At 39.6% G+C, this 41,333-nt stretch carries 45 protein-coding genes and 1 rRNA gene (1 of these 46 only partly in view); 14 read left to right on the top strand and 32 right to left on the bottom strand.

Features of this window, described 5'->3' with window-relative positions; genetic code table 11:
- A protein-coding gene (locus tag I6E69_RS15420) for a Tex family protein (protein WP_197121602.1) crosses the window boundary here: on the top strand, positions 1-80 show its end. It extends 2,248 nt beyond the left edge of the window; the window shows 80 of its 2,328 coding nt (coding positions 2,249-2,328); the start codon falls outside the window, past its left edge; its stop codon occupies positions 78-80.
- A 72-nt stretch (positions 81-152) separates the two neighbouring features.
- Here the strand turns inward: I6E69_RS15420 and I6E69_RS15425 are convergent, their stop codons facing one another.
- From I6E69_RS15425 to bioH, 3 genes are all read right to left on the bottom strand, one after another.
- On the bottom strand, positions 153-1,007 hold the full coding sequence (locus I6E69_RS15425; RefSeq protein ID WP_138489779.1) for a putative metalloprotease CJM1_0395 family protein: 855 nt from the start codon (positions 1,005-1,007) through the stop codon (positions 153-155).
- 4 nt (positions 1,008-1,011) lie between these two features.
- On the bottom strand, positions 1,012-1,320 hold the full coding sequence (locus tag I6E69_RS15430) for a hypothetical protein (RefSeq protein ID WP_002959563.1): 309 nt from the start codon (positions 1,318-1,320) through the stop codon (positions 1,012-1,014).
- A 90-nt stretch (positions 1,321-1,410) separates the two neighbouring features.
- Positions 1,411-2,148 (bottom strand): pimeloyl-ACP methyl ester esterase BioH, encoded by a 738-nt coding sequence (gene bioH, locus I6E69_RS15435; RefSeq protein ID WP_197121603.1) that lies wholly within the window; start codon positions 2,146-2,148, stop codon positions 1,411-1,413.
- Positions 2,149-2,222: 74 nt separating this feature from the next.
- Between bioH and I6E69_RS15440 the strand changes: the two genes are divergently transcribed.
- Complete coding sequence (locus tag I6E69_RS15440) at positions 2,223-2,900, top strand: ComF family protein (RefSeq protein ID WP_002959566.1); 678 nt, start codon at positions 2,223-2,225, stop codon at positions 2,898-2,900.
- A gap of 223 nt (positions 2,901-3,123) precedes the next feature.
- Here I6E69_RS15440 and I6E69_RS15445 read toward each other — a convergent pair whose 3' ends face one another.
- Positions 3,124-5,679 (bottom strand): M14 family zinc carboxypeptidase, encoded by a 2,556-nt coding sequence (locus I6E69_RS15445; protein WP_197121604.1) that lies wholly within the window; start codon positions 5,677-5,679, stop codon positions 3,124-3,126.
- 146 nt (positions 5,680-5,825) lie between these two features.
- Between I6E69_RS15445 and nfuA the strand changes: the two genes are divergently transcribed.
- Positions 5,826-6,401: a Fe-S biogenesis protein NfuA gene (gene nfuA, locus I6E69_RS15450; protein WP_002959571.1), complete on the top strand. Its 576-nt coding sequence runs from the start codon at positions 5,826-5,828 to the stop codon at positions 6,399-6,401.
- 9 nt (positions 6,402-6,410) lie between these two features.
- On the top strand, positions 6,411-6,680 hold the full coding sequence (locus I6E69_RS15455; RefSeq protein ID WP_002959572.1) for a hypothetical protein: 270 nt from the start codon (positions 6,411-6,413) through the stop codon (positions 6,678-6,680).
- A 9-nt stretch (positions 6,681-6,689) separates the two neighbouring features.
- Here the strand turns inward: I6E69_RS15455 and I6E69_RS15460 are convergent, their stop codons facing one another.
- On the bottom strand, positions 6,690-7,961 hold the full coding sequence (locus I6E69_RS15460; RefSeq protein ID WP_197121605.1) for an MATE family efflux transporter: 1,272 nt from the start codon (positions 7,959-7,961) through the stop codon (positions 6,690-6,692).
- Positions 7,962-8,003: 42 nt separating this feature from the next.
- On the opposite strand from I6E69_RS15460, the gene I6E69_RS15465 reads away from it, so the two are divergent.
- Positions 8,004-9,041, top strand: coding sequence for a polysaccharide deacetylase family protein (locus I6E69_RS15465; RefSeq protein WP_197121606.1), 1,038 nt, complete (start codon positions 8,004-8,006; stop codon positions 9,039-9,041).
- Here the strand turns inward: I6E69_RS15465 and I6E69_RS15470 are convergent.
- The 13 genes from I6E69_RS15470 to I6E69_RS15530 form a co-directional block, all read right to left on the bottom strand.
- The gene (locus I6E69_RS15470) at positions 9,031-10,062 is read right to left on the bottom strand and encodes a chemotaxis response regulator protein-glutamate methylesterase (RefSeq protein ID WP_024596107.1); all 1,032 of its coding nucleotides are present in this window, start codon (positions 10,060-10,062) and stop codon (positions 9,031-9,033) included. The two genes, I6E69_RS15465 and I6E69_RS15470, sit on opposite strands and share 11 nt — an antisense overlap.
- Positions 10,063-10,070: 8 nt before the next feature.
- Positions 10,071-10,688, bottom strand: coding sequence for a chemoreceptor glutamine deamidase CheD (cheD, locus tag I6E69_RS15475; RefSeq protein WP_024596106.1), 618 nt, complete (start codon positions 10,686-10,688; stop codon positions 10,071-10,073).
- Complete coding sequence (locus I6E69_RS15480) at positions 10,678-11,502, bottom strand: protein-glutamate O-methyltransferase CheR (RefSeq protein WP_033020851.1); 825 nt, start codon at positions 11,500-11,502, stop codon at positions 10,678-10,680. Before I6E69_RS15480 ends, cheD begins: the two co-directional genes overlap by 11 nt.
- Positions 11,503-11,585: 83 nt before the next feature.
- Positions 11,586-13,892 carry a methyl-accepting chemotaxis protein gene (locus tag I6E69_RS15485; protein ID WP_197121607.1) on the bottom strand — a complete coding sequence of 769 codons (2,307 nt, stop codon included), beginning with the start codon at positions 13,890-13,892 and terminating at the stop codon, positions 11,586-11,588.
- A gap of 45 nt (positions 13,893-13,937) precedes the next feature.
- Complete coding sequence (locus I6E69_RS15490) at positions 13,938-14,423, bottom strand: chemotaxis protein CheW (protein ID WP_002959588.1); 486 nt, start codon at positions 14,421-14,423, stop codon at positions 13,938-13,940.
- Positions 14,420-16,510 (bottom strand): chemotaxis protein CheA, encoded by a 2,091-nt coding sequence (locus I6E69_RS15495; protein ID WP_197121608.1) that lies wholly within the window; start codon positions 16,508-16,510, stop codon positions 14,420-14,422. Before I6E69_RS15495 ends, I6E69_RS15490 begins: the two co-directional genes overlap by 4 nt.
- Before the next feature lie 10 nt (positions 16,511-16,520).
- Positions 16,521-16,883 (bottom strand): response regulator, encoded by a 363-nt coding sequence (locus I6E69_RS15500; protein WP_002959593.1) that lies wholly within the window; start codon positions 16,881-16,883, stop codon positions 16,521-16,523.
- A gap of 8 nt (positions 16,884-16,891) precedes the next feature.
- Positions 16,892-17,164: an STAS domain-containing protein gene (locus I6E69_RS15505; protein WP_002959595.1), complete on the bottom strand. Its 273-nt coding sequence runs from the start codon at positions 17,162-17,164 to the stop codon at positions 16,892-16,894.
- 151 nt (positions 17,165-17,315) lie between these two features.
- Complete coding sequence (locus tag I6E69_RS15510; protein ID WP_193225493.1) at positions 17,316-17,933, bottom strand: SCO family protein; 618 nt, start codon at positions 17,931-17,933, stop codon at positions 17,316-17,318.
- Positions 17,930-18,859 (bottom strand): heme o synthase, encoded by a 930-nt coding sequence (gene cyoE / locus I6E69_RS15515; protein ID WP_138489788.1) that lies wholly within the window; start codon positions 18,857-18,859, stop codon positions 17,930-17,932. Before cyoE ends, I6E69_RS15510 begins: the two co-directional genes overlap by 4 nt.
- A 12-nt stretch (positions 18,860-18,871) precedes the next feature.
- Positions 18,872-19,861, bottom strand: coding sequence for a heme A synthase (locus I6E69_RS15520; RefSeq protein ID WP_138489789.1), 990 nt, complete (start codon positions 19,859-19,861; stop codon positions 18,872-18,874).
- Positions 19,862-19,889: 28 nt separating this feature from the next.
- On the bottom strand, positions 19,890-20,384 hold the full coding sequence (locus I6E69_RS15525) for a transmembrane cytochrome oxidase associated protein (protein ID WP_197121609.1): 495 nt from the start codon (positions 20,382-20,384) through the stop codon (positions 19,890-19,892).
- A complete protein-coding gene (locus I6E69_RS15530) occupies positions 20,374-21,114 on the bottom strand; it encodes an SURF1 family protein (RefSeq protein ID WP_197121610.1) in 741 nt (246 codons plus the stop codon). Before I6E69_RS15530 ends, I6E69_RS15525 begins: the two co-directional genes overlap by 11 nt.
- Before the next feature lie 14 nt (positions 21,115-21,128).
- Between I6E69_RS15530 and I6E69_RS20800 the strand changes: the two genes are divergently transcribed.
- Positions 21,129-21,437 (top strand): DUF2909 family protein, encoded by a 309-nt coding sequence (locus tag I6E69_RS20800; RefSeq protein ID WP_076915320.1) that lies wholly within the window; start codon positions 21,129-21,131, stop codon positions 21,435-21,437.
- On the opposite strand, the gene I6E69_RS15540 is transcribed toward I6E69_RS20800, so the two are convergent.
- The 5 genes from I6E69_RS15540 to lexA form a co-directional block, all read right to left on the bottom strand.
- Positions 21,340-22,215 carry a cytochrome c oxidase subunit 3 gene (locus I6E69_RS15540; RefSeq protein WP_002959610.1) on the bottom strand — a complete coding sequence of 292 codons (876 nt, stop codon included), beginning with the start codon at positions 22,213-22,215 and terminating at the stop codon, positions 21,340-21,342. The genes I6E69_RS20800 and I6E69_RS15540 overlap by 98 nt on opposite strands.
- Positions 22,216-22,250: 35 nt before the next feature.
- Positions 22,251-22,781: a cytochrome c oxidase assembly protein gene (locus tag I6E69_RS15545; protein WP_002959612.1), complete on the bottom strand. Its 531-nt coding sequence runs from the start codon at positions 22,779-22,781 to the stop codon at positions 22,251-22,253.
- Positions 22,781-24,373 (bottom strand): cytochrome c oxidase subunit I, encoded by a 1,593-nt coding sequence (gene ctaD / locus I6E69_RS15550; protein ID WP_002959615.1) that lies wholly within the window; start codon positions 24,371-24,373, stop codon positions 22,781-22,783. The genes I6E69_RS15545 and ctaD overlap by 1 nt, the downstream gene beginning before the upstream one ends.
- Entirely contained in the window at positions 24,373-25,515 is a 1,143-nt protein-coding gene (coxB, locus tag I6E69_RS15555) for a cytochrome c oxidase subunit II (protein WP_039489140.1), read from the bottom strand. The genes ctaD and coxB overlap by 1 nt, the downstream gene beginning before the upstream one ends.
- Positions 25,516-25,998: 483 nt before the next feature.
- The gene (lexA, locus tag I6E69_RS15560; protein WP_002959618.1) at positions 25,999-26,616 is read right to left on the bottom strand and encodes a transcriptional repressor LexA; all 618 of its coding nucleotides are present in this window, start codon (positions 26,614-26,616) and stop codon (positions 25,999-26,001) included.
- A gap of 167 nt (positions 26,617-26,783) precedes the next feature.
- On the opposite strand from lexA, the gene I6E69_RS15565 reads away from it, so the two are divergent.
- Positions 26,784-27,224, top strand: coding sequence for a PaaI family thioesterase (locus tag I6E69_RS15565; RefSeq protein WP_002959621.1), 441 nt, complete (start codon positions 26,784-26,786; stop codon positions 27,222-27,224).
- Here the strand turns inward: I6E69_RS15565 and I6E69_RS15570 are convergent, their stop codons facing one another.
- Positions 27,225-27,605: a hypothetical protein gene (locus tag I6E69_RS15570; protein ID WP_024595094.1), complete on the bottom strand. Its 381-nt coding sequence runs from the start codon at positions 27,603-27,605 to the stop codon at positions 27,225-27,227.
- 313 nt (positions 27,606-27,918) lie between these two features.
- Here I6E69_RS15570 and I6E69_RS15575 point away from each other — a divergent pair, with 313 nt between their 5' ends.
- The gene (locus I6E69_RS15575; protein ID WP_197121611.1) at positions 27,919-28,644 is read left to right on the top strand and encodes a hypothetical protein; all 726 of its coding nucleotides are present in this window, start codon (positions 27,919-27,921) and stop codon (positions 28,642-28,644) included.
- 62 nt (positions 28,645-28,706) lie between these two features.
- On the opposite strand, the gene I6E69_RS15580 is transcribed toward I6E69_RS15575, so the two are convergent.
- Both I6E69_RS15580 and I6E69_RS15585 read right to left on the bottom strand, forming a co-directional pair.
- The gene (locus I6E69_RS15580) at positions 28,707-29,027 is read right to left on the bottom strand and encodes a chaperone modulator CbpM (protein ID WP_002959626.1); all 321 of its coding nucleotides are present in this window, start codon (positions 29,025-29,027) and stop codon (positions 28,707-28,709) included.
- Positions 29,027-29,995, bottom strand: coding sequence for a DnaJ C-terminal domain-containing protein (locus I6E69_RS15585; RefSeq protein ID WP_138489795.1), 969 nt, complete (start codon positions 29,993-29,995; stop codon positions 29,027-29,029). Before I6E69_RS15585 ends, I6E69_RS15580 begins: the two co-directional genes overlap by 1 nt.
- Positions 29,996-30,226: 231 nt before the next feature.
- Between I6E69_RS15585 and I6E69_RS15590 the strand changes: the two genes are divergently transcribed.
- The 3 genes from I6E69_RS15590 (at position 30,227) to I6E69_RS15600 (ending at position 32,960) form a co-directional block, all read left to right on the top strand.
- Positions 30,227-30,880 carry an endonuclease gene (locus I6E69_RS15590; RefSeq protein WP_197119876.1) on the top strand — a complete coding sequence of 218 codons (654 nt, stop codon included), beginning with the start codon at positions 30,227-30,229 and terminating at the stop codon, positions 30,878-30,880.
- 101 nt (positions 30,881-30,981) lie between these two features.
- Positions 30,982-32,589: a S41 family peptidase gene (locus I6E69_RS15595; protein WP_197121612.1), complete on the top strand. Its 1,608-nt coding sequence runs from the start codon at positions 30,982-30,984 to the stop codon at positions 32,587-32,589.
- Positions 32,589-32,960 (top strand): hypothetical protein, encoded by a 372-nt coding sequence (locus tag I6E69_RS15600; protein ID WP_002959634.1) that lies wholly within the window; start codon positions 32,589-32,591, stop codon positions 32,958-32,960. Before I6E69_RS15595 ends, I6E69_RS15600 begins: the two co-directional genes overlap by 1 nt.
- A gap of 80 nt (positions 32,961-33,040) precedes the next feature.
- Here I6E69_RS15600 and hmpA read toward each other — a convergent pair whose 3' ends face one another.
- On the bottom strand, positions 33,041-34,222 hold the full coding sequence (gene hmpA / locus I6E69_RS15605; protein ID WP_197121613.1) for an NO-inducible flavohemoprotein: 1,182 nt from the start codon (positions 34,220-34,222) through the stop codon (positions 33,041-33,043).
- 20 nt (positions 34,223-34,242) lie between these two features.
- Positions 34,243-35,475 carry an NnrS family protein gene (locus tag I6E69_RS15610; protein WP_197121614.1) on the bottom strand — a complete coding sequence of 411 codons (1,233 nt, stop codon included), beginning with the start codon at positions 35,473-35,475 and terminating at the stop codon, positions 34,243-34,245.
- Between the two features lie 279 nt (positions 35,476-35,754).
- Here I6E69_RS15610 and norR point away from each other — a divergent pair, with 279 nt between their 5' ends.
- Complete coding sequence (gene norR, locus I6E69_RS15615; protein WP_197121615.1) at positions 35,755-37,311, top strand: nitric oxide reductase transcriptional regulator NorR; 1,557 nt, start codon at positions 35,755-35,757, stop codon at positions 37,309-37,311.
- A gap of 32 nt (positions 37,312-37,343) precedes the next feature.
- Here the strand turns inward: norR and I6E69_RS15620 are convergent, their stop codons facing one another.
- Positions 37,344-38,243 carry a LysR family transcriptional regulator gene (locus I6E69_RS15620; protein WP_197121616.1) on the bottom strand — a complete coding sequence of 300 codons (900 nt, stop codon included), beginning with the start codon at positions 38,241-38,243 and terminating at the stop codon, positions 37,344-37,346.
- A 119-nt stretch (positions 38,244-38,362) separates the two neighbouring features.
- On the opposite strand from I6E69_RS15620, the gene I6E69_RS15625 reads away from it, so the two are divergent.
- A complete protein-coding gene (locus tag I6E69_RS15625) occupies positions 38,363-38,929 on the top strand; it encodes an NADPH-dependent FMN reductase (RefSeq protein WP_024605004.1) in 567 nt (188 codons plus the stop codon).
- Positions 38,930-38,946: 17 nt separating this feature from the next.
- On the opposite strand, the gene I6E69_RS15630 is transcribed toward I6E69_RS15625, so the two are convergent.
- Entirely contained in the window at positions 38,947-39,387 is a 441-nt protein-coding gene (locus tag I6E69_RS15630; protein WP_039489160.1) for a TerB family tellurite resistance protein, read from the bottom strand.
- Between the two features lie 99 nt (positions 39,388-39,486).
- Between I6E69_RS15630 and I6E69_RS15635 the strand changes: the two genes are divergently transcribed.
- Complete coding sequence (locus I6E69_RS15635; protein WP_197121617.1) at positions 39,487-39,867, top strand: hypothetical protein; 381 nt, start codon at positions 39,487-39,489, stop codon at positions 39,865-39,867.
- Positions 39,868-39,869: 2 nt separating this feature from the next.
- Here the strand turns inward: I6E69_RS15635 and I6E69_RS15640 are convergent, their stop codons facing one another.
- Together I6E69_RS15640 and rrf are read right to left on the bottom strand one after the other, a co-directional pair.
- Positions 39,870-40,463: a hypothetical protein gene (locus tag I6E69_RS15640; protein ID WP_138489801.1), complete on the bottom strand. Its 594-nt coding sequence runs from the start codon at positions 40,461-40,463 to the stop codon at positions 39,870-39,872.
- Positions 40,464-41,027: 564 nt separating this feature from the next.
- A 5S ribosomal RNA gene (rrf, locus tag I6E69_RS15645) occupies positions 41,028-41,142 on the bottom strand.
- Positions 41,143-41,333 lie beyond the last annotated feature (191 nt).

Consider the following 41,333-nt stretch of genomic DNA (forward strand, 5'->3'; position numbering starts at 1 on the left):
AGCCTAAACGTGACAACGGTAATGCGTTAATGGGCAATGCATTTGCCGATGCGTTCGCTAATGCTAAAGTAAAAAAATAATACTTGTACAACTAAGCTAAAACGAAAAAAACCGCGTAAGCGGTTTTTTTGTGGTTATGTTTTGCTAAATTATTAACTTAACGCTGAAAAACTACTTTGGCTCGCTGGCGATGTAGCCATTTGGTAAAAATTAGCAATACGCCCCGCCCGTGCCTCAACATCGGCATCACGTGTTTGCTCATCACTTTTAGCTGTTTTTGTATCGCTGCTTTCATCGCTAGAGAATGACGCTTCAAGTTTACTTTTTGCGTCTTCGTCGTCTTCTTTTTCAGGTTGTGCAAGCTCAGCTTGAGCCGCTGCTAGCTTTTGCGTAGCATCTGCAGCAATAGAGCGATCAGCTCCCGAAGGCTCTGCAGGCGCTAATGCGGCAGCGCGTACCGTTTGCATTTTGTCTATAGTCGCTTGCGGGTCACCCGGAATTTCTGATACATCTATTTGTACTTCTCCGCCAACTGCGTAGTTAGTACCATCTGGGCCACGTTGATATTCATAGCTTGGCGAGCCAGCATATTGCCCGCCTACAGAAGCGTGTGCTTGTTCGTGTATTCGTACTTCAGTATCTCGTGCTTTTAGCTCTGTAATTTGTTGTTGTTCTTGTTCTAATTGCAGCTCTTCTTGCTCAGATTCTTTTTTCTCGATTGCTTCACTTTCTTGCTCAGTGCCCTCAGGATTTTCTGAGTTTCCATCGCGCTGCTGAACTGACTTTTCGTCTGCTATTTTTCCCGTTGCGTTATACGTCGCACCATCGCTACTACCTGGCAATTTTGCTTTTTCAGCATCACTTTGCGCTTTGGTTTCTGTATTACTTGCGCTACTAGATGCGGGAGCGGGAATAACTTCGCGTAGTTGGTTGTCACGCCGTGCGGTTTCCGTATAAACATTTGCGGTGTTTATATTGATAGACGGAAATGGCGTGACAATATTCATAATACTAAACTTTAATATCGATTAACGTGCCAAGTACATCATCGGCCGTTTGAATTGATTGCGTGTTTGCCTTGGCATTAAATTCTTCAACTTTTAAGTTAACAAGCGCTTCATCAACACGAGCTGGTTGTGCTACTGGTGCAGTAATCGCTTCTTCAGGGCGTGCTGCTGTAAGTTGACGTTGCTGCGCTAATTGCGCGTCATCTTGTTGTTCTATACTGGCACGGTTAATCTCAGCACTGGCTTTTTCAATACCTTGGCTAGCTCGGTTAAACCCTTCTATACCACTATTAAATACTGATCCGATTGGCATATTAAAACCTCCACCAAATAAACATTGTTTAATTATCGCTCAGGTTCTGCTCAAAATAAAGCTTTAAACAGCGCTATTCTTAGCTCTATTTTAAAGCATTGATTTAACGACAGATAAAAACTCACTTTTATGAGAAATAAATGGTGCATGGGACGCTTTATCTAGTACTTCATATTCAAACTCAGTATTTAGTGCTGACATTTTGCTAATCGCTTTATAAGGTACTAAAGCATCAAGCCGGCCAAATACTCCTCTAATAGGGACTGGGCAATGAGTAAATAAGTCACGTAAATCGTCGTTTTGTAAAATATCTAAACCAGCACTCAGGGCATCGCTTTGGGGTGCGCTGTACTGATTTAGTAATTGTTTAAGCTGCTTTATATCATCACGCGCCGACTCGCTACCCATTGCTTGAATAGCTAAAAAGCGCTCTATTGTTTTTTCTCGATGATTAACTAATTGCTCTTTAAACTGCGCCAATACATTCGCTTTTATTCCAGGCCAATTATCTGCCTCTGCAAAAAAAGGAGTCGATGCTATTAAAATAACTTTAGATACCTTTTCAGGCCAATGCTTCGCAATATAAAGTGCAAATAATCCACCTAACGACCATCCCATTAAAATGCTCTTTGGCTTTAATTGCTTACTTAAAATTTCTGCTGCATCATGCAAAGTATAAGGGCTTGGGCACACATCGCTATTACCAAACCCAGGTAGGTCAAGGCTACGTACATTTCCTGAATATAAAAACTCAAGTTCTGGCTGTACTAACTGCCATACGCCCTGATTCATTCCCCAACCATGTAATAACACTAACTCATTTTGCATATTTGCCTAACCTTTACCAAACTTAGGCTCATCATAACGTTTAGAAAGGCGATTGCAATGCAAGGAGCGAGTCTGTGAAACAAGCCGTTTTAAATTGGTTATTTCCCTCTTATTGCGTGCAGTGTCAAAACTCGATTACGACCTCTTTAGGACTATGTGATTATTGCCTTGAAGATTTACCATTGTTTGATTTTAGTAAGCATACGAGCTTATTGCATCGACCTGATATTATTGAGATGTTTCCTAATTGCGAGTTTGATAAATTATTTGCATGCGCTTTTTATCAACCTCCCTTTGAGCATTGGCTTAAAAGGCTAAAATTTAATAATCAAATTCATTATAAAAAGGCATTGCAGCAAATTATACAAAAACAGTTAACGCAGTTTTTTGAGCAAAGCCCTAACTTGCCAGATACCTTTATTATTTTACCTCTTCATAAAAGCCGCTTTATTACTCGCGGATTTAATCAGGTAAGCCAAGTTTGGCAACCCTGTTTAGCTAATTACGCCCCACTAAGTAATGTTCTTATTCGCGATAAAAAAACACAAGCTCAGTCGGAGCTATCCAAAGCAAAGCGTATAAGAAACTTAAAAAATGCCTTTATTTGTACACAGGATATGGGCGGTAAAACAGTCGCTATTGTTGATGATGTGATGACGACAGGGGCAACATTAAACGCAGCTACTAGTGCACTAAAACAAGCAGGCGCTAAACAAGTGTGGGCTTTTACAACTTGCTTAACGCCTATTTAATTATTAAAAAGTATTAAACCAATCCGCAATAATACTTAATCATTTTGCGGGGCTAAGCGTGTTGCTACCTGTGTTAAAAAATTCTCATTTACGACTGCATGGATGCAGAAGGTAGAGCAATGCAGGAGCAATTGCCGAGAGCAACTAAATAGCGAATTTTTTGCCTAGCTATCAACACGTTTTTCCATCCTTAAAATAGATCACTTAATTAAGCGAATTGGTATTATTCGCCATTTGCACGAAACGTATGACCAAAAAATAACGCATTGCTTAGTAGTCGACTAGTCCCATACCAGTAACCCCTAAATACAGGGTCGTCGGTCATGCCTATTACTGTACCTCGTCCATATGAGTGCGCAATTAAGCCAGCACCACCAGCAACTTGATCAACATTAACGGCATCAGTAAAACCTGCCAATAATGGGTTTTTAGTGTAGGTAAGTACATTTACGAATGGCGCATCGGAAGCTTCTAGCAACCAAGTACTGTTTTTGAATACGGGCAATGTATTGCGCTTAAGTGAAAATGTAAGCGGATGAGTTAAATCTACATTAGTATTAAAAATAGCACCTGCAATGCGTTGACGTCCTGCTAAATGGTCCTTATCGGCGTAGCTTAAACCTTTAGTTTTAAATGCACTTGCTACATCTTGGCGTGATAGATAGCTTGCTTTGAGTAATTGCTGATCAGCTAAAAATTTAGCACCGCCTTTATGGCCCCAGATAACGCCGCCTTTTCTTACCCAGCTTTTTATAGCCACTTTATCGGTATCAGATAAGCTATTGTAGTTACCATGAGTAAGTACTATATGGCTGTAATTACTGAGTTCAATAGAGTTTAAACGCTCCATTTCAACAATTGTTGGCGCAACACCTACAAAGCGATCGAGGTAATACCATACTTCCCCAGCTTCGTACTGGCTTACGCCTTTACCACCTACCAATAATACTTTCGGCTCGCTAACAACCGCCATTGTACGAGACCCTAAATCGGCTCCTTTACTTGTAAGACCTGAGTTAATAGGCTTGATTGCAATTCCAAACTCGTTTTGTGCTTTATTTAATATTCCAACCCAATCACTATTCGTTTGTAAGCCTGCTGGCACAATAATACTACCAGCATCAAAGCTTACTTCACTTGAGCTTGATTTGGCTGTTAATGGGCTTAGCGCTACACGCGCTTTAATACCTTGCTTTAACAGGCTGTTTAGCATTTTAGGTGCTAGGTAATCATCCCACGAAAAGCCAAACGCATAGCCTTGCTCAAGTGAAGCAAAAGAAGGTTTTACCGCTTTTTGCCACGGTGTTCTTGCAACCTCTAAACCCCAACTGCTTTTTACTTTTGCAAAAGGTAAGTTGAACGCATGCGGTAAAGTCCAGCCAGATACGTCATAAAAGGTATTATCAGCAAAGTTTTTTTGCTCGCTAAAAATAGCTTTTATTAGGCGGTACTGTGGCTGGGCTAAGGGCACAAAGTAGCTATTGGTTGTATAGTTGTTGCCATTTGCCTTGAGTGATTTAGTAAGCGAAAAAGCATCTATTTGATGCTGTTTCAACAACCCTAAAAAATCTTTAATACGAGTGTTGTCATCCGCGCCCTCAATAACATAACCTTCAAAGCTTTCATCACTGGCTAAATCAGTAGCTTGATTATAAAATTTAGCTTGGTAATCAAGTAATGCTTGGCGGTTATCAACAGCGGCTTTAAAGGTAGATAAACTCGTTAATAGTTGATTTTTAATAGTAAAGGGAAAGCTCAAAGGTCCATTTATAGTGTCTTGGATATGCCCGCGAGAACTTGCTTGCTCAAATAAAATACCTACACCGCCATTTACATCGGGATAAGTTGAGCCTTTACCGTAATAGAAGTCGTCAAAGCTTTCTTCAGTAAAGTACAGTGCGTTATTTTCATCTAAGGTTTTTGCGTGATAGTTAGCAATCGCTTTAGTTAACGTTACATTTTCATCCGGTGTTATTGGGTGTTTACGACTAGGGATACCTGGCTGAAAAAAGTAACTGCTGTTTGGTCCCATTTCATGAAAATCGGTTAAGACATTTGGTTTCCACTGATGAAATTTAGCAATACGCGCGCGCGATTCAGGGTGTTGTAGTAATAACCAGTCACGATTTAAATCAAACCAGTAATGATTGGTACGACTACTTGGCCAGTTTTCAACATGTTCACGGGTTTTAGGGTCGCTTGATAAGTTCATACCTCGGTTACTGTTGGCCCAATTAGCAAAACGAGCAAGTCCGTCAGGATTAAGCGAAGGATCGAGTAAAATAACCGTGTTATTTAATAACTCATCTATTTCAGCACCTTGTGCAGCAGCTAAGTAATACGCCACCAGCAAAGATGAGTTACTACCTGATGACTCATTACCATGCACACTATATCCCATCCATACAACGGCAGGCTGCTTTGTAGAATTAGCATCTGATCCATCGTTACTTAAGCGTGCTAAGTGAGCTTGGCGTGTCTGCTCTATGCTTGATAACTTGTCAGCTGCTGTAATTGTTAGCATTACTAACGGGCGTTGTTCATGTGTGCGGCCAATCACTTCAAAATTTATACGGTCGCTTTTATCAGCAAGTATTTCCATATAACGTACGAGCTGATCGTGTCTTACGTGCCACTCTCCTACTTCGTAACCGAGTACTTGCTCAGGAGTAGGAATTGAAGGGTCAAATTTTACATCTTGTTCAAAATAATACGAAAGTGGCTTAGCTACACTTGAAAAGCTAAGCAACACCACCATTAATGTTAATACCAAACGCATATAAATCACTCAAAAAATGTTCGTTGTTTGCACGCTACCATTGCTTAAAATAGATGCCAACTTTTTACGCTCAACACTAGCCGCAACACGATGAGCGGAGTATGATACGCAGTATCCGAGTAATTTAGTCAAGTATAGATGGTTTTATGATTTCTATTTCCGAAACAGCGCAAGCGCATTTTGCTAAACTATTAGCAGATCAATCACAACAAACCAATATTCGTGTGTTTGTTGTAAACCCTGGTTCATCACAAGCGGAATGTGGTGTGTCTTATTGTCCAGAAGATGCTGTAGAAGCGAGCGATATTCGCCTAAACTTTAACGGTTTTGATGCCGTTGTAGATGCAGAAAGTGCTCCATTTTTAGAAGAAGCTGAAATCGATTTTGTTACCGACAAAATGGGTACTCAGTTAACGCTAAAAGCACCAAATGCAAAGGCGCGTAAAATAGGTGACGATGCATCGTTAAACGAACGTGTACAGCACATGCTAGAAACCGAAGTAAATCCACAACTTGCTAACCACGGTGGTCAAGTAAGCCTTGTTGAGATTACAGCTGCAGGTATAGCTATACTTCAGTTTGGTGGTGGTTGTAACGGTTGTTCTATGATCGATGTAACACTAAAAGAAGGCATTGAAAAAGAAATGATAGCTAAGTTTGAAGAAATCACCGGTGTTGCTGATATAACAGAACACGAAGCGGGCGATCACTCTTACTATTAGGCCTTGTAAATGCTAAAGCAGCTTATCTATCGCTTAGGGAGCAATCCTAAGCTGAGCTTAAAGCGCTTTTTTCGCGGCTTAGCACTGTTTGTGCTAGCCGTGATATTCATATCTATTGGGTATTACACCCACTACAGCTTACAAATAATTGGCGTTATAATTTTACTCCCCGCATTATTTTTTGCCGGTTGGGGCTACTGCGGTATTTTTGCCAATCGTTTTTCACAAGTTTTAAAAGATATGGGCCCTAAACACCATGACCCCGATCTCTGGAAATAAACCATTTATTTAATCTAATAGCTGATTATTTATTTTTAAGTGGTGATATTTAATTATTAATGTAACCCCGCGCATTAACATAAAACAGCTCATAGCCAGCCATAACCCGTTATTTTGCAAGTCTATAAACACCCAAAACACACCAAAAAAGCCAACTCCAGCTGAAAGTATCATACTGTTACGCATGTTCTTTGCTCGCGTAAGCCCTACAAAAACACCATCAAACAAAAAGCAGCTCATGGCCAAAATTGGTAATACTACTATCCATGGTAAATAATGCGTTGCCTCTTGAATAACCTCTGGCACATTGGTTAAAAGCTTGATTATGGTGTTGCCAAATAATGCAAAAAATAGGCTATATAACACACCAAAAAGCATACCCCAAAATACACTTATTTTAACCCAAAGCCCTATGTTTTTAACACTTCCTTGGCCTTTAGCTTGCCCTACTTTTGCCTCAGACGCGTAAGCAACGCCATCAAGAGCAAAGCTCACCAACATTAAAAAGTTAAGTAAAACAGCATTAGCAGCTAATGTGGTTTCGCCTATACGCGCCGCGTAAAATGTCATAAAACTAAAGCATAATTGCAGTATTAAAGAGCGAATAAATATATCTCTATTCAAACTCAATAATTCAGCCATTTTGCTAATACTCAACCAGTTCGGTACATTTAGATCAATGTCTTGTTTTTTAGCTAGTTTAGCCACTAAAAACAGTGCAAATACTAGTGCTGTATAGTCAGCAATAAGTGACGCCCATGCAGCGCCTGCAACTGCCCAATCTAAATAAACAACAAAATAAATATCGAGCACTATATTAACGATATTAGTAACGAGTAATAAATAAAATGGCCCTCGACCATAATGCACACCAAGCATCCAACCCAGTAACACTAAATTACATAATGCTGCTGGAGCACTAAAAATACGAATGCTAAAATACTGATAAGCTTGGTTAAGTACGTCGTTATTAGCTGCGGAGAGGTAAGCAATAGCGTGCTTTATTAATGGGGATAACACAATTAATAGCACGGCCACTGCGCTGGCAAGCAATAGGCTGCGTTTAAGTAAAGCGGCAAGTTGGGTTAAATCGTTTTTTCCGTATGCTTGTGCCACGAGTCCCGTGGTGCTCATTCTTAAAAAACCAGCAAGCCAAAATAAAATAGATATAACTGCAGAGCCAAGGGCAATTCCAGCTAAGTAATGAGCGCTTCCTAAGTGCCCAATTACAGCAGTATCAACAATTCCTAACAACGGCACTGTGATATTTGATAGTATCATCGGACCCGCTAACAACAGCAAGCTTTTATGGTGTGCCTTATTATGTATAAGAAATTGTTTCATTTAGTGTTATTTATCCTCATTAGTGTATCTGTGCGGGCTCAAGCAGCCGTTATTTTACAGTATCATCATGTTAGTGAAACCCTACCCGCTGTCACGAGCGTTAGCGCAAATACATTTACGGAGCATTTAAGCTATTTAAAAGAGCACAACTTTAACGTTATTCCTCTTAATGAGTTAATTAGCGCGCTTCAACAAGGTGAAACTTTACCTGATAAAACACTCGCCATCACCTTTGATGATGGTTATAACAATAACTATGAACAAGCCGCACCTATTTTAGAAAAGTTTGGCTACCCGTACACTATCTTTGTAAATCCTAAATTAATAGACGGAGGTATGAGTTACGTAATGGGGTGGGATAAGCTCAAAGAATTATCTAAAAAAGGGGCATTAATAGCCAATCATAGCGGACAACATGATTACTTACACCTTAAGCTTGAAAACGAAACCGATGCACAATGGCACTCACGTATTAAGCAAGATATTCTTAACTCTCAAAAGCGCATAAAAGAAGAAATAGGCCACAACTATAAATACTTAGCATACCCGTATGGTGAGTTTAATAACGAGCTGCAAGCACTCGTGACAGAGCTTGGCTTTGTGGGTATTGGCCAGCACTCAGGCGCTGTAAATAAAGATTCTAATTTTAGCCGCTTGCCGCGTTTTCCTGCATCAGGCTTTTACAGCAAGCTAGAAACCCTTATTACTAAGCTTAACTCACGCGCGTTTAATATCACCAATTTAACTTATCAAGATAGCGTTACACAGCAAAATCCACCCACGCTCACAATTGAATTTAAGATGGGTGATTTTCATAAGAGCCAATTTGCCTGTTATGTATCAAGCGTAGGCCAAGCAGATTTAAAATGGATAACTAAAAATACTGTCGAAATCACCTCACCAAAGGTGCTTAATAAAGGGCGTTCTCGTTTTAATTGTACGGCCCCTTCTATTTCAAGCCCTGGTGATTACTTTTGGTTTTCGCAGCCTTGGGTAATTGAAGCATCTAAACCTTAACAGCCTGATGTAAAAGCCGCTGGGTTATTTTATCCAGCGCAACTATCTCGTCAGCTGCATTTAGCTCAGCAGCTGCTTTAGGCATACCCCATACCACAGACGAATACTCATCTTGAGCCAAGGTATGTGCACCGTTTTGTTTTAGTGCAAGTAACCCTTTTGCGCCATCACTCCCCATTCCTGTTAGTATGGCTGCAACTACGTTTTTAGCCCCAGTTTCAACTAATGAGTTAAACAACACATCTACCGCAGGTTTATGTCTGTTCACCGGCTCGCCATCATCAAGCTGGCAATACAAGCTAACACCTCGTTTTTTAATACTTAAATGAAACCCACCCGGTGCTATATAAGCCCAGCCCGCGCTAAGCTTATCGCCATGTTCAGCTTCTTTCACATTTATCGTGCATGTACGGTTCATTCGCTCAGCAAATGAAGCGCTAAACACAGGAGGAATATGCTGAGTAATTACAATTGGCGGGCAATTTTGTGGCATTTTAATAAGCACTTCTTTTATAGCCTCAGTCCCCCCCGTTGAAGCACCTATCGCTATTACTTTATTAAGTAAAAACTGAGAATGAGTATTAATAGGCTCATTTGTGACGACCGTTTTTTTATAGCTTCTTACTCTTGCTCCAGCAGCTATTCGCACCTTTTGTTGGACAAGTGATGCATATTGGCTCAATTGCTCTCTTACGTTATTAGTAGGCTTAGCTATAAAATCAACAGCCCCTAATTCGAGTGCTTCTAGTGTGATAGGAGAGCCTTTTTGCGTCAGAGTTGAAATCATCACTACTGGCATTGGTCTTAATCGCATTAAGTTTTTTAAAAAACTAATACCATCCATTTTTGGCATTTCTACGTCGAGCGTTAATACATCAGGACTGAGTTTTTTTATCATTTCGCGAGCTTCATAGGGATCCTCTGCACTCCCCACTACTGTAATGTCTTTAGCTTGTTGTAATATTTCAGTGAGTAAACGCCTAATTAAAGGGGAGTCGTCAATTATTAATACTTTAATCATGCATACTCCTAAAACAGCTCTATATCGGTTACTACTTCTTGCTTTTTAAGATTTTGTAAGTAACGAACTTCGCGTTTTTCAATCGTATTATTATGTAGGTTTTTAAGTTTTTTCATGTGAACTTTACCGGTATTCGGGTGAAAAAATATTTTTCGCGGCCACGGCCCCCCCATATCATGGGCAACTAGATTTAATGCCTCTTCTTTAATATACGCTGCTGCAAAACTAATATTACCCAGCCCTATATCAGTCATCGCACTAATAATTTTCCCCCCGCCAAAAAGTTTTACTTTTAGGTTACACCGAGACGCGCCATTTTTTAAAACTTCGTTTATAAGATACTCCATAGCCCAATTACCGTAGCGACAACTTAAACTATGCGCATTTTTAAGTTTTACTCCCTTTTGAATTGGTAACATAAAGTGATTCATCCCGCCAATTCCTAGTACTTCATCGTATACACAAGCCGCAATACACGAACCCAGAACTGTAGAGATTAGTTCATTATTTTTAGAAACATAAAACTCACCCGGAAGTACTTTAGCAACAACGCTACCTCGGCCCGAATCCCAGTATCGTTTAATATGTTCAAAGTTAGGTAATACCGGCCTAAACTCAGCGTGCATTTTGTCCCTTTTGGTACATAGTTTTCCCTAAGTTTTTGAATTGTGAATGCTCTTTACCCATACTTTCTGAGTGACCTAAAAACAAATAACCTTGTTCATTTAATATATTAGCGTAGCGCTTAAAAAGCTGATCTTTTGTTTCTTTATCAAAGTAAATAACAACATTACGACATAAAATAAGATCAAATGATCCTTTCATTGGCCAGTCTTGCAATAAGTTTAAACGCTTAAAAGAAATAGACTCTTTTAGTTTATCTCTAACTTTATAATTTTCACCGTCTTTACTTTTTAAAAACCAACGCTTAAGTTGCACGTCATCTAAGCCATTAACATTCGCTGCGGTGTAAATACCTTTTTGTGCTTTTGCCAATACATTAGAATCTAAATCGGTTGCTAGTATTTTTACATCCCAATTGCTCGGAAATGCGTTATTTAAAGTCATCGCCAAACTGTAAGGCTCTTCCCCTGTGGAGCAACCTGCAGACCAGATTCTTACTCGCTTACTGTTTTTATTTGCCTTTAAAAGAGCAGGAACAAGCTCAGATTTTATAAATTCAAAGTGATGTATTTCACGAAAAAAAGACGTTAAGTTCGTTGTTATCGCATTAATAAAGGCATCAAACTCCTGATCTTTATGACTATTCAGATACTCTAAGTAAGCTTTAAAATCAGTTAATTTACGCTCCCTAATACGTCTTGCTAAGCGTGAATAAACCATCTCTCGCTTATGATCCCCTAATACAATTCCACATGCGCTGTAAACTAAACTGGCAATTTCCTTAAAGTCGCGGTCGGTACACAAAAACTCTTTCATTGTTCGCTCTCAATTAAACCTAACGCTAACAAGTAGTGCCTCGCTGTAACTATTTATTAGACGAGGCATAAAAAGGCTAAATATTAAAACTCTTCCCACTCATCAGCTGAGTCTACAAAGTTATCGCCCCTGGGCTTATTACTCACAAAACGACTTTGCGGCTTATGAGATAGTTCAGGGGTTCGCATAGTTGATGACATCATTGTCATCTCTTGCTGATCTACTGAGAAAAAGTTAAGTAATCGGCGCATCTCATTAGCTTGCTCAGCCATAGACTCACCAGCAGCAGAGGCTTGCTCTACTAGAGCGGCATTTTGTTGCGTCATTTCGTCCATTTGAGAAATAGCTTTATTAACTTGTTCAATACCTGCACTTTGTTCTTCAGATGCCTCCGTAATATCAGAAATCATTTGCGTCACTCTTTGCACCGACACAACAATCTCTTTAAGTGTAGCGCCCGACTCATTAACTAATTGAGAGCCATCAGCTACTTTGCCTACACTATCTCGTATTAACTCTTTAATTTCTTTCGCTGCGCCCGCAGAGCGCTGCGCTAAGTTACGAACCTCACCTGCAACAACCGCAAAGCCTCGACCTTGCTCACCCGCTCTTGCTGCCTCCACTGCGGCATTAAGCGCTAATAAGTTCGTTTGAAACGCTATTTCATCTATTACACCGATAATATCTGCAATTTTTTTGCTCGACTCATTAATTGCCGACATGCTCGTAACTGCTCTATTAACAACTTCACCACCTTGAATCGCTTTTTCACAGGTTTCTTCTGCTAAGTCGTTTGCTACTTTTGCGTTATCAGCATTTTGACGAACGGTACTGGTCATTTCCTCCATACTTGAAGCGGTTTCTTCAAGTGACGAGGCTTGCTCTTCTGTACGTTGGCTTAAATCAGCATTACCTTGAGAAATTTCTTCTGCACCACTGGCTACTAACGTTGCCGATGAATTTATGCGATTAATCACTTCTGTTAATTTATCTGCCGTAGCATTTGCGTCGCGTTTAAGTTTATCAAATGAACCTTTGTATTCTTGTTCAATACGTTTTGATAAATCACCACTTGCCATCGCATCGAGCATATTGCCCGTGTCAGCAACGGCATCATCAACTATTTTAACTAAGCTATTTAACCCTTGTGCCAAACGTAAAAAGAACCCTTCCTTCCCATCTTCCGCTACTCTTGTATCTAATTCGCCATTACCTGCAGCACCAATAAGCTCAGCGATTTCTTTTTCAAGCGCAACTTCATTGGTTCTATCTTCCCACTCAACAATGGTGCCTAAATGCTTTCCGTCTTGACTGATCCAAGGTGAAGCAATCAAGGTAAAAGTGACACCTGCTAACAGTAGCTCGGCTTTATAGGGCTTATCTAGGTTTTTTAATAAATCACGTTGATGATTAGGGTGCTTATGAAAATCATCAACACAGGTGCCAATTAAATTATCAACAGAAAAGCTTGGCAATACGGTTTGTAATTCTTTTTCGCGGACTTTTAGCATTTGCTGAACACGGTCGTTCACAAATACTATTTTAAGGTTTTCATCAGCAATCATTACGTTTGCTTGGCAAACTTTAAGCGCATTTGCTAAATCGGCTGCTTTGCGAGATGCTTTTTCAAGCTCTTTTTGTTCAGTAATATCAGATGCATATTTAATCACTTTAAACGGCTTGCCGTTCATATCATAAATTGGATTATAAGATGCTTGAATCCAAACCTCCTGACCCTGCTTTCCTATTCTTAAATATTCCCCTGAATCAAATTCACCGCGACCTAGTTTGGCCCAAAATTCTTTATATTCGATACTATTTGCATGTTCGGGATCAATAAAAAGCCTATGGTGCTGGCCTTTAATCTCGCTAAGTTGATAGCCAAGCGCATTTAAAAAGTTAGCATTGGCATCAATAATAGTGCCATCTAAATTAAATTCGATAACCGCTTGAGATTTACTTATAGCACTAATTTGCCCTGAAGCTTCTGCTGTTATTAACTTTTGCTCAGTCACGTCGGTGGCAAACTTAACTACTTTTAATACTTGCCCTTGCTCATCAACAATTGGGTTATAAGTTGCTTGGATCCATACCTCAGTTCCACCTTTAGCATTACGCTTAAACTCATCTGAGATAAACTCGCCATTACGCAGGCGTTGCCAAAAGTTTTTATAATCGTTGCCCTGAGCTTCATCTGGGTCAACAAACATCGAGTGATGCTGGCCTTGAACCTCCTCAAGACGATAGCCCATCGCGTTTAGAAAATTCATATTTGCAGTAATTATTTTTCCGTTAGGCTCAAATTCAATCACCGCTAATGATTTATTCAATGCGTCTACAATTAAATCATTACTTGATTTTGACTGCTTTGGATTACTAAACCATCCCATGCTCATCACCACCTTTAAGTTTATTATTCATTTAGTTTCTATTTGCTAAATATTCATTGTTTTTTGCAGGTCAATTAGCGCTACCATTTTTTCACCAACATTCACCAACCCAGCTACATATTCACAATTACTCGATTCAGACAAACTAGGAACAGCTTTCGCATCTTGCTCCGCAATACTGTAAACATCAGAGACGGCATCAACAGCAACACCTATAATTTTACTACCTAGTTCAAATTCTATTTTGACAACGATAACCACCGTTAATGGTCCATAGTCGACACTTGGTAATCCAAAGCGCAACCGTAAATCAATAATTGGCACTATTGTTCCGCGTAAGTTAATAACGCCTTTTACAAATTCTGGTGCATTGGGCAGTACTGTAATTTCTTCCCAACTGCGAATTTCTTGTACTGTTAAAATATCAACGCCATATTCTTCATCAGCCATAATAAAAGTTAAAAACTGTTTTACACCTTGCTGTTGCTGAAGATTTAATTGGTTACTTAACTGGCTTTGATCTGAGCTCATAACGCCTCCAAAGTGGCTTGCGTTTCAATAGTTAGTTCTTGGCTACCTGGCTTTTTTAAGCCTGAGAGCTTTATTAAGCCGCTAATGTCCACAATCAGCGATACACGCCCATCTCCTAAAATGGTAGCACCCGATACGCCATCCACTTTATGGTAGTTTGCCTCTAAACTTTTAATAACAACCTGCTGTTGAGACAGTAAATCATCAACTAATAAACCCACCTTTTGGTTATCTGTTTCTACAACAACAAGCAGCGTTTTATCGAGTGATTCAATAGCATTTTTATGATTAAAAATATCGTAGAGTCTTAATATAGGAATGTATTCGTCTCGAAGCCTCAATACATCAAGGCTTTTACCCACTCGACTCACTTTTGCAATATCAATTTGCAGTGACTCCACAATAGAAATGAGCGGAATAATATAAGTATGCTGAGCCACCTTAACTAATTGCCCATCTAAAATAGCGAGAGTAAGGGGTAATCTAATAGTAAACGTAGAACCAACACCGGGCGCTGAGGTTACTTCCACTGAGCCATTTAATGATTGGATATTTCGCTTAACAACATCCATCCCAACTCCACGTCCAGATAAGTCACTTACCTCATCCATTGTCGAAAAGCCCGGCATAAAAATAAGCTCATTTATTCCATCGTCACTGAGATGGTTATCAGCTGAGATTAATTCGTTAGCGATGGCTTTTTCTTTTATTTTTTTTGTATTTAACCCTTGCCCATCATCCATTATTTCAATAACGATGTTTCCACCCTGATGAAATGCATTTAAGGTTACTGTGCCAACGGGATCTTTACCTGCCGCCAGTCTTTGCTCAACAGTCTCTAACCCATGATCAAGTGAGTTCCTTACTAAATGCACCATAGGGTCAGATATTTTTTCCATTACTGTTTTATCAAGCTCGGTTTGCTCTCCGATCAGCTTTAGCTCAACCTGCTTATTTAGCTTTTGCGCTATATCTCGCACTAATCGAGGAAAACGACTAAATACAAAATTAATTGGGAGCATACGAATACGCATCACATTTTCTTGTAAATCACGCGTATTATGTGCAAGTTGTGCTAAGCCTTCTTGTAGTAAAGTGATTGTGGCTGGTGTGATTTCTTGTTCGCTGAGTTGATTTAGCATGGCTTGTGTAATAACAAGTTCACCTACCATATTTATTAACGAATCAACTTTATCAATGCCAACGCGAATGGAGGTAGACTCTGGTGTACTTGCAGGTTTTTTATCCTTATTAACAACGGGTTGCTGTGGCTTACTTGGTAACTCAGCTACTTTTATTGAATCGGGTTCTTCAAGCTCAACAGCTTTAGGTATCTCATCTTGATTAGGTGGAATTGGCTCATCATTGCCAAATAAGCCGCCACATAATTCAACTTTTATATCGGCATCGTCTTCAACCCATTCAAACACTTCTTTTATGGCTTTTTCATCATGGCTAGTGCTTAAAAAAAAGCGCCAATGTAAAAAACATTCATCACTACTTAAATCGGTGATTTCTGGAACTTCATCGTAAAATACTGTGGTTTCTAACTCACCTAGCTCTTCAAGCTCACTGATCATATACAGTGGCTCGTTTCCTGTTTTAAATAAATGATGATGAGGTTTAAAGTCTATTTGATAGGTATTACTACTTGTTTGCTCTTCACAGCTTTGAGGTTTATTCTCATGTGTTTCATTTTTCATTCCAAGTACATGTTCAAATTGTACTTTTAACAAATCTGCTTCGGTTAAATCTGGCTCTTGTTCACCTTGAAGTGCAGCAAGTAAAGCGCGTAAGCAATCCACAGCTTTGAGTAATAAATTAACATGCTCGGTACTAAGCTCTCGTTCACCTTGGCGAATTTGATCGAGTAATGTTTCAAGTACATGAGTAAAGTCAGCAACGGAGCTAAAACCAAATGTCCCACTGCCTCCTTTTATTGAGTGAGCAGCTCTAAAAATAGTGTTGATAGTTTCTAAATCTTCCTCACCTGGCACTAAGTTTAATAGCTCAGCCTCCATGGTATCTAGGCCTTCAAAACTCTCTTCAAAGAAAACTTCAAAAAATTGACTTAAATCTATACTCACACTGCGCTCCTTAGCGAATAACTTTTTTAATTACCGCTAGTAGCTGATCGGGATTAAATGGTTTAACAATCCAGCCTGTTGCCCCAGCAGCTTTACCTTCTACTTTTTTTTCTAAACCCGACTCAGTTGTAAGCATCAGTAATGGTGTAAATTTATAACTAGGCAAAGTACGCAGCTCTCGTATTAATGTAATTCCATCCATTATTGGCATGTTTACATCTGAGATCACGGCATCAAAGTCTTGCTGCTTGGCAATAGCGAGAGCCTCACTGCCATCTTTAGCTTCGGTTACATCAAACCCTGCGGTTTTTAATGTAAAGCTCACCATTTGACGCATCGATGCTGAGTCATCAACCGCTAAAATTCTTTTCATATATACCCCTAACTTTTACTTTCGGTTGTTAAGTATTGGCTTAAGCCAAGTTTATTGATTGTATGTGTTAAGGCCTCGCTACTGCCTACCCAAATGATTTTGTGCTGTATGGTAAGTAGGTGTTTTTGTAAGGCGCATAAAAGTTGAATTGAGGCAGTATCAGCAGAAATTACATCGTTAATATCAAGACAGATATCATCGTTGCTATTGAGTTCGTGCAGTAAATCTTGATGTAGTGTTTCAACTTGCGTAATAGCAAGTTCGCTCGGAAGTTTTAGCATTTTGTAGGTGCATTCCCTGTCAATTCAATTCATAACAAAAGCTTAGCCCTAGTTATTAAAATTGCCATAAAATGCTTAATTAAATTTAAATCGTCGTTAAAAAACAAAAAAAGGAGCCTAAAGCTCCTTTCAAATTGGTAAAAAGTAAAAACTAGTTTTTGTAGTAATCGGCTATTTTTTTAAACTCTTGCGTTAAAATCGTCGCGTTAATTAATGGCACACTACCTTGTTTAAATTCTGGTTTAAAAATAGCTCTAACGGCTCCATTTTGATCAACCATAGCGACCGAAGCACTATGATCAACTGCATATTCTGATTCACTACTATCGCTAATCGCGTAAATTAAACCAAGCTCTCTAACAACAGGAAAAAGGTGTTTATGTTCCCCTGATACAGCTAAAAAGTCAGGATTAAAGTAATCTATATATTGCTTTCGTTTAGCTGGTGTATCGCGTTTTGGATCAACCGATAAAAACCAAATTTGTAGCGGATAATCTGCCTGTAAGTTTTTATAAACAGCATTTAACTTAGCTAGTGTTAATGGACAAATATCTGGGCAGCTTGTGTAGCCTAAAAATACTAAATTCCACTGTCCTAAAAATTGTTGCTTAGTCACTAATTCGCCGCGCTGATCGTTTAACGTAAAATCAGACAGTGGCTTTGCATTTTCGTAAACTAATGCATCTACATCTGGCGGACTATTTTCGTTTGAACATGCCGATAAAAACAAAACTAAAATAACAATTAATCCAAGCCATAACTGCTTCATAAAGGGAGCCATTTATCTATAAATAAGATTACAAAGAGTACCATTAAATGAATAATCGAAAAACGAAATAAGTCCATTGCAGTCTCATCATTTCCAGCAATTTTTAATTTGACGGCTTTATATATAAACACTGCATTTAATACACACGCACCTATTAAATATATTAATCCAGACATACCGATTAAATAAGGTAATACGCAAACAACAGCGAGTAAAACAGAGTAGGCAACGACGCACGTTTTACAAAAGTCGATTCCATGGGTTACTGGTAACATAGGGATTTTAGCGCGTTCGTAATCACTTTTTCGTGCTATAGCCAGCGCCCAAAAGTGTGGCGGAGTCCAGGTAAATATTATCATTACAAGTAACCAAGGGGCTGCTGCCATTTGGTTTGTTTCTGACACCCAACCTAATAATGGAGGCATTGCGCCAGCCAACCCACCTATAACAATATTTTGCGGTGTAGCACGCTTTAAAAATGATGTATAAACAAATGCATAACCTACCAATGCAAATAACGTTAATATAGCGGTTAAGGTATTAGCCCACACCATCAACATAATAAAACCAGCAACCCCAATAACAGCTGCAAAGCTAAGCGCATGTGTTTTACTTAAGCGCCCTTTAGCCACAGGACGATGACGAGTCCTTGCCATTTTTGAGTCTATCTCACTATCAACCACATGATTAATAACCGCTGCAGCAGCAGAAAGTAGTCCTATACCTAACAAGCTAATAAACTGTACAGCCATACCTCGCCCTACATCAGGAGCCAGCGCTAAACCAACCCAAGCTGTTAGTACCAGCATGGCTACCACTTTAAATTTACTAATTGCTAAGTAGTCTTGCAGCAAATTATGAGTACGCGAAATTAGCGATTGAGTATTAACGGGTAGCAGTATTTTTTTATCAATTATAAGTGCCATTATATTTCCCCTTTATGTGCGTGATTTTAGGTAATAACACAACCTAACCATGCTTAATAATAGTATGGCAGCCATCAAGTTATGCGCCAGTGCAACTCCCAACGGAATATGCCAATGTACTAAAATAAGCCCTAAGCTAATTTGGCAAAGCAGGGTAAGTAATACGCTCACCACGCAATTTTTAATTTTTTTAGAGTACGCTTGGCTGTATATTTTCCACATAATTAGCGCCAGGACGATGCAAGTAACCAGTGCCCAAATACGGTGTAATAAATGAATAGACATACGCGCTTGCTGCGATAACACACCAAATTCATAATTACTGTGCTCAAGTGGTAATTGAAATACGCTACTCAATGAAAACGGTTGTGCGTAATTACACAATGGCAAACCACTACAATGAGGAGCGGCGTAATTTGCAGCCAACCAACCACCAAGTGCAATTTGGATAATCAATACACTGAGCGCTACTAAACTTAAACCAAAATAGCGTTTTGCGCCGCTATCACCACCCATAATAGGTTTTGCGGTTAGCCGTAAATATAAAAGCGTTATAAGTGACAAAATACTAAAGCCCCCTAATAAGTGGCCCATTACAATAAGCGGCTGAAGGTTCATGGTTACTGTCCACATACCAAGGGCTGCCTGAAACACCACTAGTAGAAGTAAAGCCAAAGGCAATTTAACTGGCGTAGTTGGATATTGGCGTTTTAAAAAAGCCAACACAAATAAACCTAAAATAAGTAAGCCTAAAGCACCTGCAAAATAGCGATGAATCATTTCTTTCCACGCTTTTGCGGTTTCGAACATCATATCGGGGTAGCTTTGAGTTGCTAAGGCTATGTCAGCCTCATGCTTAGGTACCGTTAAAAAGCCATAACAACCAGGCCAATCGGGGCACCCTAAACCTGCATCACTTAAGCGGGTGTACGCACCTAAAGCAACTACAATCAAAGCGAGTAATCCTGTTATTAATACTAATTTTTTATAATTTTTATACATCAGATACTCCAACTTAAGCTCAACTTAATTAGCTAGAACGAGAATAGTTAAGTAATTTTTTTAGATCTTTTAATAACCCTTTTTGTACTAAACGGTTTTCTTGTGGCTCGACCTTAAAGGGATATTCAAGTACCACTAACCCCATATGATCAATTAAATATAAACTTGCAGGGTTTAAACTCTGTTGTTCGGTAATAATTTTCCATGGTAGATTTTTATTGTCGGGGCTTCCCATTACAGCCATATCAACCTTGCCTTGGTTTTTACCAAGTGCCACATATAAGTTATTAAGTGCATTGAGCTGTTCGCTGCATGGGGTGTTACATTCGTTTGAATAATTAAGTGCGATAGTCCATTGTTTGGGATTATTTTGCGGCCAATTTTTAAGTTTTATTTCTTGGCTTAAAAACTCACCATTATTAGTAATTGCAGTAGGCAACCAATCAAACTTTAAAGCGCCATATGCCAAAACCAATGGGATTGCGCAGCAGCCCACAAACAACAAAAGGGGATTATTTCTCATTATGTGTCCTTTTTTTACTCGCAAAAATAGCCACAACAGCACATGCAACAGCAATTAAAAACCATTGCACAGCGTAGGCATTATGCTTTTGAGGGCTCATAACAACGGCCTCATAATGAGGTGTTGCAATCTCATCACCAGTACCTTGTCTGTAAGCCATAAAATTAATTAATGATTGCTGGCTTTGGGTGCTCAGCATATTCAAGTCGATAGATTGGATTCTTGTAGGTAAGTCGTTATTTGTAGTTTTATCTTCAAGCGTAAAGCTACTTAAGTTATTTTCTTTTATTTGCGCTTTAAGAATAAAAACACCTGTAGGCAGAGCAACCTTTGGCAGTGTATCTCTAGATATAGGCGCTTTTACCCATCCTAAATTAACTAAAATCACTTCTTCTTCGCTATCTGGCTTTAGTAAAGCAAGTAGGTCGTACCCTACTTGTCCGTTATAAACTTGATTATCTAAAAGCCAATATTGGTTTTGTACAAACCGCCCTTTTAACTCAACCAATACACCAGTTTTGTTCCAGCTATCAGGCAAGTTAAGTAATTGAGACCAGCTCATCACACCACGAGTCTGTTGCTTAGCTATGGCGGTTAGTTGTTGCTGCTTTTGCTCACCTCGCTCCAACTGCCAAAACCCTAATCGCACACACACAAGTACAACAACCACAACCATACAAAGTGTGATTAGTGAGCTAAGCTTTTGTTTGTGCCATAAAACTAACTGCATAAAGGGTCAACTCAGTGATTATTAAAATTATTATCGTACTGTTGTTAATATTTATACTTTTTAACTTATTTAGAGCATTGTTTATTATGGTGTCAGGGAAAACAGGGGGACGACCTATGTCTCACTTTTTAGGTCGTCGCGTATTGTTTTCGGTCGTTGTTTTAGTTGTTGTTATTGCAGCGCTTAAACTTGGTTTTATTAAAGCAAATAATTCGCCAATAAACGCTACAGCACATATACAAATACAAACAAACACAGCCACACCACATCAACAAAGTGCCAATACCAAGCAGCTGCTTGAAAAGCAAAGTGCTTATCTTTAGTAAAGTGCCCTTTTAATATCCGTAAAAATATTACAAATAAAAGTACGGTTCCTAGCGTTACATGCATGCCATGAAAACCAGTCAATAAAAAGAACGTATTACCGTAAATACCCGCATCTAGCGTTAGATTAAGGTCATTATATGCATGCATGTACTCCTCAACTTGCAGCCCTAAAAAGCAAACACCCAATAAAATAGTAGCGCCTAAAAAAACCTTAAGTGGAGTACGTTTATTGTTTTCCATCGCTACGTGGGCAAAATGTAAAGTAACTGAGGAGGTAAGCAGTATTAAGGTATTTATAAGTGGTAAGCCTTGCCAGCCCATAGCCTGAGTAGTTTCGCCAGCAGGTGTTGAAACTAGCGGCCAAACAGCTTCAAAAGTTGGCCATAAAACCTCGTTAGTCATTGCATTATTGCCTGCACCTCCAAGCCAAGGTACCGACAATACCCGTGCATAAAAAAGCGCACCAAAAAAGGCCATAAAAAACATAACTTCAGAAAAAATAAACCAGCTCATACCTTGTCTAAAAGAGCGATCCATTTGTGCTGAGTACAAACCTTGGTCCGATTCACTAATTACATTTTTAAACCAGCTAAACAACATATACACAAGCACAGCAATACCGGCATAAAGCAGATAAACCCCGCTACCACCTTCTTTACCTACACTCATAACAGTCAAGCCTGCCCCTACTGCAATAAAAAACAATGCAACAGCACCTACAATAGGCCACGGGCTTTGCTCTGGTACGTAATAATGCTCATATTCTTGATTCATTTTATTTACTCCTAGTTTCACACTAGTTTAAAAAGCTAGTTATTACTTGCCACCAGCTGTTCACTAATATCAAATACGGTATAAGATAAAGTTAATTCTTCAATGTCGCTTGGCAATGCGGTATCAACATAAAAAAGTAATTTAAATTCAAGCTCTTCCCCTGCTTTTAGAGGTTGCTGATCAAAGCAAAAACAAGCTATTTTATGTAAATACTTTGCCGCTTTACCTGGCGAGACTGATGGTACAGCCTGCATTACTTTATCCAGATTGCTATTATTTTTAGCACTAAACATTACTTCACGCATTGCACCGGGTTTTACCACTACACTGTATTCTTTTGATTTAACTTCAAACGGTGCACCACTTTGTGCGTGAGTAGTAAAGCTAACGCCAACTTCTCGGTTTTGTACTATTTGTGTACTTTGCTCTGCTTGCTCAAGCGAAGGCTTCCCATTAAGCCCTGTTACATCACAAAACACGTCATACAAAGGTACTAAAGCAAAGGCAAAGGCAAACATGCCTATGCAAATAAGTACCAAACGTTTGAGTAGCGGTGCGTGTGTCATTACTTAATAACCGGCGGCGTAGAAAAAGTATGATATGGCGCTGGAGAGTCAACTTCCCACTCAAGGCCTTCTGCCCCTTCCCATACTTTTGCAGGCACTTTATCACCGCCACGCGCGCATTTAATTACCACAGCTACAAACAACAATTGCGATAAACCAAAGGCAAACCCACCAATACTTATGATTGCATTAAAGTCGGCAAATTGAAGAGCGTAATCGGGAATCCGACGCGGCATACCGGCAAGCCCTACAAAATGCATAGGAAAAAACAGTACGTTCACGCTCACCAGTGATAGCCAAAAATGCCATTTAGCCAATGTGATATTAAACATATTGCCCGTCCACTTGGGCAGCCAGTAATAGGCCCCCGCCATTATCGAAAATACAGCCCCTGTTACTAATACATAATGAAAGTGCGCCACTACAAAATAAGTATCGTGATATTGAAAGTCAGCAGGTGTAATTGCCAGCATCAATCCCGAAAAACCACCTAAGGTAAACAGCACAATAAACGCAATACTAAAAAGCATTGGCACTTCAAAAGTTATTGAGCCTTTCCACATTGTGGCAACCCAATTAAATACTTTTACTCCTGTAGGTACCGATATAAGCATGGTCGCGTACATAAAAAACAACTCGCCAGCGACCGGCATCCCAGTGGTAAACATATGATGCGCCCAAACAATAAAGCTAAGTAGCGCAATTGAGGATGTGGCGTAGACCATTGATGCATAACCAAAAAGTTTTTTACGAGAAAAGGTAGGCACTATGGTCGATATAATGCCAAAGGCAGGAAGAATCATTATGTATACTTCAGGGTGACCAAAAAACCAAAAAATGTGTTGGAACATCACCGGGTCGCCACCGCCTGCGGCATCAAAAAAGCTGGTCGCAAAATACTTATCGGTAAGTACCATAGTGACAGCCCCTGCAAGCACTGGCATTACCGCTATTAATAAAAAGGCAGTAATTAACCACGTCCATACAAATAAGGGCAACTTCATCCATGTCATGCCGGGGGCACGTAAGTTCACTATGGTTACAATCACATTGATTGCGCCCATTATCGAGCTAATTCCCATAATATGTACGGCAAATACAAACAATGCAGTATTATCATTACTGTATGTTGTGGACAGTGGTGCATAAAAAGTCCAACCAAATGCAGGACCCCCACCAGGCATAAATAACGATGCCAATAGGATTAAAAACGCAAACGGTAAAATCCAAAAGCTCCAGTTATTCATTCTTGGCAATGCCATATCTGGCGCGCCAATCATGAGTGGTATCATCCAGTTAGCAAGGCCTGTAAAGGCGGGCATAACCGCACCAAACACCATAATTAAACCATGCACTGTGGTCATTTGATTAAAAAAGTGAGGATCGACCAACTGTAAACCTGGTTGAAATAATTCAGCCCTGATCACCATGGCCATTGCGCCACCAATTAAGAACATGGTCAGCGAAAAAATTAAATATAAACTACCTATATCTTTATGATTAGTTGTGTAAAGCCAGCGTTTAAAACCTTTAGCTGGGTGATGAGCATGATGAGCTTCATTGGCGTTAGGTTGTTCTACTATGCTACTCATTAGTTCGCCTCCACTTTGGCATCAAGTGCTGTCTGTATTTGACTCGGTTGAATAACATCACCCGTATCATTACCCCACGCATTACGTTTATAAGTAATAACCGCAGCTAATTGCTTTATAGATAACTGCTTGGCAAAAGCTTGCATTGCCGTACCGGGTCGTCCATGGATAACTACATCAATGTGATCTTTTATATCGCCAAGCACTATCGGGCTGCCTTTAAGTGCAGGAAATACGCCCGGTAACCCCATGCCAGTAGGTTGATGACATGCAGCACAATTAGCCATATATACTTGTTCGCCTAAAGTCATTAATTCTTCTTTTGGGAGGGTTTTATCAAGTAATGCGGCATCTGCTAATGCTGCTTTTTGTTTAGCCTGCTTTGCATCTGCAAGCCATGTTTTAAAATCAGCTTCAGATTTAGCGACCACCACAACGGGCATAAAGCCATGGTCTTTACCACACAACTCAGCACATTGGCCTCGGTAAGTACCTTCTTCGTTTATGTTCGTCCATGTTTCATTTATAAAGCCGGGGTTCGCATCTTTTTTAACTGCAAAATCAGGTACCCACCAAGAGTGAATAACATCATCAGAAGTCATTAAAAATCTTACTTTTTGATTTATTGGCAGTACAAGAGGCTTATCAACCTCAAGTAAGTAGTTAGGGTTTTTATCTGCAAGATTCGCTATTTCATCTTGCGGGGTAGATAAAATAGAGTAGAACTCTACATCTTCGCCCATATATTCATAATGCCATTTCCATTGCGAACCCGTAATTTTAATAGTGAGATCAGCTTTGCTGGCATCTTCCATTGCAATAAGGGTTTTAGTGGCTGGTACTGCCATAGCAATTAAAATAACAAACGGAATTGCAGTCCAAAGTATTTCTACTTTAGTGCTTTCGTGAAATTGGGCAGGTACAGCCCCTTTAGATTTACGGTGATGAATAAGTGCCCAAAACATAATTGCGAACACTATCACCCCAATCACACAACATATTATAAATATGGTCATGTGCAGCTGATATACATTATTGCTTATATCGGTTACGCCTTTGCGCATATTGTATTGGCTGTTAGCCAAAACTGGGTGCGAAAAAACACATAATATAAGCCACAAGGTAGAGGTCAGTTTACCCATGTGACGGCTCCTTTGATGCTATTGCGAATGCAAAGCGAAGAGGCATACGGCTTAAACGCCAATTCGTTATTTTTATTTTTTTAGCCAATCTCATTTAATATTGATTGGTTTTGCTGCGCCAACAACGGGTTTGTGTATATTGTGTGTTCTCAAAACTAAAAAGCTGTGAGTTATTATTAGCTCAGCACATTAACAATTAGCTAAAAAACGAACAACAAGCAAGTTTTAGTATAAAAAACAATCAGGTGATATTGAATAATTAATAAAAAATCGGTAATCAACTGGGCGACAGGAAGTTCAAAATATGAGCAAAACAAAGGGGTTTAACGCATTCAGAGGGGGAAAATATAAGTGCAAAAAAGTTTACAGCTTAAATAGTCAGTGGGCTGTTTACGCCCTATTTTTAGTACAAATTTTAAAACAAAAATGCGTACTAATTAGTACGCATTTATAAAACTGCTTGTTTAAAAGCTATTTTTAAAGTCACATCCAATCAGCGTTTCTTATAACGCCAACGGCTAAGCCTTCAATATTAAAAGACTCATTCTCAAGATCTACTTCAATAGAGTCAAAATCGTCGTTTTCAGCATGAAGTAATACTTTACGACCCGCTTTCTCAAGACGTTTTACAGTTACGTCTTCGTCTAGGCGGGCAACAACAACTTGTCCGTTTTCAGCGGTTTGAGTACGATGTACAGCAAGTAAATCACCATCCATAATACCAATATCTTTCATGCTCATACCGTTAACGCGTAGTAAAAAATCTGCAGCCGGTTTAAACATTAATGGATCGATTTTGCAGTGACTTTCAACGTGCTCTTGCGCCAAAATAGGTGAACCAGCAGCAACACGCCCTATAAGCGGTAAACCTAATTGTTCTGGCTCATCTTCTTCAATTAATTGAATACCACGGCTTGCACCTGGTTTCATTTTAATTGCGCCTTTTTTAGCAAGTGCTTTTAAATGTTCTTCAGCAGCATTGGCACTTTTAAAACCTAATGTTTGCGCTATTTCAGCACGTGTAGGAGGCATACCAGTGTCTTTAATAAAAACTTTAATTAGTTCGAGTATTTGAGCTTGGCGGTTCGTTAATGGTCGCATACAACTGGTTTTCCATACAGTACATTTAACTGTGAGTATATACAGTTAAATAAAAATCGCAAATTTAAATTAAGCCTTAAAATAGCTAAAGTAATTTCACTTGTGTACATTTCAAGGATATAACTAAAGCTAAGTTTATAAATGATTAAAAATGCAAAGGAGACATTATGAGTATTTGGTACCAGCCCATCACCTTAGAGCTGTGCAAGCAGTTAGAGCAAGGCGTTAATGGCCAAGGAACATTAATGAAAACTATGGGGATAGAAGTCACAGAAATTGGCGATGATTATTTGGTTGCCACAATGCCGGCAATTCCTGAGCATCATAACCCAATGGGCATGGTTCACGGCGGTGCTAACGTTGTACTTGCCGAAACAGTTGCCAGCTATGCCGCTAACTTTGTTGTCGATTTTACTAAATTTTACTGTGTAGGGCAGGAAATTAGCGCAAGTCATTTAAAAGCATCTCGCAACGGCACTTTAACAGCAACGGCAAGAGCGTTTCATATTGGCAAACGTAGTTCAGTATGGGAAATAAAAATTACAAATAGCCGCAATGAGCTGTGCTGCGTATCAAAAATGACCGCAGCAGTCGTAGAGCGAAGATAGTTACTTTTCGATTGGGTAAATGGTAATTTCCATACCCGCACCAATCGCAGATATACGCAATAATGTATCTGCATCTAAGGCTTGATTAAAGCACTTAGGAGAAGTTCCTGATTCAAAACCAATATCAAACGTTCTACGTGAACAGCTTAACCATTGCTTTAGTGCGTTACGCGAACACGATTCAATAAGCTCACATATATGGTTTATGGCTTTATCAGGTGTGCTCACCTCACCTGTAGCTTCAATACGCGCTAGTTGACGGTATTCGTCTTTGTCATAATGTAAAATCGTCGCGACTTTTTTCAAGTCCGCCACTAGCAAACTAATATCTTGCTTTGATTCAAGCTCAAGATCTACATTTAAAAATTGAATTTCCGACATCGTTTCGTATTTACCCTCTAATAATTTCATTGCAAACTTTAACGCAGTTTTACCGTTATACCAAATCAACTATGCTCTATTAACCACTTTATATGGATATTTCGCAGCTTTTAAGTATTTTTTAGCATTTAAAGCTAGCTGGATATCAAACATCCAGCTCAATTAAACAGATAAGTCATGTTAGGAATTTAAGTGTAATCTTTTTTATTTTTAAATGATTACAGTAAGCTATAGTACAAACTGCGACAAAATGTCGCAGTAACTTATCCCATTAATGTAATAAACTAGCCTCTAAAAATAATAAGACTAAAACATGAATAAAAAAATATTTAAACATGCTCGCAAGTTACATAAATGGTTAGGTTATTTATTAGCACTACAAATTTTAGCATGGTTACTAGGTGGTTTAATTATGAGTGCAATCCCTCTTGATAAAGTTCATGGGGAGCATCTTGCAACACGTACTCTTAATAACCCATTTACGCAGGCTGATTATGTTGCCTCCCTTGACGATATTGCCTCTCAGGTGGTTAATCCAACACAAATAATTTTTGAGAACTTCTTAACTACACCACTTATTACTGTCTTTAGTAATAACGAGCAGCAAAGCTTCAATGGCATAACAGGCCGACCATTTGAACCGCCAACTAAAATACAAATTACCGCAAATGCTAAAGCACACTTACTTATTGACGCTCAAGTAACAAGCGTTGTACTACTAAAGCAAGGTACGCGGGAAGTCGGATATAAAACCAATGTTTGGCAGGTCCAATTTGACGACACTTTTAACACAACACTGTACTTGTCAGAAAATAACGGCAAAGTTGTCACCGTTCGCAGCACGCTATGGCGAATATTCGACTTTTTTTGGATGTTACATATTATGGATTACGATGAGCGAGAGAATTTTAATAATCCACTGCTTATTAGCTTTTCAGCAACCAGTGTACTTTTTTGTTTAAGTGGAATATTACTACTTATACAAAATATACGACTAAAACGATTTATCCGAATTAAAAATAAGAATAAATCAAAGTAGTCATATTGGTTTTTGAGAGCTAGCGCCCACTTATCAAAGAGTAAATAAGCCTAGGGCTTATTTTATTCCAAGTGCTTAAATCGACTCAAATGTCGCTTTAACATTTCGTTTTCGAAAATCAACTCATCACGCTCATCCAGCAATTGTAAAACTAAAGCTATTGCCGACCAATCTAACGAAAAGTCATGTTGGATACGGGCCGCTTTTTTAACTAAGGTCACTGCAGATACCGTAAATTGCCACTGCGTAACATGCTCCCCCTCAATTGGAACCGCAATATTATGCTCAACTAGCTCATATAAAATTGCTTCGCTAATATCACTACTCAAACATAGCTCTTTACTAGTAAGTAAATCGTCCTTTTGTGTCACGATAATTTGCATTATGGCTTGCTCCAGTTATTACGGGGATTAAAGTGAGCTTTTTCGGCTAATTCTTCCCAAAGTTTTTTACTGGTATCATCAACAGATGTTGGATTAACAATTTTAAGCACAGCAAATAAGTCACCTTTAGCTTTTTTACTCATTAATCCCTTACCTTTAATACGCAAGCGTTGACCAGACTGACTATTAGAAGGAATAGTTAATTGGATATTACCTGTCAACGTAGGTAAATTTAGCTTTGTACCAAGAGCCGCTTCCCATGGTGCAAGAGGGACAACTATATTTAGGTTATGACCCTCAACATCAAATAATGGGTGAGGCACTAAACTAATTTGTAAATACAAGTCGCCATTTTGCCCATTCGCTGACCCTAATCCGCCTTGCCCTTTTAGTCGAATTCGTTCGCCATTTACTGAGCCTGCAGGAATTTTCACTTTAAGTGATTTTTTAATTTCAGTGACACGGCCACTGCTGTCTCGCTGCGGTAACATAAACTCAACAGGCTTCACGGTATCAACTAAAGTCTCTTCAAGAAAAATTGGGAACTCTATTTCCACATCTTGTCCTTTTTGCGCGCGAGCGGCGTTACTTCTGCTCTGCCCGGAACGATCGAATCCACCAGCTCCGCCAAACATTGAATTAATAAAGTCAGAAAACTCTTGGTCGGTTTGAGGATCGCTTTGCTGATAATTACTTTGCGAAGAGGCATTGTTACCACCATAATGGCCTTGCTGTTGACGAGCACGATTTTGTTGGTGACGACGTAACTCGTCGTATTTAGTGCGTTCTTCTTTGTTATGGATGACTTCGTAAGCTTCTGCTATTTCTTTAAACTTATCTTCTGCTTGAGGCTCTTTGCTTACATCTGGGTGATATTTTCTGGCTAACTTTTTATAAGCTACTTTAACCGCTTTATCATCTGCATCAGGCGATATTCCAAGCACTGCATAATAATCAACAAATTTCATTTGCAATCCAAATCCTCATATTGAGTAAGCTTTAAGCATACTCCTTAACGGGTAACCTAGTGTGGTTAAAATACGATAAATAGTGAGAAATAAATGAATAGTGAAAATAACTTTGAGTAAAAAATTAATCAGGCACTTTTTATTAATATAAGCGTAGGCCTTAAGTTAACTTTATCTTTTATCTTCAAGGCTTTAAACTGCCTATTCCTGTAGTTCACATTTGTGATGGATATGACTCGATTTATTCTGGCCTTATTGGCTTGTTGTGTGTGCGTTTCGGTATCAGCCGAACAATTTACCCGTTTTTCAACGGCTAAAAGACATTTAATTAAAACCCTACCTGACAACGCCAAAAGCATTTACTGCGGCTGTGATATTAAAAAAGAAGGCAAAAAACTCGTTCCTGATCCGTCTAACTGTGGTTACATTCCTCGAAATACACTTACCCGCTCAGGCAAAGTAAATGTGCGAGCACTACGCATTGAGTGGGAACATATTGTTCCGGCGTGGGAATTTGGTCATCAGCTACAATGTTGGCAAGATGGCGGACGTAAAAACTGCCGTAAAGTAAGTGCTAAATTTAGAAAAATGGAAGCTGATATAAATAACTTAGCGCCAGCTATTGGCGAAATTAATGCCGATCGCTCTAATTATCGTTTTGGCATGCTTAGCGAAAACGCCACACAGTATGGTCGCTGCGAAGTAAAAGTAAACTTTAAGCAACGTGTAGTTGAACCGCCTGTCTATGCACGTAAACGTATAGCCGACACTTACGCTTACATGCAGAAAACATACGGTTTAAAAATCTCTGATAAACAGCAAAAGTTATTTAATGCGTGGAAAAAGCAAGCATTCGCAGATACAAGTAGTGCGAGCAAGCTCTAAGCTTTAACACTCATTTACATAAATCAAAGTTATAAATGTTGAATAAACGAGCGAGTGTTGTAATATTTTAAACAACTTATTTACAAAAAAAGCCCTTACCTATGTTTAAAAATAATAAAACCTCGCTTGCCATTTTCACTGCATTTGCGGGCTTTGCTTTGACCGGTTGTGGCGGCGGCGGTAGCGGTATCGACTCAGCCCCTGTAGTTACAACACCTGTTAGTAGCAGTCCAACATGGACTGCGGGTGTATTTGAACCCTCTAACGATTTAAAAAACTTTTGCGAAACCCCGCGTACGGGTAATGATCCCTTTAATAACAACGAGCCTTACCCAGATCAAGCCGGTTCTGCCCTTTACGAAAAACTCTGGCTTCGCTCTTGGAGCGACGAAACCTACCTTTGGTATGATGAGATTGCCGATAACGATCCTGAAAGCTTTGCCACAGTAGCCGATTATTTTGCCCAATTAAAAACAGAGCAGCTTACCGACTCAGGTGCAAAAAAAGATAACTTTCATTTTTCAGAACCTACTGAAGATTACTTCCAAGAAGCGCAATCGGGCGTTACTTCTGGTTACGGTATAAATTGGGCGTTTATTGGCGATACAGCCGACCGTATTTTACGCGTCGCTTATCTTGAAGATGATTCACCTGCAAGCCAAATAGGCTTTCAACGTGGTGATACTGTACTTTCAGTTGACGGTGTTAGCATTAATACCAATACACTGTCGGGTGTAGATACGCTTAACGAAGGTTTATTTAGTCCTACTAACGGCGACTCACATACTATTGTTGTACGCAGTAACGATGGTGCCGAAAAAACATTTAATGTAACCGCTGGCAATATTGAACAAACACCAGTTCAAAATGTTAAAACGATTACAACCGCAAATGGTTCAAGCGTGGGTTACATGCAATTTAATAGCCATATAAGCATTGCCCAAGAAGGGCTTATTGATGCAGTAAATAAGTTTAAAACCGATGGTATTGATGAGCTTGTAATCGACTTTAGATATAACGGTGGTGGTTTATTAGCACTGTCGGCACAATTGGCTTATATGGTTGCCGGTAATGCCAACGTTAACAACCGCTTTTATTATCAAACTCAACAAAACGATAAACAACCCGTTGATTCACCTTTTCCATTTATTGATGAAGAAATAGATTACTCTACTTTTTTTAGCACAGGTGAAAACCTACCTGATTTAAACCTATCAAAGGTTTATGTATTAAGCACATCAGGCACCTGTTCGGCATCAGAAGCTTTTATTAATGGTTTAAAAGGTATAGACGCAGAAGTTATTTTAATTGGCGACACAACCTGCGGTAAGCCCTATGGCTTTACCCCAACTCATAACTGCGCAACAACCTATTACACTATTCAGTTTAGTGGCGTAAATAGCAAAGGATTTGGCGAATACGCTGCGGGTTTTACACCAACCCCTACTCCACAATTTGATGCTGATGTTCAAGGTTGTGAAATTGAGGACGACTTTGATCATCAGTTAGGCGACAGTGACGAGGCCGTTTTAGCCACCGCATTATTTCATGTTGAAAATGGCAGCTGTCCAGTTAGAACGGCTGCTGCAAAAGCAGAACCAGCTAATTTTTCAAGCTCTCGTGAATCTCTCATTCCTTTAAATATGCAGGTACAATTTACCAAGCGTAATATGGACTTAACTTGGCCAACGCTGGGTGAGGAAAGGTAATGGCTAAATTATTACTCCCATTAGCCACCTTGCTCGCTTTAGGCGGATGCCAAAGTGTAGATAGTGAGCCTGCTAAACCCGCTATATTAACGAGCGTTAATCCCAGCGTTATTACAACACTACAACAGGCAATTCAACAAGCTAAGGGAGGCACATTAGTAACACTTGCCGATTCGGTATTTACTAAACGTAGCGAACTGCTAATTGATCATGCAATGAGTAAAGGGTCTGATGGCAGAGTAATTATGGGCGCGCATAATATAAAATCTGAGAAGTTTATTTTGCAACTACGTAATAACCAATGCGAGCTTTACTATCCTAAAAAAGAGCTTACTACAGTACTTGAAGGTGTTACCTGTAAAGAGTTATAAGGCACTTTATTAATGTTTATAAATTAATAAAAAAGGCGCGCAGCATATCGCTGCGCGCCTTTTTCTATTTTAAAGCGTTATTACAAGTCTTGATGCGGACCAAACACTTCATAATGAATCTGCTCGTTTTTAACACCTAACTCAAGTAACTGGTTTTTTATAAATGCCATAAAACCGGCAGGACCACATAAGTAAAAGTCACCATTACTCAATGGTAGCTGTGCTTGTACTGCGTTTAGGTTCATTAACCCAGTAAAGTCAGCGCCCTCTGTCGCTTGGTTAAACCACGTCATTGTTTGTAAGCGGTTATAAACTGCATTTAACTCATTTAAATATTTTGAAAACGAATGCTGCTGAGTATTTTCGCAGGCATGTAAATACATAATCTCTTGATTAGAGTTGTCACTTAATAACGTTTCAAGCATAGCCAGCATTGGCGTTTGCCCAACACCTGCTGAAATGAGAACCACTGGACTTGTGATATTGCGTAAAAAGAAGTCTCCTGCTGGCGGGTACAACTCAACAATAGTGCCTTGCTCTAATGAGTGTAAATAATTAGACACCATGCCAGGCTTTGGCTGTAGCTCTTTTTTAACACTAATACGGTAGTTTTTAGCGTTACTTTTTTGTGAAATAGAATACTGGCGAATTTCTTCATATTCAGCGCCCTCTGGCTTAACTTTAATACCTAAATACTGCCCTGGTTTATGTGTAATAACAGCTTCGCCATCAACTGGCGTAAGTGTAAAACTCGTTACTAGTTCTGATTCGGCCTGTTTGTTGGTTATTTCAAATTGGCGAGTTCCCGCCCAACCACCGTGTTTATTTTTACTGTGCTCATACAAAGCAGCTTCTTCGGTTATACAAATATCAGCAAGTACGCCGTAAGCTTCGCGCCAAGCGTATTCAACATCGGGAGTAAATTGCTCAGGAAGAAGCTCTTTAAGCGTACCAATTAAGTGTGCACCTACAATAGGGTAATGCTCAGGTAAAATATTCAAGCTGGTATGCTTATGATTAATACGTGTTAGCGCTTCTTTTAATACGGCTAAATTATCAATATTTTGTGCATACGCAGCCAATGCATTAAAAAGTGCAAATTGCTGACGACCTGTATCTTGATTCGCCATATTAAAAATATTTTTAAGCTCAGGATTATGGCTAAATAAACGCTTATAAAAATGATCGGTAACAACCGTACCCGCCTGCGCTAATAACGGAACTGTGCTTTTTACAATCTCAATGGTTTTATCAGATAACATATGTATTTCCTATGGATGAACTAACCACGACGCCCATCAACGCGACGCCGCGTTAATATAGGTGTGCAGTGAATTAAAAATAATGAAAAAGCTACTAACCACAGCAAAGCACTTATTTGCCAAGCAAGGTGAGGCCTAATAATAAAAGGGAGTAATGAACGAGTAATAGCGGCTACTAACACAAGTGCAAAAGCAACAGCCATGTAATGAGGAATAGCGAGTGTACGCCCTGTATGACCATGCGATACACGCGTCATCATTGCTAAAATCATCATACCTATTGTGCCAATAGTGATTAAGTGCAGCGCATCTTTAAATTGTATTGCACTGCTATAAAAGCTAAATGCAACCATCATTAACCCTACGCCTAACGCTAAGTAGGAAAAATGTAAAGACCATAACAACGGCACTCTCAATACCTTGCTATCCCACCAAAAACCAGCCCTGACCAGGTGAAGCGCAGCAACAGTTGCAACAACTAACGCAGGATTAATCGTGTTCAAAAACAACTTGTTGATGAAAAATAAAGTGATAGCCAAAATAGATAAATACATAACAGCTTTATCTATTTTAGGAGTGCGAACTTGTGCGGTTAAACCTAGACCTTTAGCGGTAAAAAATGGTAGAACGCGACCCGCAACAATGCCAACTAGTAAAGTAATTACCAGTACTGCGGTATCAACCACACCAAGTGCAAGCTGCATGTTTTGTTTTAAAACAAGTATTAAATACAATACATTGAGCCCACAAAGCACAGCTAAAATAGCTAAAAACGGATAGTTACTTTTGCTATTGGCTTTTAATAACATATTAGCCAGTACTGCTATGGCGCCTAGCCACCAAATAACTTGTAATGTAAGTGCAGCATATAAATTAAAATGAGCAATATCAGGCAATATCACAAAAAAGGCTAAGCGCGCTGCAAGCCATATAAACGTGAGCCACATAAGGGCTTTGCCACTTATGCTCGGCACGCCTGTCCACGTTTGTGCTGCGGTAAGTAAAAAGCCAACAGCTACAACTCCTGCAAAGCCAAACAGCATTTCGTGCGCGTGCCATAATGTCGCAGGTATCGATAAGTGCCAACTTGCATGGCCTGTTAAAATAAGTAGCCAATACCCCACTGACAAAAATGCCAATAAGCCACCGCCTAAAAAGAAAGGCCTAAAAGCTAGCATCCATAACGGCCATTGAGATACTTGATGAATAGCAACGCGTGCTGGCATTGGCTCTGTTAAGTTTATAGGGCGCATTATTTTATTTCCTGCCCTACACCATACTGAGCAAAAAAGTATTCAGCGCACGCTAGTGCCTCATGCAGTGAACTAAACTGTGTTTGATTATTTAAATTATTCAGCATTAGTGTGTTCATGGCGATCTCTGTAACTAACTACGTTACTTAGCTATTACACATACTGTGCCAACAAGTTTAATTAGTTAAATTCAACAAGTTAAATTAAATCACTTTACAGTGTGAGTCTTTATGACCTACTATAAATTAACTCATAAAAACACAAATAGGTCATTTTGACGTGAACCAGCAATTCAACCTTACACAAGTTGCTCTAGAGCTTGCTCAAAGTACACTACACGAGCATAGCTTTGATCAATTACTAGCAACGGTTAAACGGGTTATTCCTAGTGATGCAAGTGCGTTATTAGTGCTTCAGGGCGAACAATTAAAACCCCTGGCAATTAAAGGATTAATGCCCGACAGTTTAGGCAGACGATTTAAAATAGTAGAACACCCTCGCCTAGAAGCTATTTGCAAAAGCACACTCGCGCTTCAATTTGCGCACGACTGCCCACTACCCGATCCATACGACGGATTGCTATTAGCTAAAACCGGCGACATACCGGTACATGCATGTTTAGGTTTACCTCTTTATGATAAAAACGCGCTACTTGGCGTACTTACGTTTGATAGCCTTAACGCCAATGCATTTAACAGCATAAGCGCTGATATACTCAATACCTTACAAACGCTGTGTAGCGCGCACTTTAAAACGGCCTTAGAACTTGCCCATTACAAACAGCATGCACAGCACTCAAGTGCATTAGTACAAGAACTAAATCGTGAAGCATTAACACGGGACGGCGGTGAAATTATTGGCCAAAGTCCGCTAATGCAAACACTTAAAAACGACATTAAACTCGTTGCAGCATCTAACTTTAGCGTGCTTATATTAGGTGAAACAGGGGTAGGGAAAGAGCTTGTTGCGCGTAATATTCACTTAAATTCAGCTCGCAAAGATCAACCGCTTATTCACTTAAATTGCGCCTCACTTCCCGAAAGCCTTGCTGAAAGTGAATTTTTTGGTCATGCGAAAGGGGCTTTTACAGGCGCACAAAATTCGCGCCAAGGTAAATTTCAATTAGCTGATGGCGGCACGTTATTTTTAGATGAAATTGGCGAACTGCCCCTGGCCATGCAAAGTAAACTATTACGAGTGCTACAAAGTGGCGAAATACAAACGGTAGGAGAAGACACGCCAAAGTACGTAGATGTACGCGTCGTTGCTGCAACCAACAGAAATTTAAAAGAAGAAGTAGCTCAAGGTCGCTTTAGAGCCGATTTATACCATCGCCTCAGTGTCTACCCTATTACTGTGCCACCACTTAGTAAACGCGAGCACGACATAACACTCTTAGCTGGTTATTTTATTGAGCAAACAGCCCGTAAATTAGGGATAAAACAATTAAAACTAAGCCCCGAAGCGCAAGCATTGCTTAATCAGTACAACTGGCCAGGTAACGTTCGCGAGCTTGAACATGTCATTAGCCGAAGTGCGCTAAAAGCGAAACAAAGCCAATGGAAAAATCCAATAATAACCATTACAAGCGAGCACTGTGATTTAACACCTAGTGCACAGCCAAACTCTATTGTTGCAACTCAAAGCACAACCAATACCCTAATCAACCAACCTCTAAAGCAAGCTGTAGAATCTTTGCAATACAATGTAATTACCGAGCAATTAAAGCAGCATAATTACAATTGGTCAGCAGCAGCAAGAGTGCTCGAATTAGATAGAGCTAACTTGGTACGCTTGGCTAAACGCCTAGGGATAGAAGTAAAAAAAACACTATAAACATTTAAAACACGGCTAAAATGCTGCTAAAACTATTGGTTAGCAGTTAACTTACTAAAATGTGTTTTTAATAACTCGGCAAAAGCTTGCACTTTAGCAGTACGATGCACTAAGTGATGCGTGACTAACCATACATCGGTAGGCCAGTGTAGCTCATTGTGTAATATCGGTACTAAATCAGCATACTGCGCCGCCACATCATGTTGTAATCCGCCTATGCCTAAACCTTTAATGATTGCACGAGTCGCTTCTGCGGTTTCAGATACTCGCAGCTTAATTTGCGATGCAGGAATATGTTCATCAGCCCATGCAAAATAAGGCACGCGGGCATTAAAACCTGCCACGCCCGATACAAAGTTATGTTGTTGTAAATCAATTAATAATTTAGGCATACCGTATTTATTAATGTAACGTTTATTAGCGTATAAACCCGATGAAAGCTGCGCCAAATGCTGAGCAATATAATCGCCTTCATCAGGTCTTGGGCCTGCACGCACTGCAATATGTGCTTGTCCGTGATCGAGCCTTAGCCTTTTTTGTTCTAAAATAACCTCAAGCTGCACTTGTGGATGTAGCGCCTGAAATTGCTCACATACATCACCAAGGACATCCATGAAGCCACTTACCGTCGTTAGCAACAAACTACCTCTAAGGGTGCTATCGGCCGCTACTATATCGTTATGTAACTGCTCTAAGGAGCTATGGATTGTTTGTGCTGTTGCAAATAACTTGGTGCCAATTTCAGTAACCTTGTAGCCACGAGCATGGCGATGAAAAAGCCGTGCATTTAAGTTTTTTTCAAGATTATTAATTCGCCTAAGCACTGTGCTGTGGTGCACATTAAGCTCCTCGGCCGCTGCTGTTAGCGTGCCTAACCGTGCTACTTCGAACGCAACTTTAACGTCTTGCCAATCTTCAAATTTTATCGCCATGCTGCCTACCTTTTACTTATGTGCATATACGCACACAAGTGTTGCGTTTATTAGGGTTTTCTACAAGTGAAATTTTGCTACATTAGTCATGTAACTTAAAACATTAAAAGGCCACTACCATGTCAGCACCAAAAATTATCGCCCTAGCTGGAAGCCTTCGCCAAGAAAGCTTTAATCAAAAAATTATTAATGAGGCAGCACGTTTTGCTCTACAAACAGGTGCTGAAGTAGAAGTAATAAAACTAAACGAATTAAACATCCCACTATTTAACGAAGATATTGAAGCGCAAGGTACACCAAGCGATGTACAGCTTTTAAAAGATAAGCTACGTACAGCCGACGGTATTTTACTAGCAAGCCCAGAGTACAACGGCTCTATTACCGCAGCACTAAAAAATGCGATTGATTGGGCATCGCGTACAGAGCAAGGTGCTGTTCCTGCTTTTCGTAATAAAGTGGTTGCTTTGTTTGCAGCATCGCCTGGTGGGCTTGGCGGCTTACGCGGTTTAAATCATGTGCGTGATATATTAAGCGGCATTGGATCGTTAGTACTTGCCGATCAACTTGCAGTACCCGCTGTGCACACATTGTTTAATGAAAATGGGCAAATAAATGAACCTGTAACGGCTGAAAAAGTATCAGCCCTCGCTCATCAGTTAGTAAGCGTTGCAAGTAAGTTAAAATAACTTGCACGCACGCCTACTTACTTTGTCGCTGCTATTTTGGCGGCGATAAAGTCGGTATGCGTTACATATAAAAGCCCTGCTACTTTACGTATAACGTAGTCTTCTTGGGGATCTATTTCTCCATCGGCATACGCTAAGCGCCATAATAACTCTATTATTTCTATTCGCTGTGCCGCGCTGCAATGCTCATTAATCTGTTTTGAAAACTGAAAGTAATCTATCGAATCATCTAAGCTACTTGCCGCGTTATTAGTAAGCTCATTAACCTCAATATCTGTTAAATTAAAATACTTTTTTAAGGTTACAGTCAGGGTTCGTTGTTCATCATGTTCAAGCTTGGTATCTGCACGCATAACTTCAATTAATAATGCAGCAACAGCTGTTTTTAAATCGTGCTCTTGCATACTTGGCTGCTGTTCATCGAATACAGCAAAAAGTTGTTTTATTTGTTTGAACATCACACTTTCCCTTTTTGGGTGTTAGACTAATACGTAAAGAAATCGACCTTATTACTCTTATTAATGGGTATAAAGTTCGCAAATTAAAGGATACATTTTATGAAAGGAATAAACACACCACGCTTATTTATAGGCGCTACGCTGGTGGCCCTTTCGAGTGCAAATACTGCACTTGCTGAAAAAGCCGAAACCGAGAAGCTCTACGACTTTGATAACAAAGTACATTACTACCAAACACAAATTGGCGAAGACAATTATAAAATAGAAATCCAGTCAGACGATTACAAACACTTTACCAATCAAAGTGTATTTTTATTGCGCCATGCTGACCGTCTATGCCGCGGCAATACCTTTATGTTGAAAGTACTTGAAGGCGTGCAAGAGTACGAGCGCTTTCCAACAAAACCACGCGCTTACCAACCAGATTTAAGTGTTTTACTCCAATGCGAAACTAAAAAAGATACAAGTAAGGGTAAGTAACCTTAGTCTTTATAACCCCAAGGTGCTGATGGTGGAGTAATCGGTTTAGTTAAATCAAAATCCACCTTAAACTCACGTCCTTGGCGAATTAATCGATAAGTAAATACTTCTGGGTAAATATACATTTGCCATGTATTACCTACAGACTGCGCAAGACCTTGTTTTACAAATAACTCTTTAGAGTATTGGTCTGCTGGAAACGACTGTATCTGCGCAGACCCTGCATCAAGCGTATGGCCACCATACATAGTTGATGCGTCGTCTGTTCCATCTTTATGACGATGATCGTGCTTTAAACTCAAGCCGCTACCCGTTTTAGTTATGATCCACGTACGTGATGCATCGTCTCCCACATGAAACGGTACTTGTAACTCAGTCTCACTACATTTACGTACATGCATAACCAGTTTTTTATCTGTAAATGAGCTTGGGCCTTTCGCGTTATCTACTGCTACTTCACCTTCAAAAGCTTTACCGCAATGCGCTGCAATACTATTAAAAAAGGCATCATGAGTAGGAATAGACACTAGCGGTGCAGGGCGTGCAAAAGCTGTCGATGAAGCAAGTAATAAAGTTGCTGCAGTTAATAATTTCATTTGTTTCTCGTTATAGTTATTTTAAAACACCTGTAATAGTACAGTTTTCTTAAGTACTTTATTAGAAGTATCTATATAAAACTGAGAACAGGACAACTAGATAAAATTTTAAGTAATGCTTAACGACTAAATATCTCTGCTCTCATTAACAATCCTACTTTTATAAATATTAATTGCACACTCCTAGATGTGATTTTAACGTCGGGAGTCGCTACGCTCGCCCGACCTACGTAATGGGTGTTGCTGTGAGTGGATATTAATTGCGCACATTTTACTTTTCTGCAGACGTAAAAAAGCCCGACTATTTCTAGTCGGGCTTTCTACAATGTGAAGTCTGGTAGTGTTGTAGTGCCCACAGCGGTGGAGAGTCACATAGCAAATGCTACTGGATTGGCCCACTGAGATATTGAGGGATTTTGCTGTGATTTTAACGTCGGGAGTCGCTGTGCTCGCCCGACCTACGTGATGGGTGTTGCTGTGAGTGTGTATTAATTGCGCACATTTCACTTTTCTGCAGACGTAAAAAAGCCCGACTCTTTCGAATCGGGCTCTCTACAATTTGAAGCCTGGTAATGTCCTACTTTCACATAGCAAATGCTACACTATCATCGGCGCTGTTTCGTTTCACTACTGAGTTCGGCATGGAATCAGGTGGGTCCAAAACGCTATTGTCACCAAGCAAATTTGGGCGTTAATTCGTATTTCTACGCACTAACTGAATTTGGAAAATATCTGATAATATTTTTTAAGTCTTTCTAAGTAATTTCTACTTTAGTTATATTAACTTCTGTCTAAACTGTCGCATAAAACGCGTTTGGCGTTGTATGGTTAAGCCTCACGGGTAATTAGTACAAGTTAGCTTAATGGCTC

The organism is Pseudoalteromonas sp. NZS100 (assembly GCF_015864815.1).
Taxonomy (GTDB): Bacteria; Pseudomonadota; Gammaproteobacteria; order Enterobacterales; family Alteromonadaceae; genus Pseudoalteromonas; species Pseudoalteromonas distincta.

Coding starts and splice junctions, on each gene's coding strand:
- I6E69_RS15590 (WP_197119876.1), top strand. CDS start 30,227: ATGACTCGATTTATTCTGGCCTTATTGGCTTGTTGTGTGTGCGTTTCG.
- ctaD (WP_002959615.1), bottom strand. CDS start 24,373: ATGAGTAGCATAGTAGAACAACCTAACGCCAATGAAGCTCATCATGCT.
- I6E69_RS15465 (WP_197121606.1), top strand. CDS start 8,004: ATGTATAAGAAATTGTTTCATTTAGTGTTATTTATCCTCATTAGTGTA.
- I6E69_RS15610 (WP_197121614.1), bottom strand. CDS start 35,475: ATGCGCCCTATAAACTTAACAGAGCCAATGCCAGCACGCGTTGCTATT.
- I6E69_RS15565 (WP_002959621.1), top strand. CDS start 26,784: ATGAGTATTTGGTACCAGCCCATCACCTTAGAGCTGTGCAAGCAGTTA.
- I6E69_RS15580 (WP_002959626.1), bottom strand. CDS start 29,027: ATGCAAATTATCGTGACACAAAAGGACGATTTACTTACTAGTAAAGAG.
- I6E69_RS15490 (WP_002959588.1), bottom strand. CDS start 14,423: ATGAGCTCAGATCAAAGCCAGTTAAGTAACCAATTAAATCTTCAGCAA.
- lexA (WP_002959618.1), bottom strand. CDS start 26,616: ATGCGACCATTAACGAACCGCCAAGCTCAAATACTCGAACTAATTAAA.
- I6E69_RS15620 (WP_197121616.1), bottom strand. CDS start 38,243: ATGGCGATAAAATTTGAAGATTGGCAAGACGTTAAAGTTGCGTTCGAA.
- I6E69_RS15430 (WP_002959563.1), bottom strand. CDS start 1,320: ATGCCAATCGGATCAGTATTTAATAGTGGTATAGAAGGGTTTAACCGA.
- I6E69_RS15575 (WP_197121611.1), top strand. CDS start 27,919: ATGAATAAAAAAATATTTAAACATGCTCGCAAGTTACATAAATGGTTA.
- I6E69_RS15510 (WP_193225493.1), bottom strand. CDS start 17,933: ATGAAGCAGTTATGGCTTGGATTAATTGTTATTTTAGTTTTGTTTTTA.
- I6E69_RS15470 (WP_024596107.1), bottom strand. CDS start 10,062: ATGATTAAAGTATTAATAATTGACGACTCCCCTTTAATTAGGCGTTTA.
- I6E69_RS15455 (WP_002959572.1), top strand. CDS start 6,411: ATGCTAAAGCAGCTTATCTATCGCTTAGGGAGCAATCCTAAGCTGAGC.
- I6E69_RS15530 (WP_197121610.1), bottom strand. CDS start 21,114: ATGCAGTTAGTTTTATGGCACAAACAAAAGCTTAGCTCACTAATCACA.
- I6E69_RS15570 (WP_024595094.1), bottom strand. CDS start 27,605: ATGTCGGAAATTCAATTTTTAAATGTAGATCTTGAGCTTGAATCAAAG.
- I6E69_RS15425 (WP_138489779.1), bottom strand. CDS start 1,007: ATGAATATTGTCACGCCATTTCCGTCTATCAATATAAACACCGCAAAT.
- I6E69_RS15540 (WP_002959610.1), bottom strand. CDS start 22,215: ATGAATCAAGAATATGAGCATTATTACGTACCAGAGCAAAGCCCGTGG.
- I6E69_RS15595 (WP_197121612.1), top strand. CDS start 30,982: ATGTTTAAAAATAATAAAACCTCGCTTGCCATTTTCACTGCATTTGCG.
- I6E69_RS15500 (WP_002959593.1), bottom strand. CDS start 16,883: ATGAAAAGAATTTTAGCGGTTGATGACTCAGCATCGATGCGTCAAATG.
- I6E69_RS15520 (WP_138489789.1), bottom strand. CDS start 19,861: ATGTATAAAAATTATAAAAAATTAGTATTAATAACAGGATTACTCGCT.
- I6E69_RS15545 (WP_002959612.1), bottom strand. CDS start 22,781: ATGACACACGCACCGCTACTCAAACGTTTGGTACTTATTTGCATAGGC.
- I6E69_RS15640 (WP_138489801.1), bottom strand. CDS start 40,463: ATGAAATTATTAACTGCAGCAACTTTATTACTTGCTTCATCGACAGCT.
- I6E69_RS15585 (WP_138489795.1), bottom strand. CDS start 29,995: ATGAAATTTGTTGATTATTATGCAGTGCTTGGAATATCGCCTGATGCA.
- I6E69_RS15600 (WP_002959634.1), top strand. CDS start 32,589: ATGGCTAAATTATTACTCCCATTAGCCACCTTGCTCGCTTTAGGCGGA.
- I6E69_RS15635 (WP_197121617.1), top strand. CDS start 39,487: ATGAAAGGAATAAACACACCACGCTTATTTATAGGCGCTACGCTGGTG.
- I6E69_RS15480 (WP_033020851.1), bottom strand. CDS start 11,502: ATGAAAGAGTTTTTGTGTACCGACCGCGACTTTAAGGAAATTGCCAGT.
- cyoE (WP_138489788.1), bottom strand. CDS start 18,859: ATGGCACTTATAATTGATAAAAAAATACTGCTACCCGTTAATACTCAA.
- bioH (WP_197121603.1), bottom strand. CDS start 2,148: ATGCAAAATGAGTTAGTGTTATTACATGGTTGGGGAATGAATCAGGGC.
- I6E69_RS15525 (WP_197121609.1), bottom strand. CDS start 20,384: ATGAGAAATAATCCCCTTTTGTTGTTTGTGGGCTGCTGCGCAATCCCA.
- I6E69_RS15445 (WP_197121604.1), bottom strand. CDS start 5,679: ATGCGTTTGGTATTAACATTAATGGTGGTGTTGCTTAGCTTTTCAAGT.
- cheD (WP_024596106.1), bottom strand. CDS start 10,688: ATGCACGCTGAGTTTAGGCCGGTATTACCTAACTTTGAACATATTAAA.
- I6E69_RS15460 (WP_197121605.1), bottom strand. CDS start 7,961: ATGATACTATCAAATATCACAGTGCCGTTGTTAGGAATTGTTGATACT.
- I6E69_RS15505 (WP_002959595.1), bottom strand. CDS start 17,164: ATGCTAAAACTTCCGAGCGAACTTGCTATTACGCAAGTTGAAACACTA.
- I6E69_RS15630 (WP_039489160.1), bottom strand. CDS start 39,387: ATGTTCAAACAAATAAAACAACTTTTTGCTGTATTCGATGAACAGCAG.
- hmpA (WP_197121613.1), bottom strand. CDS start 34,222: ATGTTATCTGATAAAACCATTGAGATTGTAAAAAGCACAGTTCCGTTA.
- coxB (WP_039489140.1), bottom strand. CDS start 25,515: ATGGGTAAACTGACCTCTACCTTGTGGCTTATATTATGTGTTTTTTCG.
- I6E69_RS15485 (WP_197121607.1), bottom strand. CDS start 13,892: ATGGGATGGTTTAGTAATCCAAAGCAGTCAAAATCAAGTAATGATTTA.
- nfuA (WP_002959571.1), top strand. CDS start 5,826: ATGATTTCTATTTCCGAAACAGCGCAAGCGCATTTTGCTAAACTATTA.
- I6E69_RS15625 (WP_024605004.1), top strand. CDS start 38,363: ATGTCAGCACCAAAAATTATCGCCCTAGCTGGAAGCCTTCGCCAAGAA.